Annotated in this window: 53 protein-coding genes and 1 pseudogene (2 of these 54 cut by a window edge); 18 read left to right on the forward strand and 36 right to left on the reverse strand. The window is 61.4% G+C overall.

What is annotated here, in order from left to right; all coding sequences use genetic code 11:
* From FHT79_RS09395 to FHT79_RS09420, 6 genes are all read left to right on the forward strand, one after another.
* On the forward strand, positions 1 to 388 hold the final stretch of the coding sequence (locus tag FHT79_RS09395) for an ABC transporter ATP-binding protein (protein ID WP_025570393.1). The gene continues 398 nt to the left of window position 1, outside the view; only the last 388 of its 786 coding nucleotides appear in the window; its start codon lies off the left edge, out of view; it ends in the stop codon at positions 386 to 388.
* A gap of 57 nt (positions 389 to 445) precedes the next feature.
* The gene (locus FHT79_RS09400) at positions 446 to 1375 is read left to right on the forward strand and encodes an ABC transporter permease (RefSeq protein WP_025570395.1); all 930 of its coding nucleotides are present in this window, start codon (positions 446 to 448) and stop codon (positions 1373 to 1375) included.
* Positions 1372 to 2499, forward strand: coding sequence for an ABC transporter permease (locus FHT79_RS09405; RefSeq protein WP_025570397.1), 1128 nt, complete (start codon positions 1372 to 1374; stop codon positions 2497 to 2499). Before FHT79_RS09400 ends, FHT79_RS09405 begins: the two co-directional genes overlap by 4 nt.
* A gap of 58 nt (positions 2500 to 2557) precedes the next feature.
* Positions 2558 to 3529 carry an ABC transporter substrate-binding protein gene (locus FHT79_RS09410; protein ID WP_047618698.1) on the forward strand — a complete coding sequence of 324 codons (972 nt, stop codon included), beginning with the start codon at positions 2558 to 2560 and terminating at the stop codon, positions 3527 to 3529.
* A 399-nt stretch (positions 3530 to 3928) separates the two neighbouring features.
* A complete protein-coding gene (locus FHT79_RS09415; protein ID WP_047618696.1) occupies positions 3929 to 5119 on the forward strand; it encodes an efflux RND transporter periplasmic adaptor subunit in 1191 nt (396 codons plus the stop codon).
* Positions 5120 to 5131: 12 nt separating this feature from the next.
* A complete protein-coding gene (locus tag FHT79_RS09420; protein WP_183903291.1) occupies positions 5132 to 8458 on the forward strand; it encodes an efflux RND transporter permease subunit in 3327 nt (1108 codons plus the stop codon).
* 83 nt (positions 8459 to 8541) lie between these two features.
* Here the strand turns inward: FHT79_RS09420 and ureG are convergent, their stop codons facing one another.
* From ureG to FHT79_RS09515, 19 genes are all read right to left on the reverse strand, one after another.
* On the reverse strand, positions 8542 to 9153 hold the full coding sequence (ureG, locus tag FHT79_RS09425) for an urease accessory protein UreG (protein ID WP_003590582.1): 612 nt from the start codon (positions 9151 to 9153) through the stop codon (positions 8542 to 8544).
* A gap of 189 nt (positions 9154 to 9342) precedes the next feature.
* Entirely contained in the window at positions 9343 to 10014 is a 672-nt protein-coding gene (locus tag FHT79_RS09430; RefSeq protein WP_025570377.1) for an urease accessory protein UreF, read from the reverse strand.
* Positions 10015 to 10020: 6 nt separating this feature from the next.
* The gene (locus FHT79_RS09435) at positions 10021 to 10632 is read right to left on the reverse strand and encodes an urease accessory protein UreE (RefSeq protein WP_082008852.1); all 612 of its coding nucleotides are present in this window, start codon (positions 10630 to 10632) and stop codon (positions 10021 to 10023) included.
* 84 nt (positions 10633 to 10716) lie between these two features.
* Positions 10717 to 11580, reverse strand: coding sequence for a GGDEF domain-containing protein (locus tag FHT79_RS09440; protein ID WP_025570373.1), 864 nt, complete (start codon positions 11578 to 11580; stop codon positions 10717 to 10719).
* A gap of 331 nt (positions 11581 to 11911) precedes the next feature.
* On the reverse strand, positions 11912 to 12580 hold the full coding sequence (locus tag FHT79_RS09445) for a TIGR02117 family protein (RefSeq protein ID WP_025570371.1): 669 nt from the start codon (positions 12578 to 12580) through the stop codon (positions 11912 to 11914).
* A gap of 31 nt (positions 12581 to 12611) precedes the next feature.
* Positions 12612 to 14324, reverse strand: coding sequence for an urease subunit alpha (ureC, locus tag FHT79_RS09450; protein WP_047618681.1), 1713 nt, complete (start codon positions 14322 to 14324; stop codon positions 12612 to 12614).
* Between the two features lie 3 nt (positions 14325 to 14327).
* Positions 14328 to 14951, reverse strand: a complete 624-nt coding sequence (locus tag FHT79_RS09455) for a hypothetical protein (RefSeq protein ID WP_025570367.1) — start codon at positions 14949 to 14951, stop codon at positions 14328 to 14330.
* A 16-nt stretch (positions 14952 to 14967) separates the two neighbouring features.
* A complete protein-coding gene (locus tag FHT79_RS09460; RefSeq protein WP_025570366.1) occupies positions 14968 to 15375 on the reverse strand; it encodes a lysozyme inhibitor LprI family protein in 408 nt (135 codons plus the stop codon).
* Between the two features lie 22 nt (positions 15376 to 15397).
* Positions 15398 to 15703, reverse strand: a complete 306-nt coding sequence (locus tag FHT79_RS09465) for an urease subunit beta (protein ID WP_025570364.1) — start codon at positions 15701 to 15703, stop codon at positions 15398 to 15400.
* A gap of 10 nt (positions 15704 to 15713) precedes the next feature.
* Positions 15714 to 15965, reverse strand: coding sequence for a DUF1272 domain-containing protein (locus FHT79_RS09470; protein ID WP_025570362.1), 252 nt, complete (start codon positions 15963 to 15965; stop codon positions 15714 to 15716).
* 10 nt (positions 15966 to 15975) lie between these two features.
* A complete protein-coding gene (locus FHT79_RS09475; protein ID WP_025570360.1) occupies positions 15976 to 16278 on the reverse strand; it encodes an urease subunit gamma in 303 nt (100 codons plus the stop codon).
* A 112-nt stretch (positions 16279 to 16390) separates the two neighbouring features.
* Positions 16391 to 17212: an urease accessory protein UreD gene (locus FHT79_RS09480; RefSeq protein ID WP_025570358.1), complete on the reverse strand. Its 822-nt coding sequence runs from the start codon at positions 17210 to 17212 to the stop codon at positions 16391 to 16393.
* Between the two features lie 149 nt (positions 17213 to 17361).
* Complete coding sequence (urtE, locus tag FHT79_RS09485) at positions 17362 to 18057, reverse strand: urea ABC transporter ATP-binding subunit UrtE (protein WP_025570357.1); 696 nt, start codon at positions 18055 to 18057, stop codon at positions 17362 to 17364.
* Between the two features lie 18 nt (positions 18058 to 18075).
* Positions 18076 to 18594, reverse strand: coding sequence for a hypothetical protein (locus FHT79_RS09490; protein ID WP_025570355.1), 519 nt, complete (start codon positions 18592 to 18594; stop codon positions 18076 to 18078).
* A 76-nt stretch (positions 18595 to 18670) separates the two neighbouring features.
* Positions 18671 to 19426 carry an urea ABC transporter ATP-binding protein UrtD gene (gene urtD, locus FHT79_RS09495; protein ID WP_025570354.1) on the reverse strand — a complete coding sequence of 252 codons (756 nt, stop codon included), beginning with the start codon at positions 19424 to 19426 and terminating at the stop codon, positions 18671 to 18673.
* 5 nt (positions 19427 to 19431) lie between these two features.
* Complete coding sequence (urtC, locus tag FHT79_RS09500; protein WP_025570352.1) at positions 19432 to 20595, reverse strand: urea ABC transporter permease subunit UrtC; 1164 nt, start codon at positions 20593 to 20595, stop codon at positions 19432 to 19434.
* Positions 20592 to 22211, reverse strand: coding sequence for an urea ABC transporter permease subunit UrtB (gene urtB, locus FHT79_RS09505; protein WP_025570351.1), 1620 nt, complete (start codon positions 22209 to 22211; stop codon positions 20592 to 20594). Before urtB ends, urtC begins: the two co-directional genes overlap by 4 nt.
* Positions 22212 to 22410: 199 nt before the next feature.
* Complete coding sequence (gene urtA, locus FHT79_RS09510) at positions 22411 to 23703, reverse strand: urea ABC transporter substrate-binding protein (RefSeq protein ID WP_025570349.1); 1293 nt, start codon at positions 23701 to 23703, stop codon at positions 22411 to 22413.
* 188 nt (positions 23704 to 23891) lie between these two features.
* Positions 23892 to 25796 carry a phosphatase PAP2 family protein gene (locus tag FHT79_RS09515; RefSeq protein ID WP_025570347.1) on the reverse strand — a complete coding sequence of 635 codons (1905 nt, stop codon included), beginning with the start codon at positions 25794 to 25796 and terminating at the stop codon, positions 23892 to 23894.
* Positions 25797 to 25975: 179 nt separating this feature from the next.
* On the opposite strand from FHT79_RS09515, the gene FHT79_RS09520 reads away from it, so the two are divergent.
* Positions 25976 to 29362 (forward strand): ATP-binding protein, encoded by a 3387-nt coding sequence (locus FHT79_RS09520; RefSeq protein WP_183903292.1) that lies wholly within the window; start codon positions 25976 to 25978, stop codon positions 29360 to 29362.
* Positions 29355 to 30272 (forward strand): DNA-binding response regulator, encoded by a 918-nt coding sequence (locus tag FHT79_RS09525; RefSeq protein WP_025570343.1) that lies wholly within the window; start codon positions 29355 to 29357, stop codon positions 30270 to 30272. Before FHT79_RS09520 ends, FHT79_RS09525 begins: the two co-directional genes overlap by 8 nt.
* Positions 30273 to 30559: 287 nt before the next feature.
* Here the strand turns inward: FHT79_RS09525 and FHT79_RS09530 are convergent, their stop codons facing one another.
* The 6 genes from FHT79_RS09530 to FHT79_RS09555 all read right to left on the reverse strand — a co-directional run bounded on the left by FHT79_RS09530 (position 30560) and on the right by FHT79_RS09555 (position 36085).
* Positions 30560 to 31675, reverse strand: a complete 1116-nt coding sequence (locus FHT79_RS09530; RefSeq protein ID WP_025570341.1) for a branched-chain amino acid ABC transporter substrate-binding protein — start codon at positions 31673 to 31675, stop codon at positions 30560 to 30562.
* A 120-nt stretch (positions 31676 to 31795) separates the two neighbouring features.
* Positions 31796 to 32149, reverse strand: coding sequence for a DUF6867 family protein (locus FHT79_RS09535; protein WP_025570339.1), 354 nt, complete (start codon positions 32147 to 32149; stop codon positions 31796 to 31798).
* 19 nt (positions 32150 to 32168) lie between these two features.
* Positions 32169 to 32912, reverse strand: coding sequence for an ABC transporter ATP-binding protein (locus FHT79_RS09540; protein ID WP_025554932.1), 744 nt, complete (start codon positions 32910 to 32912; stop codon positions 32169 to 32171).
* Entirely contained in the window at positions 32912 to 33787 is an 876-nt protein-coding gene (locus FHT79_RS09545; protein ID WP_025554934.1) for an ABC transporter ATP-binding protein, read from the reverse strand. Before FHT79_RS09545 ends, FHT79_RS09540 begins: the two co-directional genes overlap by 1 nt.
* Positions 33787 to 35178: a high-affinity branched-chain amino acid ABC transporter permease LivM gene (gene livM / locus FHT79_RS09550; RefSeq protein WP_025570336.1), complete on the reverse strand. Its 1392-nt coding sequence runs from the start codon at positions 35176 to 35178 to the stop codon at positions 33787 to 33789. The genes FHT79_RS09545 and livM overlap by 1 nt, the downstream gene beginning before the upstream one ends.
* Before the next feature lie 4 nt (positions 35179 to 35182).
* Positions 35183 to 36085, reverse strand: a complete 903-nt coding sequence (locus tag FHT79_RS09555) for a branched-chain amino acid ABC transporter permease (protein ID WP_025554735.1) — start codon at positions 36083 to 36085, stop codon at positions 35183 to 35185.
* Between the two features lie 549 nt (positions 36086 to 36634).
* Here FHT79_RS09555 and cysQ point away from each other — a divergent pair.
* The 3 genes from cysQ (at position 36635) to FHT79_RS09570 (ending at position 40282) form a co-directional block, all read left to right on the forward strand.
* Positions 36635 to 37432: a 3'(2'),5'-bisphosphate nucleotidase CysQ gene (cysQ, locus tag FHT79_RS09560; RefSeq protein ID WP_025570671.1), complete on the forward strand. Its 798-nt coding sequence runs from the start codon at positions 36635 to 36637 to the stop codon at positions 37430 to 37432.
* A gap of 642 nt (positions 37433 to 38074) precedes the next feature.
* Positions 38075 to 38800, forward strand: coding sequence for a sugar transferase (locus tag FHT79_RS09565; protein ID WP_025554731.1), 726 nt, complete (start codon positions 38075 to 38077; stop codon positions 38798 to 38800).
* 1206 nt (positions 38801 to 40006) lie between these two features.
* Positions 40007 to 40282, forward strand: coding sequence for a DUF1153 domain-containing protein (locus FHT79_RS09570; protein WP_007533628.1), 276 nt, complete (start codon positions 40007 to 40009; stop codon positions 40280 to 40282).
* 23 nt (positions 40283 to 40305) lie between these two features.
* Here the strand turns inward: FHT79_RS09570 and FHT79_RS09575 are convergent, their stop codons facing one another.
* The gene (locus FHT79_RS09575) at positions 40306 to 40851 is read right to left on the reverse strand and encodes a paraquat-inducible protein A (RefSeq protein ID WP_183903293.1); all 546 of its coding nucleotides are present in this window, start codon (positions 40849 to 40851) and stop codon (positions 40306 to 40308) included.
* A gap of 55 nt (positions 40852 to 40906) precedes the next feature.
* Here FHT79_RS09575 and FHT79_RS09580 point away from each other — a divergent pair, with 55 nt between their 5' ends.
* The gene (locus FHT79_RS09580; protein WP_025602725.1) at positions 40907 to 41185 is read left to right on the forward strand and encodes a GNAT family N-acetyltransferase; all 279 of its coding nucleotides are present in this window, start codon (positions 40907 to 40909) and stop codon (positions 41183 to 41185) included.
* Positions 41186 to 41387: 202 nt separating this feature from the next.
* Here FHT79_RS09580 and FHT79_RS09585 read toward each other — a convergent pair whose 3' ends face one another.
* On the reverse strand, positions 41388 to 41738 hold the full coding sequence (locus FHT79_RS09585; RefSeq protein WP_003542353.1) for a hypothetical protein: 351 nt from the start codon (positions 41736 to 41738) through the stop codon (positions 41388 to 41390).
* 437 nt (positions 41739 to 42175) lie between these two features.
* Between FHT79_RS09585 and ctrA the strand changes: the two genes are divergently transcribed.
* A complete protein-coding gene (gene ctrA / locus FHT79_RS09590) occupies positions 42176 to 42877 on the forward strand; it encodes a cell cycle two-component system response regulator CtrA (RefSeq protein ID WP_003542362.1) in 702 nt (233 codons plus the stop codon).
* A gap of 225 nt (positions 42878 to 43102) precedes the next feature.
* Here the strand turns inward: ctrA and FHT79_RS09595 are convergent, their stop codons facing one another.
* Together FHT79_RS09595 and FHT79_RS09600 are read right to left on the reverse strand one after the other, a co-directional pair.
* A complete protein-coding gene (locus tag FHT79_RS09595) occupies positions 43103 to 43465 on the reverse strand; it encodes a response regulator (protein WP_010069020.1) in 363 nt (120 codons plus the stop codon).
* A 120-nt stretch (positions 43466 to 43585) separates the two neighbouring features.
* Entirely contained in the window at positions 43586 to 44233 is a 648-nt protein-coding gene (locus tag FHT79_RS09600; protein ID WP_047618761.1) for a histidine phosphotransferase family protein, read from the reverse strand.
* Positions 44234 to 44427: 194 nt separating this feature from the next.
* On the opposite strand from FHT79_RS09600, the gene FHT79_RS09605 reads away from it, so the two are divergent.
* Together FHT79_RS09605 and FHT79_RS09610 are read left to right on the forward strand one after the other, a co-directional pair.
* Positions 44428 to 45015: an EipA family protein gene (locus tag FHT79_RS09605; RefSeq protein ID WP_047618651.1), complete on the forward strand. Its 588-nt coding sequence runs from the start codon at positions 44428 to 44430 to the stop codon at positions 45013 to 45015.
* Positions 45016 to 45131: 116 nt separating this feature from the next.
* The gene (locus tag FHT79_RS09610; RefSeq protein WP_183903294.1) at positions 45132 to 46298 is read left to right on the forward strand and encodes a hypothetical protein; all 1167 of its coding nucleotides are present in this window, start codon (positions 45132 to 45134) and stop codon (positions 46296 to 46298) included.
* A 46-nt stretch (positions 46299 to 46344) separates the two neighbouring features.
* Here FHT79_RS09610 and FHT79_RS09615 read toward each other — a convergent pair whose 3' ends face one another.
* Both FHT79_RS09615 and FHT79_RS09620 read right to left on the reverse strand, forming a co-directional pair.
* Positions 46345 to 47169: an RNA methyltransferase gene (locus FHT79_RS09615; RefSeq protein WP_025554580.1), complete on the reverse strand. Its 825-nt coding sequence runs from the start codon at positions 47167 to 47169 to the stop codon at positions 46345 to 46347.
* A gap of 7 nt (positions 47170 to 47176) precedes the next feature.
* Entirely contained in the window at positions 47177 to 47563 is a 387-nt protein-coding gene (locus tag FHT79_RS09620) for a hypothetical protein (protein WP_025554582.1), read from the reverse strand.
* 43 nt (positions 47564 to 47606) lie between these two features.
* Between FHT79_RS09620 and FHT79_RS09625 the strand changes: the two genes are divergently transcribed.
* Both FHT79_RS09625 and rpoH read left to right on the forward strand, forming a co-directional pair.
* Positions 47607 to 48632 carry an RluA family pseudouridine synthase gene (locus tag FHT79_RS09625; RefSeq protein WP_183903295.1) on the forward strand — a complete coding sequence of 342 codons (1026 nt, stop codon included), beginning with the start codon at positions 47607 to 47609 and terminating at the stop codon, positions 48630 to 48632.
* A gap of 178 nt (positions 48633 to 48810) precedes the next feature.
* Positions 48811 to 49719 carry an RNA polymerase sigma factor RpoH gene (gene rpoH, locus FHT79_RS09630; RefSeq protein WP_018243318.1) on the forward strand — a complete coding sequence of 303 codons (909 nt, stop codon included), beginning with the start codon at positions 48811 to 48813 and terminating at the stop codon, positions 49717 to 49719.
* 122 nt (positions 49720 to 49841) lie between these two features.
* Here rpoH and FHT79_RS09635 read toward each other — a convergent pair whose 3' ends face one another.
* Both FHT79_RS09635 and FHT79_RS09640 read right to left on the reverse strand, forming a co-directional pair.
* A complete protein-coding gene (locus FHT79_RS09635) occupies positions 49842 to 52340 on the reverse strand; it encodes a hypothetical protein (RefSeq protein WP_183903296.1) in 2499 nt (832 codons plus the stop codon).
* Positions 52341 to 52400: 60 nt separating this feature from the next.
* A complete protein-coding gene (locus FHT79_RS09640) occupies positions 52401 to 53699 on the reverse strand; it encodes an adenylosuccinate synthase (protein WP_047618643.1) in 1299 nt (432 codons plus the stop codon).
* A 191-nt stretch (positions 53700 to 53890) separates the two neighbouring features.
* Between FHT79_RS09640 and FHT79_RS09645 the strand changes: the two genes are divergently transcribed.
* Complete coding sequence (locus FHT79_RS09645; RefSeq protein ID WP_063474385.1) at positions 53891 to 54808, forward strand: DMT family transporter; 918 nt, start codon at positions 53891 to 53893, stop codon at positions 54806 to 54808.
* 3 nt (positions 54809 to 54811) lie between these two features.
* Here FHT79_RS09645 and FHT79_RS09650 read toward each other — a convergent pair whose 3' ends face one another.
* From FHT79_RS09650 to FHT79_RS09660, 3 genes and pseudogenes are all read right to left on the reverse strand, one after another.
* On the reverse strand, positions 54812 to 55660 hold the full coding sequence (locus FHT79_RS09650; RefSeq protein WP_063474384.1) for a GNAT family N-acetyltransferase: 849 nt from the start codon (positions 55658 to 55660) through the stop codon (positions 54812 to 54814).
* 86 nt (positions 55661 to 55746) lie between these two features.
* A complete protein-coding gene (locus FHT79_RS09655; protein ID WP_183903297.1) occupies positions 55747 to 55971 on the reverse strand; it encodes a hypothetical protein in 225 nt (74 codons plus the stop codon).
* 33 nt (positions 55972 to 56004) lie between these two features.
* Positions 56005 to 57671 (reverse strand): annotated as a pseudogene (locus tag FHT79_RS09660) (EAL domain-containing protein); it runs 150 nt beyond the window's last position.

Genomic DNA, 57671 nt, shown 5'->3' on the forward strand with positions numbered 1-57671 from the left:
GAAGAAATTCCCCTGGCAGCTTTCCGGCGGCATGCAGCAGCGCGCCTCGATCGCCCGCGCGCTCGCCTTCGACGCCGACCTGCTGCTGATGGACGAGCCCTTCGGCGCGCTGGACGAGATCGTCCGCGACCATCTGAACGAAGAGCTGCTGAAGCTCTGGACCCGCACCAACAAGACGATCTGCTTCGTCACCCATTCCATCCCCGAGGCGGTCTACCTCTCGACCAAGATCGTGGTGATGTCGCCGCGTCCGGGCCGCGTGACCGACGTGATCGACTCGACCCTGCCTGCCGAACGCCCGCTCGACATCCGCGACACCCCCGAATTCCTGGAAATCGCCCATCGCGTCCGCGAGGGGCTGAGAACGGGGCATAGCCATGAGGTTTAGCCGGTTGAGTTCGAGGGATGGTTGGGCGTCCGGGGCCAGCAAATGGGGGCAGTCGCTGTGAAACCCGACACCTTCAAAGACAAGATCGTCCCCGTCACCACCATTCTGTTGGCCCTCCTCGTCATCTGGTATGTCGCTGCGGTCCTGATGAACGCGCCGTTCCAGCGCGACATGGACGGCCGCGCCGGCGCCACCCCTACGACCATCGAATTCATCGGCAAGACGCTCGCCCAGCCGAAGCCGATCCTGCCGGCGCCGCATCAGGTGGCGCAGAACGTCTACGAGAACACCTTCCTGCGCAGCCTTTCGAGCAATCGCAGCCTCGTCTATCACAGCTGGGTGACGCTCTCCTCGACCCTGCTCGGCTTCGGTTTCGGCATGCTGCTCGGCATCCTTCTTGCCGTGCTGATCGTGCACAATCGCGCCATGGACCGCTCGCTGATGCCCTGGCTGGTGGCGAGCCAGACCATACCGATCCTTGCGATTGCACCGATGATCGTCATCATCTCCTACAATGTGCTGACCGGCGACAATGCAATTGCGCATCTGCTGAACCTCGATTCCGACGCTTCCCGCCTCGTTTCCAAGGCGCTGATCTCCACCTACCTCTCTTTCTTTCCGGTCGCCGTCGGCATGGTGAAGGGGCTGCGTTCGCCCGAAATCATGCATCTCGACCTGATGCGCACCTATTATGCCAGCCCGATGCAGACGTTCTGGAAGCTCCGCGTTCCCGCCTCGATCCCTTTCCTCTTCACCTCGATGAAGGTCGCGATCGCCGCCAGCCTGGTCGGCGCCATCGTCGGCGAGTTGCCGACGGGGGCTGTCGCCGGCATCGGCTCGAAGCTGCTCGCCGGCTCCTATTATAGCCAGACCATCGACATCTGGGCCGCCCTCGTCGCCGGATCGCTGCTGGCCGGTATCCTGGTCGCGATCGTCGGCCTTGCGGCGAAGATCGTCGACCGCACCATGGGCGGGAGGCCGGCATGAGACATCTGAGCTTTTCCTGGCAAGGCGTCGTTGCCCTCCTTCTCTGTCTCGCGGCGCTGACGGCCCTGCCGCTCCTGGCCGATGGCGCGCCGCGCCCCTTCACCGACGGCACGGCAAGCCTCACTTTCACCATCGTCATCGCGGCAGCCCTCCTGTCCTTCGCGCCGCAGCCGCCGGCCTATCGTGCCACCGTCTTGTTTATCGGCGCACATGGCGCCGCCTGGATGCTGCTTTCCGCTCTCTCCGGCAATGACGGCGCGGCCACACGGGCTTTCTTCCTGCTGCTCTTTGCCTGCTGGCTGCTTGCCTGGCGATGCGTCACCGAGCTGTCGAAATTGCAGCCCGTCACCACCTTCGGCAGATCGACACTCCAACTGCTGATCCCGGCGATCTTCGGCGCCTGGATACTCATCCTCTGGGAGGCGGTTACGCGCGGTGCCGGCGTCCCCTTCATCCTGCTGCCGCCGCCGAGCGCCATCGGCGCGCGCATCATGGCCTCGCTGCCGATCCTCGGCGACGATGTCAGGCAGACGATCTTCAAGGCGGTGCTGATCGGTTACATCGTCGGCTGCCTCAGCGGCTTCGCCGTCGCGGTGCTGGCCGATCGCATCGTCTTCCTGCGCCGCGGCCTGCTGCCGATCGGCAACATGGTGTCGGCTCTGCCGATCATTGGCGTTGCCCCCGTCATGGTCATGTGGTTCGGCTTCGACTGGCCGTCGAAGGCCGCCGTCGTCATCATCATGACCTTTTTCCCGATGCTGGTGAACACCGTCGCCGGCCTTGCCGCCTCCGGCAGCATGGAGCGCGACCTGATGCGCACCTATGCCTCGAGCGACTGGCAGACGCTGCTCAAGCTCAAGCTTCCGGCAGCAATGCCCTTTATTTTCAATGCACTGAAGATCAACTCGACGCTGGCGCTGATTGGTGCCATCGTTGCGGAATTCTTCGGAACGCCGATCGTCGGCATGGGCTTCCGCATCTCCACCGAGATCGGCCGCATGAATGTCGACATGGTCTGGGCGGAAATCGCCGTCGCGGCGCTGGCCGGCTCGATCTTCTATGGTGTCATCGCCCTGACCGAACGGGCGGTGACGTTCTGGCATCCGTCTATCCGTGGTGGCTAGACGCGCGCGGGCTTTGCAAACAGGTCCGGGCATAACTTCAGAGGGTAAGGATAAGAAAATGAGAAAGTTGATGGTTGCAATGATGGCAAGCGCGATGTCGCTTGCAGCAGCCCATGCGATGGCCGCCGACAAGGTGGTGCTGCAGTTGAAATGGGTCACGCAGAGCCAGTTCGGCGGTTATTACGTCGCCAAGGACAAGGGCTTTTACAAGGAAGAAGGCCTCGACGTCGACATCAAGCCGGGCGGCCCCGATATCGCCCCCGAGCAGGTGATCGCCGGCGGCGGCGCCGATGTCATCGTCGACTGGATGGGCGGCGCCCTGGTTGCCCGCGAAAAGGGCGTTCCGCTCGTCAACATCGCCCAGCCCTACCAGAAGTCCGGCCTGGAAATGGTCTGCCGCAAGGACGGCCCGGTCAAGACCGAAGCCGACTTCAAGGGCCACACGCTCGGCGTCTGGTTCTTCGGCAACGAATATCCCTTCTTTGCCTGGATGAACAAGCTCGGCCTGTCCACGGAAGGCGGCCCGAACGGCGTCACCGTGCTGAAGCAGAGCTTCGACGTACAGCCGCTCGTCCAGAAGCAGGCCGACTGCATTTCCGTCATGACCTATAACGAATACTGGCAGGCGATCGATGCCGGCTTCAAGCCGGAAGAACTGACGGTCTTCAACTATACCGAGATGGGCAACGACCTTCTCGAAGACGGCCTCTATGCGATGGAAGACAAGCTGAAGGACCCGGCCTTCAAGGAAAAGATGGTCAAGTTCGTCCGCGCTTCGTTGAAGGGCTGGAAATATGCGACCGAGAATCCCGATGAAGCCGCCGAGATCGTCATGGACAATGGCGGTCAGGACGAAAACCACCAGAAGCGCATGATGGGCGAAGTCGCCAAGCTGGTCGGCGACGGCTCCGGCAAGCTGGACGAAGCGCTCTATGCCCGCACGGCAAAGGCGTTGCTCGACCAGAAGATCATCAGCAAGGAGCCTGCGGGCGCCTGGACGCACGACATTACCGACGCCGCTGCCAAGTAGTTTCGGCAATATTGCGAAGCGAAACGCGCGGAAGATTTCCGCGCGTTTTGTTTTTTCGGCGCAAGACCGGAAAAAACACCTTGCAACTGTCGCATTTATCGGGCGTCAAACGTCATGGGGTAGAAGCGCGATCAATCTTCGTAATGTTGACATAACCTTGCGGTGATTGATTGACGTCGGAATGGTAATTATTATCGCCTCATGGGGAATTGTTTTCTGCCGGACTTGTAGATCGAGCAAATCGATACCACCTACAAGCCGAATTTGCCGGCGAGGGATGAAGACGGCAAAGGATCGGCGGATACCTCTGAGAATGCAGGAAGGGCAGTGGCCTGATCGCGCGCTGAGTGGCAGACGCGCGAGTTCGGCCAACCTTATCATAAGATTGGACGAAGACGCATGGCACGTAAGCCGATTGGAATTCTAGGCGCCTCCACCCTTTTCGCAGCAGCTCTGGCTGCATCAACCGCATTTTCGCAGGAAACGCCGGTCGCAAAACCGCAGCAGAACCTGCCGGCAATCGTCGTCACCAAGGCTGTCAATCGCACTCTCGTCGACCGTGTCATCGGCACGGGAACGATCAAGCCCGTCGAGGAAGTCTATATCCAGCCGCAGGTCGAAGGTCTGTCGATCCGCACGCTGAAAGCCGATGTCGGCGACAAGGTTCAGGCGGAAAGCACGCTGGCGACGCTCAATGACGACGCGCTGGTGCTGGAAAAGAGCCAGATGATGGCGACGAAAGCCAAGGGTCAGGCAAGTCTCGCCCAGCTGCGCGCCCAGCTCATCGAGGCACAGGCCAATGCCGAACAGGCAAGGCAGCAGCAGGCCCGCGCCCAGGAAATGGTCAAGAAGGGCACGGTCTCCACCGCCCAGGTTGAACAGGCCGATGCGACTGCCGCTGCCGCCAATGCCCGCGTCGTCTCCGCCGAACAGGCGATCGAGGTCGCCGAAGCCGATCTCAAGGTCTTCGACAGCCAGATCGCCGATGCCGATCTGAAGCTGGCACGCACCGACGTGAAGACGCCGGTCGCCGGCACGGTCTCGGCGAAAAACGCCAAGGTCGGAGCGATAGCCGCCGGCAACGGCGACCCGCTGTTCACCATCATCCGCGACGGTGATGTCGAGCTTGTCGCCGAGGTCGCCGAAAGCGATATCGTCAGGGTCGTGGCCGGCCAGAAGGCGGCAATTTCGCTTTCCGGCAGCCGCGAGAAGCTTTCCGGCGCCGTCCGCCTGGTGTCGCCGACCGTCGATCCGGTCACCCGCCTCGGCCTCGTCCATATCTCCATCGACGATGACAGCAAGGCGCGTTCCGGCATGTATGGCAGCGCCGAGATCATCGTCCGCGAGACCGAGGGCGTATCGCTTCCCCTGACCGCCGTGCTGACCGGCAATGAAGGCTCCTCCGCCCGCAAGGTCGAGGATGGCGTGGTGAAATTCGCCAAGATCGAGACCGGCATCCAGGACGGTGCCTATGTCGAGATCGTCGATGGATTGAAGACCGGCGACGAGGTCGTGGCCAAGGCGGGCGCTTATGTCCGTGACGGCGACCACATCACTCCGGTGCGTGAACAGCCCCCGGCTTCCAACTAAAGAGACCATCCGATGAATTTTTCAGCCTGGTCCATTCGAAATCCCATCGCGCCGCTTCTGGCCTTCTGCCTGCTGGTGTTCATCGGCATGCAGTCCTTCAATTCGCTGCCGATCACGCGCTTCCCGAACATCGACGTGCCGCTCGTTTCGATCAGCGTGACGCAGAGCGGCGCCTCACCGGCCGAACTCGAAATGCAGGTGACGAAGGAGATCGAAGACGCGATCGCCTCGATCACCGGCATCGACGAAATCCAGTCGACGGTGACGGACGGCAGCTCGCAGACCAATGTGATGTTCCGGATGGAAGTGCCGACGGAACAGGCCGTACAGGACGTCAAGGACGCGATCGACCGAATCCGCAGCGACCTGCCGGCGACGGCCGAAGCGCCGATCGTCACCAAGGTCGATGTCGAGGGCCAGGCGATCCAGACCTTCGCCGTTTCCTCGCCCGATATGTCGCTGGAAGAACTCTCCTGGTTCGTCGACGATACCGTCAAGCGTGCGCTGCAGGGCCAGGCCGGTATCGGCCGCGTCGATCGCTATGGCGGCGCGGAGCGCGAAGTGCGCATTGAACTCACCCCCGGCAAGCTCGATGCCTATGGCATCACCGCTGCAAGCGTGAACCAGCAGCTGCGTGGCACCAACATCGACCTCGGCTCCGGCCGCGGCCAGGTGGCCGGCAGCGAACAGGCGATCCGTGTTCTGGGCGATGCCCGCAACGTCGCCGAGCTCGCCGACACGACGATCGCGCTGCCGAACGGCCGCTTTGTCAAACTGTCCGATCTCGGTGTCATCAAGGACACCTATGAAGAGCCGAAATCCTTCTCGCGCTTCAACGCCACGCCGGTTGTCACCTTCGGCGTCTTCCGCTCGAAGGGCGCCAGCGAAGTCAGCGTCGCCGAGACCGTAGCGCAAAGCCTCGACAAGGTGCGGACCGAAAACCCGAACGTGAAGATCGAACTGATCGACGATTCGGTGTATTTCACCTATGGCAATTACGAAGCCGCCATCCATACGCTGCTCGAAGGCGCGCTGCTTGCCGTCATCGTCGTCTTCCTGTTCCTGAGGAACTGGCGCGCGACGCTGATTTCGGCAATCGCCCTTCCGCTGTCTGCGATCCCGACCTTCTGGATCATGGACATGATGGGCTTCTCGCTGAACCTCGTCAGCTTCCTTGCTTTGACGCTCGCGACCGGTATTCTCGTCGACGATGCGATCGTCGAAATCGAAAACATCGCCCGCCACATCAAGATGGGCAAGACGCCCTATCGGGCGGCGATCGAGGCGGCTGATGAAATCGGCCTTGCCGTCATCGCCACCACCTTCACGATCATCGCCGTCTTCGTGCCGGTTTCCTTCATGCCGGGCATTCCGGGCCAGTACTTCATCCAGTTCGGCCTGACGGTCGCCTTCTCCGTCTTCTTCTCGCTGATGGTCGCGCGCCTCATCACCCCAATGATGGCCGCCTATCTCATGCGCGCCGAAGACGGCATGGAAGACCATCACGACAATGACGGCCTGCTGATGCGTGGATACACCCGTCTCATACGCGGCACGACCGGGCGCTGGTATACGCGTTACGCGACGCTGATTGTCGCCTTCGCTTTCCTGGTCGGCTCCGTTTTGCTGCTGATGCAGGTTCCCGGCAGCTTTTTGCCGCCGGAAGATGCCTCGCGCATCGTTCTCTCCGTCGAACTGCCGCCCAATGCACGGCTTGACGATACCGAGAAGACGACGGATGCGATCTACGATCGGGTCAAGGACATCAACGGCGTCGAAAGCGTCTTCGTCCTCGGCGGCGCATCGCCGAAGGGGGATCTCGAACTGCGCCGCGCCACCATCACGCTGGCGCTTCACAAGCTCGACCAATCGCTGATCAAGAAGATGGTCAATGACGGGCTCGGCCATATCCCGGTCATCGGGCCGATGCTGCCGAAGGTGGAAGTCCACGGCCGCGAACGTCCGCAATGGGATATCGAAAAGGAAGTCTTCGCCAAGTTGCGCGACATTCCCGACGTTCATATCCTCAAGCTCAACGACCGCGGCGAACGCGACCTCTCCTTCAACTTCCTCTCCAAGAACGAGAAGGACCTGAACGACGCCGTCGGCATTCTGGAATCCAAGCTTCGCGCTGATCCGCTGCTGGCCAATGTCAGCGCCGACGGCGCCCTGCCCCGCCCGGAACTGCAGGTTTACCCGCGCAAGGACGAGGCCGCCCGCCTCGGCATCACGCCGCAGCAGATCTCCGAGACCATCCGCGTCGCCACCATCGGCGATGTCGATGCGGCCCTTGCCAAGATCTCGCTCGACGATCGCCAGATCCCGATCCGTGTCCAGGCGGCACTCGACATGCGTCGCGACCTTGCGGCGCTGCGGGCACTGAAGATCCAGACCGCCAGCGGCGGCACCGTTCCGCTCGCGAGCGTCGCCAATATCGACTATTCGGAGGGCGTAAGCTCGATCAAGCGCAACAACCGTTACCGCGTCGTCTCGATCGGTTCCGACCTGCCGCAGGGCGTGGCGCTCGACACGGCTTCGGCCCGGTTCCGTGAAATCGTCAAGGAGGCCAATATTCCGGCCACGGTGCACCTTGCCGAAAGCGGCGACACCAAAGTCCAGTCCGAGATGCAGCAGAGCTTCGTCAACGCCATGTTGATGGGCCTCCTGCTGGTGCTGACGGTGCTGATCCTGCTCTTCAAGGACGTGATCCAGCCCTTCACCATCCTGTTCTCACTGCCGCTCGCCATTGGCGGCGTCGCAGCCGGCCTGATCCTCACCAGCAATCCGCTGTCCATGCCCGTCATGATCGGTATCCTGATGCTGATGGGTGTCGTCACCAAGAACGCCATCCTGCTCGTGGATTTCGCCATCGAGATGCGCCACCAGGGCATAGCCCGGGTCGAAGCCATGGTCGAAGCCGGCCGCAAGCGCGCCCGGCCGATCATCATGACCTCGATCGCCATGTCGGCAGGCATGCTGCCTTCCGCGCTCGGTGTCGGCGAAGGCGGCTCCTTCCGGGCGCCGATGGCGATCGCGGTGATCGGCGGCATCATCGTCTCCACGGTGCTCTCGCTCGTCGTCGTGCCCTCCTTCTTCCTGATCATGGACGATCTGTCCCGCCTGCTCGGCTGGGCTTTCGGCCGCCTGGTGGGCCGGAAGGACAATGAGGACCTGCCGCTGTCGCGCGAGGATCTCACCCGCGTCACCCGCGAGAACCGCAGCGAGATCGACTCGCTGGAGGAGCGCCTGACCGCGATCGAAAAGCCGGAAAGCAAGCGCAAGACCGCCAACGGCAACGACACCAACGTGCTCCGCCTGCCGCCCTTCGCGGCGGAATAGGCAAAAAACCCACAAAATGAACGGGCCGGGAGTAAACTCCCGGCCCGTTCATTTTTGCCATTCCTTTTTCGCCGTTCTGACCGTCAGAGCCCGCCCTGCTCCCTGAGGAAGCTGACGATCGAGCTGACGCCGTCGCCGCGCTTCATGTCGGAGAAGACGAAGGGACGGCTCGCACGCATCCGCGTCGCATCCCGGTCCATCACCTCGAGATCGGCGCCGACATAGGGCGCCAGGTCCTTCTTGTTGATGACAAGCAGGTCCGAGCGGGTGATGCCAGGCCCGCCCTTGCGCGGGATTTCCTCACCCTGGCAGACGGAGATGACATAGATGGTGATATCGGCAAGATCGGGCGAAAAGGTCGCCGCCAGATTGTCGCCGCCGGATTCGATGAAGACGACGTCGAGATCGGGGATCCGCTGGTTGAGGCCGGCGATCGCCTGCAAATTGATCGTCGCATCCTCGCGAATAGCGGTATGTGGGCAGCCGCCGGTCTCGACGCCGACGATGCGGTCGGAAGGCAGTGCCTGCATGCGCACCAGCGCTTCGGCATCCTCGGTCGTATAGATGTCGTTGGTGACGACGGCGACGGAATAGTCGTCGCGCATCGCTTTGCAGAGCTTTTCGGTCAGCGCCGTCTTGCCCGAACCGACCGGCCCGCCGATGCCGACACGCAAAGGTCCGTTTCTTGATTTCATGTGCCTTACTCCAATCCAAGCTGATGATATCGAAGCCGCCCGCCCGCGCCACCGTCAAATGACTTAGAGCGCTTGTTTTTCTTCGAATCACGGAAGCGCTCTATCTCGTTGTTTTCACGCAATTCCGGGCGCAAAACCGCTGCGCACCTTTGCTGGAATTGCTCTAGCCACAGCGATAATTTCGCACCGTCACGAGCGGAAAAGCCGCGTCGTCTGCGTCTCGTGGCGCAGGCTGGCAATATCGGCCTGCACGGTAGCCGAGCCCAGATCGTCGAGCGTCGAGGCTGCCGCCCGTCGGGCGACCTCCGCGATACATTCTTCAAGACTGGCAAGGATGGCAACGCCATTCCTCTGTCCGGCAACGCCGAGACGGATGCCTGCCGATATCGCCTGCGATGCATAGGCATGCAGGAAGATGGCAAGCGCCTTCTCGGGCTTTATGTCGTGGGCGCCTGTCACCGCCCCGACCGCAATGGGATAAGCGACCTTGTCAGGCAATTGCTCGAACACCTCGTCCGGCCAGGCCCGCGCCGCCGCAAGAAAAGCCTCGCCGAGCAACATCGTTTCCTGATGGCGCTCGCGCGACCCGGCAAGCGCTTCGGCGAGTGCGGCGATCTCGGCAAGGCGCAGGGGCTCTGCCTGGTACCTGTGACTTTCGGCCAGAAGCACAGCATCGTTCCAGACCGACCCATGGCCGATCAGCGTGCCGATCCAGGCCGCAAGCGAGCTCGAATCTGTAACCAGCCCGTCGGACACTGCCCGCTCCAGCCCTCCCGAATAGGCAAAGCTGCCGATCGGAAAGGCCGGCGAGAGCCATGCCGTCAGGCGCAGCAATGCCTGGAGCTCGCGATCACTCGTCATCAAGGCTCAGTCGTGCTTGTGGTCGTGATGTCCATGGTCATGATCCCGTCCGTGGTCATGACTATGGTCATGATCATGACCGCGATCGTGGCGGTGCTCATGCTCATGCTCGTAGCCATGTTCGTGATCATGGTCATGGCCGTGATTATGAGCAAGATCGTGATCATGCCCATGCGAATGCCCGCCATGAGAATGGTAGGCGCCGCGCGCCGGCTGGAACGGCTCGTCGATTTCGAGAACGACGGCGCCGAGGCCCTGCAGCATGGTGCGGATGACATGATCGCGCAGGATGACAATGCGGTCTTCCTCGATCTGCGCAGCAAGATGCCGGTTGCCGAGATGCCAGGCGAGTTCCACCAGATGCGTGCGGTCGCGTCCGCGAACCTCGAAGAGCTTCTCGTCGGCAGCGAGGATCTCGATCAACTCGCCGTCGTCACGCACCAACAGATCGCCATTGGCGAAAAGCACCGCATCCTTGAGATCGAGCATGACCATCTCGCCATTTTCCAGATGCAGCAGCTTGCGGCGCAAATGGCGCAAGTCATGCGGCAGCTTGACCTGGGCGGTCGGATGGGAGGAAGGGGTTCCGGCAGGAAGATAGGAAGTAACGCGCTGCATGGTATGTCCGTTTTCTGAGAGGACGACCATGCAAAATAGCTCTTCCCGATGCAAGCACCAATGGTTTTTCACTCGGGTCCATCTTTATATTCCGTAAGCCTGCATCACGTTGTCGCTCTCCAGCCCCCTGCCTTCGACATCGACGCCGTTCTCCGCAAGCCCGTGCCAGGCATGATGCAAACCCTCCCGCTCGTGCACGACGCGATTGCGCCCAAGCGCCTTGGCCAGATAGAGCGCCCGGTCGGCAGAAGCGTAGACCTGCTGCTTGTTGCGCTCGGCGACGAGATCGGCCACACCGCCGGAAACGGTAATGCGGATATCGTGCCCGTCCGCCTTGATGGCGCCGCTTGCGATCCGGGCTCGGACACCTTCGATGCGCTCCATCCGTGCCTCCAGCGGCTCGCCGGAGACGATGACGCCGAACTCCTCCCCACCCAGCCGTGCGACAATGGAAATTTCATCGAAGGTAGATGTGAGCATGCCTGATACTGCGGTAATGACGGCATCGCCGCAAGCATGGCCGAAGCGATCGTTGATCGCCTTGAAGCGGTCGACATCGAAAATCACAAGCGAAGCGTTGCCCTCGGTTTTTTCCAGTGCCTCGGTAAAGGCGCGCCGGTTCAGCAGGCCGGAGAGCGTGTCCGTCCGGCTGAGCTTTTCGAACTCCGCCCGCGACAGCGTCAGCTCATGCAGGGCAAAACCGGCAGCCAGCGACAGCATGCCGGAAACCGTCCCGCCGACGAGCCAGGAAAAAATGGCGCCGAAGCTGATCGCATGCGAGAGTGTCACCGGCAACAGGCCGAAAAAGCCAAGCGGCGGTATCGTCAGCACCATGATGACGCCGGAGAGAACAACGGCAAGAAAGCTCATCTTCAGCGCGAAGACATAGACGTTTCTGCGATGTTGAAAATTGCCAAAATCGGCCTGCAGCGACATCCAGTTTCTCATGAGAATCGACCTTCCTGCCCGGCGTTTCAAGGCATTGATAAGAGCCCAATTGCTGCGGGTGTCTTAATCGACTCGTTAAAATTCGAACGGTTTCAGACGATTCGGTGGACAGAATTTTTCTAGCAGGGGATGCAGCTTTCCAATCCCTGAATCGAACAGCTCAGGGAGACACTTAACTAATTGACATAAAAGCGATTTTCTACGCTGGTCAGTGCCGTTGTTCCAGAATGGTTTAGCTGGGGAAGACATCGGTTTTCCCCGCGATTTTTACAACCATATGGAGAGTGCGGTTCACAATTCACTTTAGGAGTGGGCGGGCTCGGCGGTTGCTTCAATTGTAGACAGAAACAGATAATCGCAATGCTTGTGGAAGCGGGTTCCATAAGCCGGTTCGAAGCCCGGCCGAGCGCAGGGCAGCGGCAGTCCAGGTGTTGCAGCCGAAGAGGGCGTTGAAGTATCCCTTGGCCTCGAAGAACCGGTCGATCTCGCCGTATCCTGCATCCGGGATCGGCACCACCGTGCCTGCGTCGCGGACGAAGCTCTCCGAAATAAAATCGCGCAGCCGCGCCAATTGATCGTCACTGACATCGAATGCCGTAACGGTGGGCTGCGGCTCGGTGATATGACCGGCAAGGTCCACATGCAGCGCCGAACGGTCGATCGTCAGCGCGCGCAGCACCGGCACCGGCTTCAACTCCGCCCATGTCGGCGTTTCCAGATAGAAGGCACGGCCGCCCCAGCCGATAATGAGCCATTCGGCATTCGGATGGCCAAGCGGAAAACCGGTATCGCCGAGGAAGGAGAAAGCCGCCCGCGTTTCCGCGTCGAGCGGAATGGCAATATCGGTATGGATAGGACCCGACAGCAGGAGAACCCGATGCGTCATCTCCGCAGACGCCTTGGCCGGCGCAATCAGCGGCCTGGGAATGAAGGTTCCGCAGGCCGCCACAAGCATAAGCAGGAAGACGATCCGCAACAGCCAGCGGATGCCTGTTCTCATCAGGGCCGTCCGTCGCACATCGGACGTGGACCTAAAACAGGAAGTAGCGCTGCGCCATCGGCAGCACCGTCGCCGGCTCGCATGTCAGCAATTCGCCGTTCGCCCTCACTTCGTAGGTCTCCGGATCGACCTCGATTTCGGGTGTCAGGTCGTTGTGGATCATCGATGCCTTGGAGATGCCGCCGCGCGTATTCTTCACCGCAACCAGTTGCTTGGCGACGCCGAGCCGGCCCTTCAGGCCGGCGTCGAGCGAGGCCTGGCTGACGAAGGTGACGGAGGAATTGGTGAGGCTCCTGCCGTAGGAAGCAAACATCGGCCGGTAGTGGACCGGCTGCGGCGTCGGGATCGAGGCGTTCGGATCGCCCATCGGCGCGGCCGCGATCGAGCCGCCGAGCAGCACCATGTCGGGCTTCACCCCGAAAAAGGCCGGGTTCCAGAGCACGAGGTCGGCGCGTTTGCCGATCTCGACCGAGCCGATCTCATGGCTGAGACCATGGGCGATCGCCGGATTGATCGTATATTTGGCGATATAACGGCGAACGCGGAAATTGTCGTTGTCACCCTTTTCTTCCTTCAGCCGGCCGCGCTGACGCTTCATCTTGTCGGCCGTCTGCCAGGTGCGGATCGCCACTTCGCCGACGCGGCCCATGGCCTGGCTGTCGGACGAGATGATCGAGAAGGCGCCGATATCATGCAGGATATCTTCCGCCGCGATCGTCTCCTTGCGGATCCGGCTTTCGGCAAAGGCGATATCCTCGGGGATCGACGGCGACAGGTGATGGCAGACCATCAGCATGTCGAGATGCTCGGCGATGGTGTTGACCGTATAGGGCCGCGTCGGATTGGTGGACGAGGGAATGACGTTCGGCTGGCCGCAGATCTTGATAATGTCGGGCGCGTGCCCGCCGCCCGCCCCTTCCGTGTGGAAGGCATGGATGGTGCGGCCCTTGATCGCGCCGATCGTATCCTCGACGAAGCCGCTTTCGTTCAGCGTGTCGGTGTGGATCATCACCTGCACGTCATATTCGTCGGCAACCGACAGGCAGCAGTCGATGGCGCCTGGCGTCGTGCCCCAATCCTCATGCAGCTTCAGCGAGGTGGCGCCGGCCAGCACCATTTCGGTGAGCGCCCCCGGCAGCGAGGCATTGCCCTTGCCGGCGAAAGCGAGGTTCATCGGGAAGGCGTCGGCCGCTTCGATCATCCGCGCCAGATGCCAGGGACCGGGCGTGCAGGTGGTGGCAAGCGTGCCATGCGCCGGCCCCGTGCCGCCGCCGAGCATGCAGGTCATGCCGCTCATCAGCGCTTCTTCGATCTGCTGCGGCGCGATGAAGTGGATATGGCTGTCCATGCCGCCGGCGGTGATAATCTTGCCTTCGGCGGCGATCGCCTCCGTGCCCGGGCCGACGATGATATTGACGCCAGGCTGCATGTCGGGATTGCCCGCCTTGCCAATCGCGACGATGCGCCCGTCCTTCAGCCCGATATCGGCCTTGTAGATGCCGGAATGATCAACGATCACCGCATTGGTGATGACCGTATCGACCGCACCATCGGCCCGCGTCACCTGGCTCTGGCCCATGCCGTCACGGATCACCTTGCCGCCGCCGAACTTCACCTCCTCGCCATAGGTGGTGAAATCCTTCTCGATCTCGATGAAAAGCTCCGTATCGGCAAGGCGCACCTTGTCTCCGGTGGTCGGTCCGAACATGCCGGCATAGGCGGCGCGCGAGATCTTGTAGGGCATCCATCAGGCTCCGTGGGAAGAAGAGATAAGGTTTTTTCCGCCGAGCCGGGTGAGGCGGCCGGCGGCAATATAACTATCGACAAGCTGCCTTTCGGCCGCAAAAGGGTGCCATTCCCAGCCGGCATGGCCGAAGCCGGCGAGCGTCACCTCGGCATCGGCATATGTCTCCAGCACCTCGCCGATCACGATCATGCCGCTGCTCGGCACGACATATGGCTGCGGATCAAAAGCCGAAAGCGACACGTCGACGGCCTCGTGGATCGACTTGCCGATGACGACGTGCCTCTTGCCGGCATCGGCACAGAAGGCACTGAACTCATCGGTATAGTCGTCGCAGAAATCGTCGAGTTCCGGATGCGAGACGGCAAGCGGCGCGCGCAGCGCGGCGAATTTTTCCGGATCGCGCACGCTCCAGATCTCGCGCGCCGAAACGACGCCGGGATGGGCGCGCCACTCACGCGAACCGAGCATCGCTTTCGCCGGCCGGCCGGTATTGCAGACCGCGACGGCATCGGTGCGGCTGCCGCCGTCGCCATAGGAGCGACATTCGTTGAAGCGGACGACGAAATCGGCGGCATCGATGATGCCTGCCATCCCTTCTCCGACCTCACCATTGCCGACGATCATGATCTTCCTGATCACCTCAGTTGCTCATCGTGTCTTCGAGCTCTTTCAGCTCTTTCGTGCGTTTGTCCGTGATGTTGGCGAGACATCCGGCGACCAGCATCGGCTCCATCGTGCCGCCGCGGGCCTGAAAGCCGAAGGCGTCACATTCGGCGTCGCGATAATCGATCCAGGCGCGCTGCGCTTTGACCAGCGCCTGCTCCGCGCCCTTCATGTCGCCATCCAGGTCCTTGTCGATCGCCGCCAGGGCGGCGCGGGTCTTCTTGTATTGCGCATTCAGAGCCTTGTCGGCAGCCTCATGGCGCGCCGCCTCGCAGGCCGTCATGTCCGATTGCGTCTTGGGACTGTTGCAATCGATCTCCTCGGCGAAGGCGCTACCAGCCATGAGCAGCATCGCCGCTCCGACCAGGCAGATATTCAAACGCATGCGTTCCTCCCGACCATCGCTCTTAGAGCTTGCCCATCACCAGCTGGCGGAAGCCGTAAACCTCGCGCTTGCCGGAAAGCGGGATCAGCGTCACCGAGCGCGTCTGCCCCGGCTCGAAGCGCACCGCCGTTCCCGCCGGGATATCGAGCCGCTTGCCATGTGCAACAGCGCGATCGAAGGAAAGCCCGGCATTGGTCTCGGCGAAATGATAGTGGCTGCCGACCTGCACCGGCCGGTCGCCCGTATTGGAAACCTCCAGCGTCACCGTCTGCGCGCCGGCATTCAGTTCGATGTCGCCGCTTGCGGCAATGATTTCACCTGGAATCATCTCGTCCTCCTTAAGCCGCCTTGGGCGCACAGCCCTCGGCCTTCAGCACGCGCTTCGTCGACGCCGGATTTTTGGCAAGCATATCAACCGGCCGAATAGGCCTCGCGACGAGATTGCCGCCGCAGTTCGGGCAGACACCTTTCAGCACATCCTCGACGCAATCGGCGCAGAACGTGCATTCATAGGTGCAGATCCGTGCCTCGGTGCTGTCCGCCGGCAAATCCTTATCGCAGCATTCGCAATTGGGCCTGAGCTCCAGCATTCCTATCTCCTCACCGGATCGGCTCGTGCACGGTGACGAGCTTGGTTCCATCCGGGAACGTCGCCTCCACCTGCACGTCGTGGATCATCTCGGCAACGCCCTCCATCACCTGGCCGCGGCCGATCACATGGGCGCCGGCTTCCATCAGCTCGGCAACCGGGCGGCCGTCGCGGGCGCCTTCGACGACGAAATCGCTGATCAGCGCGATCGCTTCGGGATAGTTCAGCTTGACGCCGCGCTCCAGCCGCCGCCGCGCCACCATCGCCGCCATTGATATCAGCAGCTTGTCTTTTTCTCTCGGAGTGAGGTTCATTGCTTGCCCATCTGCTTCATATCTAGAACAGGATGATCCTGTTCTGCATTAAAGAGTTAGAGCCTGATGTCGTCCGAAAACCGCTCACACTTTTCGGCATCATGCTCCAGGTTCATAGATTCCAGACTTTCGGCACAGGCGCGCCATTGCGCAAGGCGGAAATGACCGGGATCAGGATTTTTCTGAGTGAGAATCCGTCGGCCGCCGCAAGGCGGACGACAAGCTTGCCATCCCAGGCGCTTGCACCGCCCATCGATCCTTCGACGAGCGGCCGGACCTTGGCGAGATAGGCTTCGGAAAGCGGTCCGGCATAAAGCAGCGTCGCAAAGGCCACCTGCCCGCCGAGCACGGCCTGCCGCGCGGCCAGCGCCGCCACGCCTTCGGAAAGCCTGAGTTCCTCGGCATGGATCAGTTGGCCCGAGCGGCGGATGCGCCAGCGGTCGCGGAACAGCCCGGTCTCCACCGCCTCCCCCATCGCCTTGCGGCCGAGCAGGACGGCTTCGACGGCCAGAAATTCGGCACTCTCGTCAAGATCGACATCCAGCCGGCGGAAAAGTGCGGCTCTATCGAAGAGGATCGTTTCCTGCGGCAGCCAGTCGACGCGAGCCTGGGCTCCGACCTTGATGCTGGTCGTCACCTCGGCGGTGCCGGCCGATGCCTTGTAAATCTTCTCGCAGGCCTGGGTGGTGACGTCGATGCGCGTACCGGCGCCGGCATCGACGCTCCAATCCATCCGGTCGCCGCCGGTGAGCCCGCCAGCGGTGTTGATGATGACGGCTTCCATGGAGGCATTGAAGGTATCAGGCAGGCGGATCTTCGCCGCTCCCTCCTGATAGAGCTCACGGATGCGCGTACGGCCATCGAACAGCTTTGCCGCCAGATGCCCGCGCCCCTCCGCTCTTTGCGGTCTCGTGCCTGCCGCCGCAATCGTCATATCGTCCCTTTCGGTCGCGCCTTTGATTTTCATTCAAGCGCGCAGATAGCAGAAAGCAAGCAATTCCCATGCCGTCCAGGATGCCCGCAGCAGATGCGGCAGATCTGCGAATTGCTGGGTCCCCTGCTGCAAAATGCGGCATCTGCCGGTCAGACGGTCAGATGACGGCGGGCCTCCGGCGTATCCAGCGTTTCGGCAAGCCCTTCATGCACGATCTCGCCGCGATCCATGATGTAGACGTAATCGGCGAGCTCCCGGCAGAAATCCAGATATTGTTCGACGAGCAGGATCGCCATGCCTGTGGAGTCACGCAAATAGCGGATCGCCCGGCCGATATCCTTGATGATCGAGGGCTGAATGCCTTCGGTCGGCTCGTCGAGCACGAGGATCTTCGGCCGCGTCACCATGGCGCGCCCGATCGCCAACTGCTGCTGCTGCCCGCCGGAAAGATCGCCGCCGCGACGCGACAACATCGACTTCAGCACCGGGAAGAGGCTGAAGATGTCGTCGGGGATGTTGCGGTCGCGGCGACCAAGCGGAGCGAAGCCGGTTTCGAGATTTTCCTTGACGGTAAGCAGCGGAAAGATTTCGCGGCCCTGCGGCACATAGCCGACGCCCTGCTTGGCGCGGGCAAAGGGCGGCAGACCGTTGAGTCTGGTGTCATTGAAGGTGATGGTACCCGCCGACAGCGGATGCTGGCCGGTAACGGCGCGCAGAAGAGAACTCTTCCCCACGCCGTTACGCCCCAGCACGCAGGTAATCTTTCCCATCTCCGCTTTGATCGAGATGCCGCGCAGCGCCTGGGCGGCGCCATAATGCAGATTTGCGTTTTCGACTGTCAGCATCCGTTCACCCATTCCCCATCAGTTCATTAGGCCACGCCTCAGCGTCTGCAGGGCGTGCTCCTGTTCCGTCGTTCTCTCGCCGCCGACCGCGGCCACGTCCTCGGCAATACCGATCAATTGCTGACGCTCTTGCATGTCGAGCGCCTCTATCCAGAGAGGCCGGAACCGGCGGATCGGATCTTCGGGACTGGTGACGTTCTTGGACGCCCACTCGCCGAAAACCAGCACCTCTTCCATGTCGCCCGGCCGGATGATGCCTTTCATGCGGTTGCGAACGACATCCTTCGCAGCGTCGACATACATCGGCTTTTCCTTGGCAAGGCAGAAGAAAAAGGCCACCGCCGCAATCGCCGGATCGGCGATCGAGGCCAGCGGCGCGACTTCGGCCTGCTTGCGAAACTTTTTGCGCTTATAAGCGCCCCGCATCCGCTCGACCGAATCGATGATCTCGTTTCCCGCTTCACGCGCCATTTTCAAACGCCAATACCAGACGACCGCGCCGCTGAGCGCCACAACCAGAATACCGAGAAAAGCCATGATGAAACCCCACAGTAAAACCCGCCCGTTTTAGAGCGTCTTCTTTTGTCAGGTTCAAGTCTCCAAGTTGCACTGATCACCGCCCCAGATAGTTCTCGATCACCTTCGGATCGGAACTGACAAAATCGATCGACCCTTCCGCCAGCACCGAGCCTTCGGCAAGGCACGTCACCTTGACGCCGAGGTCGCGGATGAAGCCCATGTCGTGCTCGACGACGACGACCGAGCGGGTCCTGGCGATATCCTTGAGCAGGACCGCCGTTTCCGCCGTTTCCGCATCGGTCATGCCGGCCACCGGTTCGTCGACCAGCAGGAGTTTCGGCTCCTGCGCCAGCAGCATGCCGATCTCCAGCCACTGCTTCTGCCCATGCGAGAGGTTGGCGGCGAATTCGTCACGGCGGTGCGTCAGCCGCACCGTTTCCAGGATCTCCTCGATGCGCGCCTTGTCCTCGCCCGAAAGCCGGTAGAACAGCGTCGGGAACACACCACGACGCCGGTTCAGCGCAAGCTCCAGATTGTCCCACACCGTATGGCTTTCGAAGACCGTCGGCTTCTGGAATTTCCGGCCGATGCCGAGCTGGGCGATATCGGCTTCATCCTTCTTGGTCAGGTCGATCGTGCCGTTGAAGAACACCTCGCCCTCATCGGGCCTGGTCTTGCCGGTGATGATATCCATCATCGTCGTCTTGCCGGCGCCGTTCGGGCCGATGATGGCGCGAAGCTCACCGGGCTCGATAACGATCGACAGCGAATTCAGCGCCTTGAAGCCGTCGAAGGAAACCGACACGCCGTTGAGATAAAGCACGCTGGTGGGTTTGACGTCGGGAATCACTGTGCTCACTCCGCTGCCTGGATTTTCGGCTCGATGTCGTCTTCTTCAGCCGCCGGCGGGGCAGCCTTGGAGACAAGCTTCTGCTTGCCGAGATATTGCGCAATCGTGCCGACGACGCCCTTCGGCAGGAACAGCGTCACGGCGACGAAAAGGCCGCCCAGCGCAAACAGCCAGATCTCCGGGAAGAGGCCGGTGAAGATCGTCTTGCCGCCGTTGACGAGGATCGCGCCGATGATGGGCCCGATCAGCGTCGCCCGCCCGCCGACCGCCGTCCAGATGACGACTTCGATCGAATTGGCAGGAGCGAATTCGCCCGGATTGATGATGCCGACCTGCGGCACGTAGAGAGCGCCGGCAATGCCTGCCATCATCGCCGAGACGACGAAGGTGAAGAGCTTGAAATGCTCGACGCGGTAGCCGAGGAAGCGCGTGCGGCTTTCGGCATCGCGCACGCCGACCAGCACCTTGCCGAATTTCGAGCGCACGATCGCCGAGGCGATCATCAGCGACAGGGCCAGGAAGATCGCGGTCGCCGCAAAGAGGCTCGCACGCGTGCCGTCCGCCTGGATGTTGAAGCCGAGGATGTCCTTGAAATCGGTCATGCCGTTGTTGCCGCCGAAGCCCATATCGTTGCGGAAGAAGGCCAGCAGCAGCGCATAAGTCATCGCCTGGGTGATGATCGAAAGATAGACGCCGTTGACGCGCGAGCGGAAGGCGAACCACCCGAAGACGAAGGCGAGCAGGCCGGGCACGGCGAGCACCATCAGCGCCGCAAACCAGAACTGGTCGAAACCGTACCAGAACCAGGGCAGCTCCTTCCAATTCAGGAACACCATGAAATCGGGCAGGACAGGATCGCCGTAGACGCCGCGCGAGCCGATCTGGCGCATCAGATACATGCCCATCGCATAACCGCCGAGCGCGAAGAAGGCGCCGTGGCCGAGCGAGAGGATGCCGCAGAAGCCCCAGACGAGATCGAGCGCCAGCGCCAGCAGCGCATAGGTCAGATATTTGCCGAACAGCGCCATGATATAGGTCGGGATGTGCAGCGGGTTGGTCGGGCCGGTCGCCAGATTGAGCACCGGTACGAGAATGGCGACCGCCAGCAACAGGGCGATGGCAATCGAGATCCTGCGATCGAGAGACCGGAGAAGGAAGGCCGTAATCACGCTTCCACCGCCCTTCCTTTGAGTGCGAAGAGCCCGCGCGGACGCTTCTGGATGAAGAGAATGATGAGGACGAGCACCAGGATCTTGCCGAGCACGGCGCCGGCGAAAGGCTCGAGGAACTTGTTGACGACGCCGAGCGAAAGCGCGCCGACCAGCGTGCCCCAGAGATTGCCGACACCGCCGAAGACGACGACCATGAAGCTGTCGATGATGTAGCTCTGGCCGAGGTTCGGCGAGACGTTATCGATCTGCGAGAGTGCGACACCCGCCATGCCGGCGATGCCGGAGCCGAGCGCGAAGGTGAAGGCGTCGACCCAGCCGGTCCGGATGCCCATTGAGGAGGCCATGCGCCGGTTCTGCGTCACCGCCCGCATCTGCAGGCCGAAGGCGGAACGCTTCAGCAGCATCAGCAGCGTCAGGAATACCACGACCGAAAAGACGATGATCCAGAGCCGGTTCCAAGTGATGGCAAGCCCGCCGAAATCGAAGGTGCCGGACATCCAGCTCGGATTGCGAACCTCGCGGTTGGTCGGGCCGAAATAGCTGCGCACCGCCTGCTGCAGGATCAGCGATACGCCCCAGGTGGCAAGCAAGGTTTCCAGCGGCCGGCCGTAGAGATAGCGGATGACGACACGCTCGATGATCAGGCCGACGAAGCCGGTGAAGATGAAGGCGGCCGGCACCGCAAAGGCCAGCGAATAATCGGCAAGCTCAGGAAAGGTCGAGGTGATGTATTCCTGCACGACATAAGTGGTGTAAGCGCCGATCATCACCATTTCGCCATGCGCCATGTTGATGACGCCCATGACCCCGAAAGTGATGGCAAGGCCGATTGCCGCTAGCAGCAGCACCGAGCCGAGCGACAGACCGTACCAGACGTTCTGGACGATATCCCAGAGCGCCAAGCTGCGGTTGATCGAGCTGATATGCGCCTGGATGACGGGCTTCAGATCTTCGGGCGCCGTTGTCAACGCCGTGGTCAGAATGGTCAGGGCGTCGCGACCGCCGCGGGCTGCGACCGTATCGATCGCCTCCTTCTTCTCGGCGGCGCTGACATCGCCCTTCAGCACCATCACGGCACGGGCCGCTTCCATGGTGCTCTTGATCTCGGCGTCCTTCTCATCCGCCAGCGCGGAATTAAGCAGATCGAGGTTGGCGGGATCGGCATCCTTCAGCAGGCCTTGAGCCGCAGCAAGGCGAGCGCCGCGATCGGGGCTCAGCAGCGTCAACTGGCTCATGATGGTGCCGATCAGGGTACGAACGGAATTGTTGATCCGGACTTTGGACATCATGTCGGGATCGAGATCGGCGACAGCCTCGCCGGTGATCGGATCGGAAAAGGTCAGCTCGTCTTCGGTGCCGCCTTGGACGAGAACTGGACCGCCCTCCTCGGAATTGACATAGAGCAGGCCGTCGCTCAACTGCTGCAATATCTGGCTGACATGCGCATCCTTCGAGGCGACGAGCGCCTTGATGGCGGCTTCGCGCTCCGGAAACCCGCCGGTGCCGAGCGCATCGACGAGGGCATGGATATCGTCCTGAGCCTTCAGGCCGGCCGTCAGCCCCGAGAGGGTCAGGCAAAGGGTCAAAAGAAAAATCTTGATGGCGCGATACATCGGCTTTCCCGCCTAACCAGAGCATAGTGTGAAATGCTCTATCTCAGTGTTCTCACGCAATTCCGGACACAGAACCGCTGTGCACCTTTGTTGGAATTGCTCCAGCGTTGCCTTCTCGGCAGCGACCGCCGGGGACGGAGCTTCCGCCCGGATTTGCAATCCGGACGGAAGTCTTCAGGCTCGTGTCAGATCAGCTCGCTCAGGAGCCCTTGCCGCCGCACTTGCCGGTCGCGACATTGAAGTTGCCGCAGGACATAGGCTTGCGCCAATCGGAGATCAGGTCCTTGGAGTCGGGCAGGTAGTCCGACCATTCGTCGCCGACGACGGCAGGCGTCTGTTGGACGATTTCGAACTGGCCGTCGGCCTGGATTTCACCGATCAGCACCGGCTTGGTGATGTGGTGGTTCGGCATGACGGTGGCATAGCCGCCGGAGAGGTTCGGAACGGTGACGCCGATGATGTTGTCGAGAACGGCATCGGTATTGGTGGTGCCGGCAGCCTGGACAGCTTTGACCCAGGCGTTGAAGCCGATATAGGCGGCTTCCATCGGGTCATTCGTCACGCGCTTGTCGTTCTTGGTGAACGCATGCCATTCCTTGATGAACTTCTTGTTGGCCGGGCTTTCGACCGACTCGAAGTAGTTCCAGGCGGCGAGATGGCCAACGAGCGGCTTGGTGTCGAGACCGGCAAGCTCTTCTTCACCGACCGAGAAGGCGACGACGGGAATATCGGTTGCCTTGATGCCCTGGTTGCCGAGTTCCTTGTAGAAGGGAACGTTGGCGTCGCCGTTGATGGTGGAGACGACGGCAGTCTTCTTGCCGGCCGAGCCGAATTCCTTGATCTTGGCGACTTCAGTCTGCCAGTCGGAGAAACCGAACGGCGTGTAGTTGACGAGAATGTCTTCCTTCGGAATGCCCTTGGCTTCGAGATAGGCTTCGAGGATCTTGTTGGTCGTGCGGGGATAAACGTAGTCGGTGCCTTCGAGCACGAAGCGCTTCACGCCTTCGGTGTTCATCAGGTAGTCGACGGCCGGGATCGCCTGCTGGTTCGGAGCCGCACCGGTGTAGAAGATGTTGCGCGAGGATTCTTCGCCTTCATACTGCACCGGGTAGAAGAGCAGCGAGTTCAGCTCTTCGAAGACCGGCAGCACGGATTTGCGCGAAGACGAAGTCCAGCAACCGAAGACGGCAGCGACCTTGTCCTTTTCGATCAGTTCGCGTGCCTTTTCGGCAAACAGCGGCCAGTCGGAAGCCGGATCGACGACGACGGCCTCGAGCTTCTTGCCGAGAAGGCCGCCCTTCTTGTTCTGCTCGTCGATGAGCATCAGCATGGCATCTTTCAGCGTCGTTTCGGAAATCGCCATGGTGCCGGAGAGCGAATGCAATACGCCGACCTTGATCGTGTCGTCGGCGGCAATCGCCCCGCTGAAAGCGGCCGATGCCGCCATGACGGCGCCGAGCGCAGCACCGGTGATAGTGGTTTTGAGATTCATCAGGTTGAGCCCCTCTTCTTGTTCCGCAACAGGCCGGAAACGGAGATTAACTGTTGCTTAAGGGACTATCGGGTGCTGCAGCGCAAAAACACATACGCAAAATGACGTAGGTGCGGGGGTCAAACAGACAGGCCGGGGCAGGAAGGGCATCCCACAGCAGCGATGCCCTGTCCGCTCGATACCGGAAATTATCCGTCGATCGTCAAGGTAACCGTTGTCGGACTGTAGGAGAGGCTCGCCTTGTGGCCGGAGACCGTGAGCTTGCCGAAGGTGCCGGTCACGGCATTCGCCTTCAAGATCTCGATCTTCGTTCCCGGCGTCGGGGCATAGCCATCGGCAAGCGTCACGTCGAGATCGCCGGCCAGCACCGCCTTGCCTGCGACGACCAGCGCGCCTGCGCCGTTAGCGCCGAGCGTCGGCTTCGCTGTCGCATTGGCGAGCTGCTGATAATCGCCGCTCACGGTCAACGGCTTATCGGCCGCCAGAACGAGCGAACCGCCATTGACCGTCAGCCCGCCGGTACCGAAGGCCGAGGATGAGCCGGCCACCAGCACGCCATCTTCCAGCACGGTGCCGCCGGCATAGCTGTTGGTGCCCGAAAGCCCGAGAATGCCGCTGCCGCGCTTCACCAGCTTGCCCTTGCCGCCGATACCGTTCCGCCAGGTATCGATCGCATTGAAACCGCCCTTTGCCGCGTCCATCGTCACGGTGACATCCTGCTCGAACGCGCCATAGCCATCGGCGGCGGCAAACAGGTTGAGACGGCCGTAGCCTTCCGCGTCGTCGATGAGCGGATAGCCCGATGCAATCGCCGTTGTGCCAAGCACATCACGGCGTTGCGCGCCGTCCAGATAGGGCAGACGCGTTTCGAGAAGCGCTTCGGCGCCCTGCGGCACGCGGGCCGGCTGATCGGTCGCATGGATCGTCGGCAGGCCGTAGGTCAGGCGCTTCAGTACGTAAGCGCGGTTGGCGTCATGATCGGCGAAACGGTCTGCCGCGAGCGGCGCTGCATGCGCGGCGACTTCGAGCGCACCCGCATCCGCAACGCCTGATTTGGCGATGAGCCATCCCTGCGCTTGGGCATACGCATCGCTCTTCAGCGCTGAGTTGTCGGCCTTGTTCAGATTGTAGACGACCGTGGCGGTGCCGAGCATGCGGCCGCCCATCACGTCGAGAGGAGAATGCATGCCGGCAAGGATGCGGTCTTCACCCAGTTCGCTGGCGCGCGTGATCATTTCCTGAAAGCGCTGCGGCACGAGATAGGCCATGGCCAGTGCATCCCGCCAGGCTTCCGCCGTATGCCCGCTCGGGAAACCGCCGTCTTCGACCGGCTTGCCGCTTTTGGCGGGCTCCAGCGTCGGGACGACCGACACGTCCTGACTCCAGCGATACGGACGGCCATATTTGAAATAGCGCTTGGCAGGCTCCGTCGAACCGTCGCCGCTTGCGGCGTTGATGAAGTCGATCGCAAGGCCCATGTCCGGGTTGGCATCGGTCTTGGTTTCCGCGTCCGGCTTGCTGCCGGCGCCGCGATTGTTGCCCTTATCGTCGTATTTGACCGTCGTCGCATCAGCCGCCACCTCGGTGATCGTGGTGGTCTGCTTCGAGCCGGCCTTCCAGGCATCCGTCAGCGGACCGAGACCATCGACGATGCTGGCATTCTTGCCGCGCCGATCGTCGAGATAGGCGGCCAACGCCTGATCGGCCGTCCGCGCCCGCGTCGCATTGACGACATAGGCGATGTTGGCGTCATGGACGGCCTGGTTGACGATATGGCCGTCGGTCTTGCTGGCGGGAATACCGTCCCAATCCGTCTTGGCAACCGCCGGACAATTGTCCTTGGCCGGGGCTTCGACACCCGCATCGACGAAAGGCGTGCGCGGGGTCCAGATTTCGAGGAAACCGGAGAGGAGGTGAACGGCGGCATTGGTGTCCGCCGTCGAGAAGCAGGCGTCACCACGTTTGTTGGTGTTTCCAGCCTCCGCATAAGGAACTTTCGCCGCCGTGGCCTGCTCGGCGCTGGCAAGCGATGGCACGATGGAAAGAAGGCAGACAAGGGCGGTGCTCAGGCGGCAAAGGCTTAAAACAGACATGGTGATACCCGAAATGGTTGAACGAACGCCGGGAGAGTTAGAGCGCTTATGTGACAGATCAATTGCAAAAATATTGCCATTCTGTGAACCGGCCGGCGCCTGCCTCTTGCCTTTCCCGCCCATCCCGCCAAAACTGCCGCAGAGACGATGAGCCCCAACCGGAATGCCGAAAGGAAGACATGGCAGCGCGCCAACGCATCATTCCGGTAAGACGCGAATATAATCGCTGGGTCGCCAACCAGACGCTGGAAGATTACGCGCTGCGCTTCACCGCCAAAAGCGCCCGCCATTTCTCCTCGCAGCGCATCTCGCAGACGGCGATCGGCGCGATTTCCTTTCTGGCGCTTGAGGCGATCGGCGGTGCGATCACCCTCTCCTACGGCACCACCAACGCCTTTTATGCCATTATCGTCGCCAGCATCGCCATGTTGGCGATCGGCTTGCCGATCAGCCGCTACGCCATCCGCCACGGCGTCGACATCGATCTCCTGACGCGCGGCGCGGGCTTCGGCTATATCGGCTCGACCATCACCTCGCTGATCTATGCGAGCTTCACCTTCATGCTGTTTGCGATCGAGGCATCGATCATGTCCGGGGCGCTGGAGCTTACCCTCGGCATCCCGCTCTGGATCGGCTACATCATCAGCGCCGTCATGGTGATCCCGCTCGTGACGCACGGCGTGCGGTTGATCAGCAAGTTCCAGCTGATGACCCAGCCCTTCTGGATCGTGCTGAATATCCTGCCTTTCATCTTCATCGCCTTTTTGGACTGGGAAAAATTCGATCTCTGGCGCGCCTTCGCCGGCATTCGCCACGCCTCAGGCCCGCCGGGCACCATCGCCGAATTCGATCTGGTCGAGTTCGGCGCGGCCTCCGCCGTCATCCTGGCGCTGATGTCGCAGATCGGTGAACAGGCCGACTTCCTGCGCTTCCTGCCGCCGGACCCGCAGCGCAAGTGGCGCCATCGCCTGGCGGTCTTTCTGGCCGGCCCCGGCTGGGTCATCATCGGCGCGCCGAAGCTGCTTGCCGGCTCCTTCCTGGTCGTGCTCACCTTCACCTCGGGCGTCCCCCTCGACCGCGCCGCCGACCCGGCGCAAATGTATCTGACCGCCTTCGGCTACATGGTCCCCTGGCACAATGCGGCGCTGCTGTTGATGGCCGCCTTCGTCGTCGTCTCGCAGCTGAAGATCAACGTGATGAACGCCTATGCCGGCTCGCTCGCCTGGTCGAATTTCTTCTCGCGGCTGACCCACAGCCACCCCGGCCGTGTCATCTGGCTGGTCTTCAACGTCGCCATCGCCCTGCTTTTGATGGAACTCGGCATCTACCGGCTGCTGGAGGAGACGCTCGGCATCTTCTCGATCATCGCCATGGCCTGGCTGTGCACGATCTCCGCCGATCTGTTCATCAACAAGCCGCTGGGGCTGGCTCCCCCCGGCATCGAGTTCAAGCGCGCCCACCTCTACGACATCAATCCCGTCGGCCTCGGCGCCATGACGCTGTCGGCGACGGTATCGCTGATTGCCCATTTCGGCGCCTTCGGCGAGATCGCCGCCTCGCTCGCTCCCTATATCACCCTGGTCATCGCGCTGATCGCGTCGCCCGTCATCGCCTGGGCGACCAAAGGCAAATTCTATCTCGCCCGCAAGCCGCGCCAGAGCTGGAAGAACCTGACGAACATCACCTGCTCGGTCTGCGAACACCCGTTCGAGCCGGAGGACATGGCCTGGTGCCCGGCCTATGCCGCACCGATCTGCTCGCTCTGCTGCTCACTCGACAGCCGCTGCCACGACATGTGCAAGCCGGCCGCCCGTTTCAACGCGCAGGTCGGCATCGTCGCTAAGGCGCTGCTGCCGGATACCATTGTCGGAAAGCTGACGACGCGCCTCGGCCGTTACGGCATCGCCGTCGTGCTGGCATTGACCGCCATCGGCGCGATCCTGGCGATGATCGCCCATCAGGTCGCCGCCGCCTCACCCGAGACGGCCGAGGTCGTCAACCGGACGATCCTCATCGTCTTCTTCGTCTTCTCGGTGATCTCAGGCGTCGTCTGCTGGTTCTATGTGCTCGCCCATGACAGCCGCGTCGTCGCCGAGGAGGAATCCTCGCGCCAGAACACGCTGCTGCTCAAGGAAATCGCCGCCCACAAGAAGACCGACGCCGCCCTGCAGAATGCCAAGGAGACGGCCGAGGCCGCCAACCGCGCCAAGAGCCGCTATGTCGTCGGGCTCAGCCATGAATTGCGCACGCCGCTGAACGCCGTGCTCGGCTATGCCCAGATTCTCGAGCGCGACGAGACCATCCCGGCGCCGCGCCAATCCTCGATCAAGGTCATCCGCCGCAGCGCCGAACACCTTTCCGGGCTGATCGACGGCCTGCTCGATATCTCCAAGATCGAGGCCGGCCGCCTGCAGGTCTATTCCAACGAGATCAACATCCAGGATTTCCTCGACCAGATCGTCGATATGTTCCGCCCGCAAGCGCAGGCAAAAGGGCTCGCCTTCATCCACGATCGCTCAGCCGCTCTGCCGCAATTCGTCCGCACCGACGAAAAGCGCCTGCGCCAGATCCTCGTCAACCTGCTCTCCAATGCCATCAAATTCACCGACGAAGGCAGCGTCACCTTCGATGTCGGCTATCGCAGCCAGGTCGCGACCTTCACCGTCGCCGATACCGGCCGCGGCATTACCGAGAAAGACCTGCCCCGCATTTACGAACCCTTCCAGCGCGGCGAGGCCGAAAGCGTGCGGCCGATGCCGGGGCTCGGCCTGGGACTCACCATCACCCGGCTTCTGACCAACACGCTCGGCGGCGAGATTTCGGTTTCGAGCGTGAAGGACGAAGGCTCGACCTTCCGCGTGCGGCTGATGCTGTCTGCCGTCATGCGCGTTGCGGCCGCGGCACCGCAGGAAAAGCGGATCGCCGGCTACGACGGCCCGCGGCGCACGCTCGTCGTCGTCGACGACAACGAAGACCATCGCGAGATGATGCGCGAAATCCTGGCGCCTCTCGATTTCATCGTGCTGACGGCGGCAGGCGGCGGCGAATGCCTGACGCTGATCGAGGGCATCATACCGGATCTTTTCCTCGTCGACATCCTGATGCCCGGGATGAATGGCTGGCAGCTCGTCTCGCGTCTGCGCGAGGCCGGTCAGACGGCGCCAGTGCTGATGCTTTCGGCCAATATCGGCGACGCGGCCGCTCTGATCGACAGTGACGACAGCCACAACGACGCGATCGGCAAGCCGGTCGACATCCGCCAACTGCGCGACAAGCTCGCCCTGCATCTTGGGCTGAAATGGATCTATGCCGACGCCGCTCCTGCCATTCCTGTCAAGATCGAAGCGCCGATGCTGAGCCCAGGTGCCGCCCATGTGCAGGAATTGCTGCGGCTTGGCGAAATCGGCTATATCAGAGGCATCGAAGCCAAGCTTTCGGATCTTGCCAAGGTGGAGGCAAATCAGCCATTCACCGAGCAGCTTCGCGTCTATGTCGCCGCCTTCGATCTCGCCGGCTTCATGACCTTCCTGCACGACTTCGACGAAAAGGTGGAATCCATTGGCTGAGCCGGCCCTGCCCCGCGACATAGTTCTGCTCGTCGACGACTCAGCCGAAGCGCTCGGCTTCTTGACCGACGCGCTCGAACAATCCGGCTTCTCCGTGTTGATCGCCACATCTGGCGCGGCGGCGCTCGGTATCGTCGAGCGCATCACCCCCGATCTCATCCTGCTCGACGCGGTGATGCCCAGCATGGACGGCTTCGAGACCTGCCGCCGGCTGAAGGCGAATGCCGCGGTGGCGCAGGTGCCCGTCATCTTCATGACCGGCCTGACCGAAACCGAGCATGTCGTGCACGCGCTGGAATCCGGCGGCGTCGATTATCTCAGCAAGCCGATCAACATCGACGAGCTGCGCGCCCGCATCCGCGTGCATCTGCGCAACGCTCGCTCGGCCCAAAGCGCCCGCATCGCGCTGGATGCAGCCGGCCGCCATCTGCTGGCAGTCAAGGGCGACGGCGCCATCCACTGGTCGACGCCGCAAGCGACACGGCTGGTCAATGCCGCCATGGGCAGCGATGACGGCATGGACATCGTCGTCCGCCATATCGCCGGCTGGATGCGCGACCGCGTCGCCGCAGTGCGTGACGGCATCATCTCGATCGCCCATGCCGGCCAGGCGGCGCTCCAGCTCGCCTTCCTCGGCGCGATCGGTCCCGACGAATATCTCTTCCGCCTCACCGCCGCCAATCAGCGCAGCGACGACGAGGTGCTGCGCCAGCGCTTCTCGCTCACCCAGCGCGAATCCGAAGTGCTGCTCTGGATCGCCAAAGGCAAGGCCAACCGCGACATCGGCGAAATATTGGGACTGTCGGCGCGCACGGTCAACAAGCACCTCGAACAGATCTACGTGAAGCTCGGCGTCGAGAACCGGGCATCAGCCGCCGTAAAGGCAACGCATGTGCTGCACGAGATGTGAGGAAACATCAAAAGTCCCCCTCTGGCCTACCGGCCATCTCCCCACCTGTTGTACGGCCCTGATACATAGCTGACAGGTGTTCGCAGACATGCCTGACACCTGGCCGTCGCAGTCCGCGTCTCTTCCGTGGCGATGCCCGGAGTTCTCCATCCGCCGTAACGCCTCCGGCATATCGGTTCGGCCTCGTGACGCCGAGCAAACCAGGAAAGAGAATGTAAACATTCAAAAAAAGAAGCCCGGTCGGAACCGGGCTTCGATAGTCATGTCCCATATTGGGGAAGCGAAGCTTACTGCGGGAAGTAGCTGTACTTGCCGTCCGGGCCCTTCTTCCACTCATACATGATGTAGCCGGGGATCTTCGGGTCGCCCTTTTCGTCGAACGAGATGTCGCCGAGAACGGTCGGGAACGGACCCTTTTCCTTCATGGCCGTTGCAACGGCTTCTGCGTCTGTCGAACCGGCAGCCTTGGCGGCACCGGCGATCGCCTGCATCGCAGCGTAGGAATAGAGCGTGTAAGCTTCCGGATTGAAACCGGCGGCCTTGAACTTTTCGACGAGTTCCTTGTTGGCCGGGTTCAGCGTCGGATCGGGACCGAAGGTGTTCAGCGTACCGGCGACTGCGTCGCCAGCGATCGAGGCCAGTTCGTTCGAAACGATACCGTCACCCGAAACCAGCGTCGCCTTCAGGCCCTGGTCGGCTGCCTGACGGATGATGAGACCGGCTTCCGTGTGCAGACCACCCCAATAGATGATCGAGACGCCGGCTTCCTTCATCTTGGCGATGAGGGCGGAGAAGTCCTTGTCACCGACATTGATGCCTTCATAGATGACTTCGGTGAGACCGGCGGCATTCATCGCCTTCTTGGTTTCATCGGCAAGGCCCTGACCATAGGGGGTCTTGTCGTGAACGACGGCGATCTTGGCGTCCTTGAAGTGGTCGGCAAGATACTTGCCGGCGATGGCGCCCTGCTGGTCGTCACGGCCGCAGGTGCGGAACGTGTTCCAGAGGCCCCGTTCGGTAAACTTCGGGTTCGTTGCGGCCGGGGTGATTTCGAGGATGCCGTTTTCGGCATAAACTTCCGAAGCCGGGATCGAAACGCCCGAGTTGAAGTGGCCGATGACGAACTTGACGCCGTCAGCAACGAACTTGTTGGCGACCGAAATGCCCTGCTTCGGGTCGGAGACGTCGTCGCCGAGCTCGAGCTTGATCTGCTCGCCGTTGATGCCGCCGGCGGCGTTGATATCGGCAGCCGCCTGCTCGGCACCCTTCTGAAGCTGAGCGCCGAATGCGGCGTTCGGACCAGTCAGCGGACCAGCGACAGCGATGAGGACGTCGGCCCAAGCGTTGCCGCTGAAGGCGACCATCGCCGTCAGAGCCACTGCCGACAGAAGAGACTTCTTCATATTGTTACTCCCAATTTTTGGGCGGGTTTCGGTCCAAGACCCGGCGCATTACCCACCATTGACTGCACCAGGGAAGCTGTTCCACTCGGAAGGCAATTCATGCCTAGTTTCAACGGACTGTCAATGTTTGTCCTTCCACGAGAACGCGGAAGTTTTTTCGTACAGCCAGTAATAGTTGTTGACCATCTGATTGGTGCGACGGTAGCGGAAGCCGGCCGTCGAGAAGACCAGCAGCGTCACGAAATCGATGATGTAGTAGAAAGCGTCGAGCATCGGCCCGTTGAACAGGGCGTGGTGCAGGAACTGCATCGCCCAGGCCAACAGGAAGGTGTAGACGACGGCCAGCGGATAGTTGTTCCAGCTCTCGGCGACCGCTTTGCCGGCACGCCAAGCCGTCCAGAAGCCCAAGAGCACGACGATGACGCGGATCGCCACAAGGGAGCCGGCATCGCCTTCGAAGAAAAGTCCCTGCATATCAAACTCTCCTTTCGACCTAGTGTCTTCCGCCTTCGAGATAGGCAGCGCGGACCTCGGGATTGGCGAGAAGCTCCTTGCCGGAGCCGCTCATCGTCACCTTGCCGTTCACCATCACGTAGGCGCGGTGCGACAGCCTGAGGGCGGCGAAGGCGTTCTGCTCGACGAGGAAAACGGTCAACCCCTCCGCCTCGTTGAGCTTCTTGATCGCCTCGAAAATGCCTTTGACGATCAGCGGCGCAAGACCGAGCGAGGGTTCGTCGAGAAGAAGCAGCTTCGGGCGCGCCATCAGCGCGCGGCCGATCGACAGCATCTGCTGCTCACCGCCCGAAAGCGTTCCGCCGCGCTGGGCATGGCGTTCCTTGAGGCGCGGGAAGAGCGTGAAGATCTTCTCGACGTCCTCGGCGAAGTATTTGAGATTGTCGAGGCCGGCGCCCATCTGGAGGTTTTCCAGAACCGTCATGCGCGGAAAGATACGGCGGCCTTCCGGTGACTGCGCGATGCGCAGGCGGGCGATTTCATGAGTTGGCATGCGAGTGATTTCGCGGCCCTCGAAGACGACCGAACCGGTGCGGGCCTGCGGGCTGCCGCAGATCGTCATCATCAGCGTCGATTTGCCGGCGCCATTGGCGCCGATCAGGCTGACGATCTCGCCTTTGTTGACGTGAACATCGATGCCGGCCAGTGCACGGATATTGCCATAATACGTTTCGACGCCATTCACCTGAAGGAGCGGTTGACCCGTCATTACTTCATCGCCCATCAGTTTGCGCCTCCTTCGAGCTGCTCGACGGTCGCGATCACCTCTTCCACTTCTTCATCCTCGACACCGAGATAGGCCGCGATGACCTTCGGATCGTGCTTCACGTGATCCGGCGTGCCATCGGAAATCTTCTGGCCGTATTCGAGAACGACGACGTGGTCGGAAATTTCCATGACCACCGACATGTCATGCTCGATCAGCAAGATCGACGTTCCGGTTTCAGCACGGATATTCTGCAGCAGCGCGTTGAGCGTTGCCGATTCCCGCGGGTTCAGGCCTGCAGCCGGTTCGTCCAGGCAAAGCAGCTCCGGGTCGGTGCACATGGCGCGAGCGATTTCCAGACGCCGCTGGGCGCCATAAGGCAGATCGCCGGCAGGGTCGTCAGCGCGGTCGATCAGGTCGGCCTTCTCGAGCCAGAAGCGGGCAAGCTCGATCGCTCCGGCCGCTTCCCGCTTATAGGGACCGACGCCGATAAGGCCGAGGATGGTATAACCCGATGCCTTCATCAGCTTGTTGTGCTGGGCAACGAGCAGGTTTTCTAGAACAGTCAGACCGGAGAACAACCGGATGTTCTGGAAAGTACGCGCCACCCTGGCTTCCTTGGTGATGCGAAAGTCCGGCAGACGCTCCAGCAGGTACTGCTTGCCGCTCTTCTGGTTGAGCGTGATCATGCCCATCGTCGGCTTGTAGAAGCCGGTGATGCAGTTGAAGACCGTGGTCTTGCCGGCACCGTTCGGCCCGATCAGCGCAGTAATATCGCCGCGCTTGGCTTCGAAGGAGAAGTCGTTGATGGCCATCAGGCCGCCGAACTTCATCGACAGGTGTTCAACTTTGAGAAGCGTATCGCTCGACATTGTATTGATAACGGGGCTCATCAACCGTGGCCCTCCTTGATGAAGCTTCCGGATATTGCCCTGCGCTCTTTGAGGAAGGCAGTCGGTTCACGTGAGCCGACGAAACCGCGCGGCTTGAACAGCATGACGACGACCATGGCGAGACCGAAGAGCAGCATGCGGTAAAGTTCCGGCGTGAAGTCGGGCCCGAAGACCGCTTTCAGGAAGTCCATTTCGCGCAGCGCCTCGGTGCCGCCGACCATGACGATCGCGGCGATCGCGATGCCGGTCAACGACCCCATGCCGCCAAGAACGACGATGGCGAGGATGACGGCCGATTCCAGAAAGACGAAGGATTCCGGCGAGACGAAGCCCTGGCGGGCTGCGAAGAACGAGCCGGCGAACCCGCCGAACATGGCGCCCGTCGCAAAGGCGGTGAGCTTGGTCGTCACCGTGTTGATGCCGAGCGAACGGCAGGCGATCTCGTCTTCGCGCAACGCTTCCCAGGCACGCCCGATTGGCATGCGGCGCAGCCGGATGGTGACGTAGGCCGTCAGCATGCAGAGCGCCAGGATAAGATAGAAGAGGAAGATCTTGTAATAGGCAGACGACATCGGCAGGTGGAAGAGCTTGGCAAAGCCGCCGGCCGTCGCATCGAAGGGAATACCAAAGAGTGTCGCCTTCGGAATGCTCGAGATACCGAAAGTGCCCTTGGTCACGTCAGTCCAGTTGATGAGCACGAGGCGGATGATTTCACCGAAGGCAAGCGTCACGATGGCGAGGTAGTCGCCGCGCAGGCGCAGCACCGGGAAGCCGAGGATGACGCCCCAGAGGGCTGCGAAGATGCCGGAAAGCGGCAGCAATACCCAGAAGGAAAAGCCGAAATAGCTCGACAGCAATGCATAGGAATAGGCGCCAACCGCGTAGAAGGCGACATAACCGAGATCGAGCAGGCCGGCCAGGCCAACGACGATGTTGAGTCCCCAGGCAAGCATCACGTAGATCAGGATCTGGATACCGAAATTATCGACCCATTTCAGCGAGCCCTGAGCGCCGACCAACGCCACGATCACCACGGGATAGAGCAGCAGTGCTATCAGCGAGATCTTCAGGAAATGCCGACGGAAGAAGCCCTTCTCGGTCGAGATGTCGAGCTCGCCCTCGCGCGCCTTCGAGAGCTTGCGACGGTCGATATTCGGTTTGATGAAAACGACCATGGCGAAGCGCCCGATCGCGGCAACGGCGACGAAGATTGCAAGCAATCCCCAGCGCTGGACGATGATCAGCTCGTTGTTGATATTCTGGTCGGTCTTGAGGCCGACATAGAGAACGAACATGCCGAACGACAGGACAGCGGCGAAAAGGGCTTCGGTAAGGCCTTTGCGGACAAGTCCGGCATCGGGCTTGCCTGCAGAATTCTCAATGTTTGCCATGACGTTATACCTTCTCGACTTCCGGCCGCCCCAGGATACCCGTCGGCTTGAAGATCAGTACGAAAGCGAGGATGGCGAAGGTCGCGACATCCTTGTACGCGATGGTGAAGTAGGCCGACCACAGCGATTCGATGAGGCCGATCATCAGCCCGCCGAGAACGGCGCCCGGCAGCGACCCGATGCCGCCGAGAACGGCTGCGGTAAATGCCTTCACACCCGGCGTGAAGCCGTCGGCGAACGAAGCGACGCCATAATACATCAGATACATCGTGCCGGCGACAGCAGCCAGCGCCGCCCCCATCACAAAGGTGATCGAGATCGTCTGATCGACATTGACGCCGAGCAATGCGGCCATCTTGCGATCCTGTTCGGTGGCGCGCTGGGCGCGGCCGAGTGAAGTATGATTGACGATATACCAGAAGATCGTCAGCAACACCGCCGTGATCGCGATGATGATGATCTGCTTCAGCGATATCGAGATGTTGCCGAACTGGTAGACCGAGCTCACCATCGGCGGGATCGGCTTGTTACGCGGACCCTGCGTCACCTGGATGAAGTTGGACAGCGTGATCGACATGCCGATTGCCGTGATCAGCGGCGCCAGGCGGAAAGACCCGCGCAAGGGACGGTATGCGACGCGCTCGATCGTCCAATTCCATAAACTCGTCATCAACATCGCGACGACAAGCATCGCCAGCAGCAGAATTGCCACCGGGAGACCTGCAAAGATGGATGTGAGGACGAGAAAGACGATAAGAGCGGCGAAACCACCGAGCATGAAGATGTCGCCATGGGCGAAATTGATCATGCCGATAATGCCATAAACCATCGTATAGCCGATAGCCACAAGGCCATAGATGGATCCGAGCGTCAGCCCATTGAAGAGCTGCTGGACGAAATACTCCATATGTCGTTTTCCCCTGGATGCGAGCGGAAGACACTGCATCTCTTTTTGGTTCTTTGGTTCCCCGTTTCAGGGAACCTCATAGGCCGAATGCATACCGGTTTCGTTGGAAATGTGAAGACAAAAAGGATTTATTCCGACAGATTCTTGTCAGAACAGGGCTAAATGGTTCGTTTTGAACCAAAATCCACATAAAAACGGCATGGAGCGGCGGATTTTTAGCCAGAAATCGCCGCGCGGTTAAAAGTTCGGCAATGGTGCCACCGATTTCTTGCGCCGTCTGCTGTGCAAGCTATTCCACAAAATTGGAAGATGACGCAAATTCAGACCTCAGGCCGGGCGCTTTTCCGAATGCCATTTCATGAGCGACCGCCCACCATCTCCTCTGACAGGACTGGGAACTTATGGTAGCATCACTGCCTTACGTGTAAGGGTGCGAAGCGCAACGGGAAACACCATATCAATCTTTGATAGGTATATGGTGTGACAGGGATGGTTTGCGGACGAGCGACAGTGGGGTGCTCGGCCCGCATGGCGAACGGCAAAAGGACAATGCTGAGGACATTTGAAAAGGCGGCGCTCGAAGCCGGCAAGGCCATCATGACGGTCCTGCGCGAAGGTTTCCCCGTCGCCATGAAGGCGGATGCAAGTCCGGTCACGGTCGCCGACGAGGAGGCCGAACGTATCATCCTTACTCATCTCGCCAGAGATTATCCCGAGATACCCGTGGTGGCGGAAGAATCAGTCGCTGCCGGCAAGGTGCCCGACATCAGCGGCCGAGGCTTCTTCCTGGTCGACCCTCTCGACGGCACGCGTGAATTCGTCGAAGGACGGCAGGAATTCACCGTCAACATCGCCTATATCGAGAACGGCGCCCCGGTGGCCGGCATCGTCTATGCGCCGGCGCTCGGGCTAGCCTTCTCCGGAGAGTGCGGTCACGCCGAAAGGCTCGTCGTCGCCGACGATTTCACCGTTAGCGCACGCAGTGCAATCACGGTGCGCGAACAGCCGGACGATAGGCTGGCGCTTGCAAGCCTTCGCCACAACAGCCCGGAGACCGGAAGCTTCCTCGCCGACCACGCGATCTTTAAATGTACCAATATCGGCTCCTCGCTGAAGTTCTGCCTGCTGGCCGAAGGGAAGGCCGACGTCTATCCGCGCTTCACCCGCACGATGGAGTGGGACACCGCGGCCGGCGATGCGGTGCTGCGTGCTGCCGGCGGCTCGACGGTGACACTGGACGGAACATTGCTGACCTACGGCAAGACGGGAAAGGCCGCCGATTTCGACTTCGCCAACCCGAACTTCATCTCCTGGGGCGGCAGGAAACGCGTCCTCGAACCGGCGTGACCATCGTTAGAAATCGCTGAATACCGGCAGGCGGCGCGATTCTTCTGCATCGTAACCATGAGTTCAGACCTGTCGCGACAATCCGCGGCCGGCCTCTGGCGCGCGCCAACTGAGCAAGCCGTCCCTCCTGGAAGCGTGGCCGCGATCCCGTTTCCAGCCGTGAAGTGATTCGCGTTATCGGGCCTTCTCAAGCGATTCTGGGGACGAATTCGTTGCTTTGCATCGTTTCAAGACGCTGCACGCCATCAATCCCGCCTTGATTTTGTCACATTTCGACACGGCTTCGGCAGTGATCGATATCCTCATCACAAAAATTTCGCCTCGTGTTCCGTTAACAAATACGCTTAAGAGACCTGGGTCACGTGTCGAAACGACGCGCCGCCGGCCCCCTGCGAACCCCTGCCAAGGGCCTAGAAACTTTGACAAAATTCCAATTATTAACGAAATATCATGAGCTTGCCTCAACTTAACGCAATTGCGAAAGATTTGCTGCGATGCGATATTTCTCTGGACACCATTACACAATTGTCGCATTTTTCCGTTTTAGTAGGGTTACCAAGACCTGAGTGCAGCCCTGGTGACAGGGTTAACCATTGATCGCCTATTGCCGCCGCGCCCCTCGAAGACAACAGAGTACGATCCTTGAGCATCACGGAACTAAACAACAGCATTTCGACAGAGTCCTTCCGGCCGAGCCGCCACCAGCAGCCGAGCCTGAAGATCCAGACCCCTGTTATCCATAGCGATGCGCCGCAAGCGCCGCTGGTGGATCTGGTCCTGAAGCGGGCGTTCGACATTGTTTCGTCGTTGAGCGCCCTCCTCGTCCTCGCGCCTTTCCTCCTGTTCGTCGCCCTGCTGATCAAGCTCGACAGCCCGGGACCGGTGCTCTTCAAGCAGACCCGCTGGGGCAAGAACTGCAAGGCCATCAAGGTCTACAAGTTCCGCTCCATGCGCACCGATCTCTGCGATGTCTCCGGCATTGCCCAGACGGTGAAGAACGATCCGCGCATCACCCGTATCGGCGCCATTCTGCGCCGCACGAATATCGATGAGTTGCCGCAGCTGCTGAACGTGCTGCTGGGCGATATGTCGGTCGTCGGTCCGCGTTGCCATGCAATCGGCATGCGCGCCGGCGGCATGCTCTACGAAGAGCTCGTACCGGAATACCATCAGCGCCACGCGATGCGTCCTGGGATGACCGGCCTTGCCCAGATGCGCGGCCTGCGCGGCCCGACCGACCGTCCGGCCAAAGCACGCGCCCGCATCGTCAGCGATCTCTATTACGTCGGAAATTTTTCGATCTGGATGGATATGCGCATCATTGCTGGAACCGTCGTGTCGGAGCTGACCGGCGGAAAGGGCTTCTAAGCTTCGCCGCTTTTAAGCTTTTCAGCCCAGACATCTGCTGCCTTACACAGATCGCCCAAAACTGCGTAGCGGTTTTGGGCGATCTGCATAGGACAAAGACCCAAAGCGCGGTGCAACGCGCTTTATGAGCACCCAGTACTGGAATGCCGTGGCAACCGCCTGTCTGCAGCTGACCGAATCGAGCTTGCGGATCGCGCTCTTCAGATAACCCCGCCACCGTATACGACGAGAGATCGAGAACGACCGCGATCTCGTCGTTGCTCGGGCGGCTGCGTATGACAGCGCTGCGGGCCTAGAAGCTCCATGCCCCGTACAGCAGCGCCATCGCCCATTCCTGTGTGAGGAGTGGGACAGCCACCTGAAAAGGTGAAGATGTATCGTTTCAGGTCAGTGACGGGTGGCGGAAAGGCGACGGTGTTCTTCACCTCAAGCATTGGAAAGAGCGTGTTGAGACGGCGGTTTTCCCGATTGGCGGCACTGCCCGCAAACGCCCCCTCCTCGCAGAAGATCGGCATTATCGTCGTTTCATCTCGTTCACCAGTTTGCTGCAATGGAAGAGATCGGCAACCTCGTAAAAACCGACAAGGCTTTGCGGCAAGGTGCTGATTAACCGGTTTCCGGTGAAGGCGGTAGGGTCTCTCCGCCGGAAAGCCGAGAACAGATGGAAGTCGAAGCCCGCAAGCTTCGCCACCCCGCCAAGCCGTTCCTTGCCGTCACTCAGCGAAACCCGCCGCCATCGGCCTCAGAAGGCGAAAATGCCGCATCCACAGCGCAGTCGTCGGCTGCGCGCTCACGTCTTGTCATCTTCATATCCTCGTATGGCCGGCTTCGGATCGGCCCCGCTGCCCGGCGGCAGGAAGCTCACGCCGGAGGATCGGCAAAGACGGCTTCTGCCCCGCATCCAAAGGATCGAAGTTCAAAAAGCACGAACCGGACCGATACAGCGGAAAGAAGGGAGACGAGGTCTTGCCCTCATTCCTATGTTGCCGCGCTGATAAGATCATCCAGGAAAATTGGCGTGATATTTATCCGGCATGCCTCCCGTACAGGCGTTGCAAATTAACGTAACGGCAGGCGGCGGCCACCAACCACCGACCAGGGCGGGGCGTCTAAATTTGTTATCAAAGTCTTACGATGGGTTTAGGCAATTTTTAAATGTGGCAGGCTAGAGTGGGCTTCGTGGTCTTGCGTTGTGTAGAGAGTCCAATGACCGAAATGATACGTCCCCGAGTAAAATATGTCATCGGCCCCGATGGCAGCCCCCTGACGATCGCGGATCTCCCGCCGCCCAATACGCGGCGCTGGGTGATTCGCCGTAAGGCAGAGGTTGTCGCGGCTGTCCGCGGTGGCTTGTTGAGCTTGGAAGAGGCCTGCGAGCGTTACACGCTCACAGTCGAAGAATTCCTTTCCTGGCAATCGTCGATCAACAGCCACGGTCTCGCCGGCCTGCGCACCACGCGCATCCAGCAATATCGTCACTGATCAATCCCCAGCATCGACGACATTTATTTCGGGCCGGACGCATCTCCCATGAGGGAATGAAGAAGGCCCGAAATCATTGACGAGGCCGCGTAGCACCAGAGACCGGGCTGCGTGAAAGCATCCGCCAGCCCCGTCGTCTTCGCCGCCGCAATGACGATCGCAACCAGCAGCACGTCCATCATCGACCACTTGGACAGATGCGGTACGACTCGACAATAGAACAGACTGCCGGCCCCGCCGCCGGCGGCCGTTGCCTCTGCAGCGATCCCGATCATCTTCAGAAGCGGCAGCAGAATCGAAACCAGTGCGACGATCGCCGCCAGCAGCCCATCCCCACCTTGCCACAGTGACACGACGACTTCGATGAGCGACGGCGCCCTGTCGAAAAAATACAGCGTCTCGAAACGGACCAGCGGCAAAACCAGGCCGAGCGCCAGGAAAAACGGCGCCGCCACGAGAAGGACCGGACGGATCATCGAAAGTGCACTCATTGCCCTGAGCCTCGTATCGATCCGATATTTTGCATGAACACTCCGTCTCCTGTCCCTATTCCTTCCACGGCTTGGCACGACCGCACCGCCGTGTCACGGTCCGCTACGACAACATTCGCTGCGAGGAAAGACAATGGACATTCGAAATGAGGAAGGCGCCTCCGGCGGCCGTTATGCGGCCGAGGTCGAAGGGCATGAGGCGGAGATGACCTATTCACGCACATCGCCGACGCTCGTCATCATCGATCACACCGCTGTCCCCGATGCGCTGCGCGGCAAGGGTGTCGGCCAGGCCTTGGCGCTCCATGCTGTGGAAGCAGCCCGTACCGGCGGCTGGAAGATCATTCCGCTTTGCCCCTTCTTCAAGGCGCAGGCGCAACGCCATCCGGAATGGAAGGATGTTGTGAATTGAAGCGTGCTCCCAAAACCGTGCAACGGTTTTGGGAGCACGACATCCATAAGGCAAATCCTCGCCGTCGGTGACGAATCTCGTCGCCGGTGGGAGTGACACCGTCAGGCAAACACCAAAAGCCATGTATGACGGACAGCGTGCCCATCATACATGGCTTCTCAGTGGCGATCCCAGGGCGCCGAAGCCGGCGCCCGCCGTTTTCTTACGCCCTTGCGCGGGCGCCGCCGTCACGCTCTTCCAGCGCCGTCGCCCTTGCATATTCCGCCTGCATCTCCTCGAGCGCCATTTCCAGCGTCTCTTCCTGCATCTTCAGTTCCTTGATCGAAACCTGCAGGTTATCGGCCCGCTGACGCGCGGCCTTGGCGAAGGTCGGATAAGCAAAGTGATTCGGGTCAGAAATACCGGACTTCTTTTCCTCGACGACGATCTGGCTCTCCAGATCCTTCGTCATCCGTTCGAATTCGGACATCATCATCTGCAACTGCTGCAATTGACGTCGTTTTTCGTTCACCTGAAATTCCTTCAGGCGAACGAGACTCTCTCGCGACTTCATACGCATTACTCCCGTGATGCGAGACCCCGGCTCAACTTGAAACCGCCCTGCGCGCCGCTTTGACACGGTTTGCTAAAAAATTTCCTGCGATATTAACAAATACCTACCGCTGGTAACCTTTCGTTTACGGGCATCGTTAATGATAGACCCGATGATTTAAGGGTCGGTAAATGCCGAGGCATGAAGTCTCGAACCTTTTCATTGGCGAGTCGGATGAATCACTTAGCGCTTTTTCCTAATGTAAAAGTTGAGGAGAGCCTTTTTGAGATTCCTATTGGAAAACAGAGAAATGGAAAAATTATTTAATAAATTCGATACTCCTTGCCAGAGTGAATTAGAATTTGTTAACCATTTCGTGGCAGCTTCCAAATCACGTAGCGTGTTCGGTATCGTGTAGGGGGCCAGACCACCTTTCGGCGGCGGTAAAGGGGATAATTATGCGGGTACTTCTCATCGAGGATGACAGCGCTACGGCGCAGAGCATCGAGTTGATGCTGAAATCAGAAAGTTTTAATGTTTATACCACCGATCTCGGTGAAGAAGGCGTCGATCTGGGCAAGCTGTATGATTATGACATCATCCTTCTCGATCTGAACCTGCCCGACATGTCCGGATATGAAGTGCTCCGCACGCTCCGGCTGTCCAAGGTCAAGACACCGATCCTCATTCTGTCGGGCATGGCCGGCATCGAAGACAAGGTTCGCGGCCTCGGCTTCGGCGCCGACGACTACATGACCAAGCCGTTCCACAAGGACGAGCTCGTCGCCCGCATCCACGCTATCGTCCGCCGCTCCAAGGGTCACGCCCAGTCGGTCATCATGACCGGCGAGCTGATCGTCAACCTCGACGCCAAAACTGTCGAAGTCGGTGGCCAGCGCGTCCACCTGACCGGCAAGGAATACCAGATGCTGGAGCTGCTTTCGCTCCGCAAGGGCACCACCCTCACCAAGGAAATGTTCCTGAACCACCTTTACGGCGGCATGGACGAACCGGAACTGAAGATCATCGACGTCTTCATCTGCAAGCTGCGCAAGAAGCTCGCCAACGCTGCCGGCGGCGCCAACTACATCGAGACCGTCTGGGGCCGCGGTTACGTTCTTCGCGAACCGGATGGGGCCGAATACGCCGAAACCGCCTGATTTTCCGATCCCCCTTATCGGATAAACGAAGATCCCGCCTTTCCGGCGGGATTTTTCGTTTCTGCCGGCAACAACAAGCCGCTGGGACGGAGAGGCTCTCAGGCTGGATCGGCCTGAAATTCCCTGTCTTTCGGTCAAGACAATAGAACGTGGCGGCGGCCGAACGCGCTTGCACTTTCGGCATTATGCTCCAAGGTCGCCGATTGGGCGGGAGGAGATCTGCCGTCAGGCGGCGATCGCCCGGTTTCCGAAGACGGCGGTCAGGATCTTGCGATCGAACGGTTTCAGCAGGAAGTCGGTGGCGCCGGCGCGTTTGCCAGCCATCAGCTTCTTCAGATCCGCCTCGACGACGCAGTAATAGATCTTGACCTCTTTGCCGCCGTCCATGGCGCGGATGGCGGCGATGAGGTCGAGAGCGCCTTCCATGCCGGAATCGACGATCAGATATTCCGGCAGCTCCGCCTGGCAGCGCTGCAGCGCCTCGCCGGCATTGGAGGCCTCGCTGACGAGAAAGTCGAGTTCGGAGAGAATGCGCTTGCCGACCTTGCGGACGATATCCGAATTATCGGTGATCATGAATCTCTGCATGGCGACTCCTTTACCCCTGCATCTGTCCTTGCAAGGGCCTCTAAACAGCAGCCAAGCATAGGTCGATCAGGCTAAGGAATCGTTACCGCGCGAACACAGATACTCGTTTTACGCGCAGAATCAGGCGGCCGCAGCCACCGCGGTGAACACCAATTCTTCGGCGCTGGCGCTGTGATCGAGCGTCATTCCGCACTCCTGCGCCAGAAGAACGGTATAATAGGGCTGGATCGAATGGGCGTCGATCGCCTCCTCGATCGTGCCGGTCGATATCTCGACGAATTTCGGCGGCAAGCGCATCAGCTTGCCTTTGGCCGTAAGCTTGAACCTGGCATCGAATTCGGGATTTTCGAGCGTTACCTCAAGCACGCCGCCGCGCGGAATGGCCGAATAGGCAACGAGGAAGAGGTTGAGCAGCAGCTTGACGCGATTCTTGGCGACGATGGCGCGCGGTCCGTTCCAGATCACCTCGGTCTTCTTCTCGGCAATGGCGAAATCCTTGGCGGCGCGTTCGGCCTCGCCGGTGTCGATCGAGGCGCCGACAGAGCCCGACGCGCCGAAGGCGAGGCGTGCGAATTTCAGGCGGACGGAAGCGTTGAGCGCACTGGTGCGGATCAGGTCCATCGCATCGGAATCGGCGCCACCCTCATCCAGGAGTTCCAGCCCGTTATTGATCGCGCCGACGGGCGAGATGACATCGTGGCAAACGCGGCTGCAGAGAAGCGCGGCCAGATCCGGGCCGGACAGGGTGAGATTGGGGTTCTTGGACATCATCGTCTCCTGAGGGGCGGCAATTTCATTGCGCCCGGAATATGCTTCATCAAAATTGCGCGAAGTTTGCGATCGTACTCGATGCCATAATGACACCATATTTGGTAAACCGATTGTTAAGATCATCGGCGCAAAATGCACCAATCGCCGCGAGCGGTTGCCCGCTCTCAGCCAAACGACGAACGGATGACACCATGCGCCCTCAAATTCCGCACCGATTCATCGGCTTCTGCAGGTTGCTTTCGGCCCTCGTCTTCTCCTCGCTGATGGTTGCCGGGCCGGCCGCCGCCCAGGACAACGGCCAGTATACGATGCAGGAAATCGTCGATGCCGGCCACTCCTTCTTCGGCTCCGCCAGCGGCGGGCTTGCCAAAGTGGTCGAGAGTGCCTTCCAGAAATACGGCCTGCCGAACGGCTATATCCTCGGACAGGAAGGCGGCGGCGCCTTCATCGCCGGTCTGACCTACGGCGAAGGCCAGTTGAATACCAAGAATGCCGGCGAACATAATCTCTACTGGCAGGGCCCCTCGCTCGGCCTCGATTACGGCGGCCAGGGCTCGCGGGTGATGATGCTGGTCTACGACCTGCCCTCCGTCAATGGCATCTATGCCCGCTTCGGCGGCGTCAGCGGGTCGGCCTATGTGATCGCCGGCTTCGGCATGACGCTGCTCAAGAACAACGACGTGCTGGTCGTGCCGATCCGCACCGGTGTCGGCGCCCGCCTGGGTGTCAATGTCGGCTATCTCAAGATCACCCAGGCGCCGACCTGGAACCCCTTCTGAGGCCGCCAAGCCGCTGGAATCCGCGGCCGCCCACACCGGCGGCCTTGCCATGCGCATCATGCGCGCTTAATCATCGCGGCTGACCCCGTATCAACCTTCTTACCGATGGCCGCGCCGTGATCGAATATGCTCTCTTGTTCGGATTGGGCTTCCTGACCGCGGCCTTCCTCGTCTTTCTGGTCTCGCCCGCCGTTCATCGCCGCATCGTCTGGTATACCGAGAACCGGCTGAAGGCGACCATGCCGCTGAGCCCGCAGGAAGTTCGCGCCCAGAAGGATATGGTCCGCGCGCTCTATGCCGCCGAGAACGCCCGCACCACCCAGGACCTTCTGCGTGAGCGCGAGAAATCCCTGTCGCTCCAGCTTCGCCATGATGCACTCGCCGTCGACGCCGGCAGGCTTGCCGCCGAGATCGGCGAATTGCAGGCCCAGATCGGCGAGATGCATGTCGAAGCGGCCGAGCAACGCTCGCATCTGCGCAAGGACGAGAACTATATCAGCCAGTTGAAGACCAATTTGCATATTGCCGAGCAGTCCGCTGCCAATAAGGAAAGCGAACTGGCGACGATGAGGACGCGGCTGAGCAAGCTCGGTGAACAGGCCGATGGGCTGAGGATCGACCTGGCCGCGCGCGACACCGAGGCGGAGAGCCTGAAATTCCGCGCCAACGCGCTGCGTGACGAACGCGATACCTTACGCCAGGACGTGACCCTTTTGCAGAAGCGCGCCAGGGACGCCGAACAGAAACTGACGCAGCAGCAGCATATGGTGATCCGCCTGGAGGACAAGGCCGCGCGCGAGAGCGCTTCCGCCGCCGAAAAGGAAACCCTGGTCGCCCGCCGCTTGCAGGAGATTGCCAAGTTGAAGGAACAGTTGAAGGCCGCCAATGCCGAGATCCGCAAGGTCAACCGGGTGCTGCGCGACGCCGGCCTTGCCGGGATGGCCGCCGAGCTGCCGGCGGAAGTGACGGTCGAAGACACGACAGTATCCGCGCTCGACACCGCCGACGTCATCGCCGAGATCGGCGAGGATGTCCGCACGCGCAGCGCCGCCCTTGCCGAGCGCCTGCAGAAGGCAAAGGCGGTATCCGGGCGCGATGGCGCGATCCGCGAGGAAATCGCCTCGATCGCCGCCAACATGGTGGCGCTGACCGCCCTCAACGAAGGTCCCTCCTCGCCGATCCGCACCTTGCTGGCGGATACCGCGGAAAAGAACCCAAACGATCGCATCAGCCTTGCCGACAGGGCGGCCGCAATCATCGCCGATCCCGAGCGCGTTCGATAGGACGCGCGGCGGCGCGCCATCATGCCGATCTGGCAGATAACCCCGGTTAGATCCGCGCCATCGCGGAAGCCATGGAAAACAGCGCGATCCCCGTCGCCGTCGCGGCGTTGAGGCTGTCGAGGTCCTCCGACTGTGGAATGCGGGCGCTCTGGAAGCGCGCAAGCAGCGCCTCGGGCAAGCCCTCCCCTTCCGTGCCGACGACCAGCGCCATGCGCGCTGAAGCCGGAATGGCGCGTATATCGGTCTTGCCGTGCGGCGAAAGCGTCCAGATGGCAAAGCCCCGTTCGGCAAGCGCCAGGAGCACATCCAGCGCCTTGCCGCCGCGCCGATGCGGAACACTCAGCACCGAACCGACCGAAACACGCAACGCCTTGCGGTAAAGCGGATCACAGGAAGTTTCGTCGAGCAGCACCGCATCCGCCCGGAAGGCGGCGGCATTGCGGAACATCGAGCCGGCATTGTCGTGGTTGGAAATGCCGCAGCCTACCAGCACCAGCGCCCGTTCCGGCAGCGCCGCGAGAAGGGCACCCTCTCCGCCATCCTCCCGCCGGCCGAGCGCGAGAACACCGCGATGCAGATGGAAGCCAACGACGCCGTTAAGCACATCGGCCTCGGCGACATAGACCGGCACATCGGCCGGAAACCGCTCCAGGATGGGCAGCACGCCCTCGACGCGATTGCGCAGCAGCAGAATCTTTTCGGCGAAAAAGCCGCGGTCTCCCGCATGCGCCTCGGCGAGCATGCGCAGCACGACGGTGCCCTCGGCGATGAAGCGGTTCTCGCGACCCGTCAGGTCGCGCTCTCTTATGTCGCGGAATTCGGCGAGGCGCGGATCGTCGGCGCTGTCGATGGCGATCGGGACGGCGGCCATGCCGACCTCAATTGCCCGCGACGGTGACGTCGGCGACGGTACGGCCGGTCCTGAGGTCGAAGACCAGGGCCTTGTTCTTGCCCTCGACGGTTTCGCCGTAAAACAGGATCTGCCCAGCAGACAACGAGGTAGACTGCACCTTGAAGCCGAGCGGCAGAGAAACGGTCGCGGCAAGCGGCGCATCCGAGGGCACGCCGGAGGCGGCAACGGTTGCTGCCGTCTCCTTCGGATCGTCGCGCATCGTCTTGTAGACAACGGCACCGAAGACCGCCATAAGGCTCACGAACATGATGGCGCCGGAAACGATCTGCAGGCGGACCATCTTGCGCCGGACACTTTCCATCGCCGGATCAAGGGGCTTCTCTTCCTGGTCGTCTGGCTCGATTGCTGTCATCTGTGCGTCCCGTTCTAAAAAAATACGTCGGAGAAGAAGCGTCTTGAGCGACCCCTTTAAACAAGCAGCCGGCAATAGAAAAGTCCTGACTGCCGATGAAACCGCCGAAGGCCGGCTCGACGCCTGGCTGACGGCGCAGGTCGGCGAGGAATTTTCGCGCAGCCGCATCAAGGCGCTGATCAAGGACGGCCAGGTTTTTCTGCGCGGAGAACCCGTCACCGACCCGCAGCGCAAGGTGCGCACCGGCGATAGTTTCGAGATCACGCTGCCCGAGCCGGAAGACCCGACGCCGCAGGGCGAGGACATCCCGCTCGTTATCCTCCATGAGGACGACGACGTCATCGTCATCTCCAAGCCTTCCGGTCTCGTCGTCCATCCCGGTCCCGGCAATTGGACGGGAACGCTGGTAAACGCACTGATCCACCATTGCGGCGATACGCTCTCCGGCATCGGCGGCGTGCGCCGCCCCGGCATCGTCCACCGTCTCGACAAGGACACGACAGGGGTCATGGTCGTCGCCAAGAACGACATCGCCCATCGCCACCTCTCGCTTCAATTTGCCGACCACGGCCGCACCATGCCGCTGGAGCGGGCCTACCAGGCAGTCGTCTGGGGCCGGCCGCGCTCGCTGACGGGCACCGTCGACGCGCCGCTCGGCCGCGCCACCGGCGATCGCACGCGCCGCGCCGTCAAGCGCCCCGACAGTCATGACGCCGACGCGGCGATCACGCACTACACGGTGGTCGAACGCTTCCACGAAAAGCCGGACGCCACCGCGTTCGCCTCGCTGGTCGAGTGCCACCTCGAAACCGGGCGCACCCACCAGATCCGTGTCCACATGGCCCATATCGGCCATCCGCTGCTCGGCGACACGGTTTACGGCGCAGGCTTCAAGACCAAGGTCAATCTTCTGCCCGAAGAGATCCGTAAGGTCGTCAACGGTTTCGACCGCCAGGCGCTGCATGCCTTCATGCTGCAGTTCGAGCATCCCCGCACCGGCGAAATCATGCATTTCGAAGTGCCGCTGCCGGATGATATGGTGGAATTGGTCGAGGCACTGCGGCGATAGAGACCCCTCTTCCAACTCACACCTGCGTGAGCGGCACCCTTGAACCGCCGTTTCGCCACACTTATCTGTATATGGATTTAGTGCGGGCTCACAGTAGAGCCGCACGTCCCGGTTTGCCTTTTTTAACGCGAGAACGCGTTTCCATCGGGAGCCGGAATTCACTTTAGGAGGGTGCACTATGGCCCGAAATACCTTGCCGTCCATTACCGCCGGCGAAGCCGGTCTCAATCGTTACCTCGACGAAATCCGCAAATTCCCGATGCTCGAGCCGCAGCAGGAATACATGCTCGCCAAGCGTTATGCCGAGCATGGCGATCGCGACGCCGCCCACAAGCTGGTCACCAGCCATCTTCGCCTCGTCGCGAAGATCGCGATGGGTTATCGCGGCTACGGCCTGCCGATCGGCGAAGTCGTCTCCGAGGGCAATGTCGGCCTGATGCAGGCCGTCAAGAAGTTCGATGCCGAGCGCGGCTTCCGCCTCGCCACCTACGCCATGTGGTGGATCAAGGCCTCGATCCAGGAATATATCCTGCGCTCGTGGTCGCTGGTAAAGATGGGCACGACCGCCAACCAGAAGCGCCTGTTTTTCAACCTGCGTCGGCTGAAAGGCCGCATCCAGGCGATCGACGACGGCGACCTGAAGCCGGAGCACGTCTCGGAAATCGCCACCAAGCTGAACGTCTCGGAGGAGGAGGTCATTTCGATGAACCGCCGCCTTTCCGGCGACGCTTCGCTGAACGCGCCGATCAAGGCAGCCGAAGGTGATAGCGGCCAATGGCAGGATTGGCTGGTGGACGACCATGACAGCCAGGAAGACGTGCTGATCGAACAGGATGAGCTCGACACCCGCCGGCGCATGCTGGCGAAAGCGATGAGCGTGCTGAACGAGCGCGAACGCCGCATCTTCGAGGCTCGCCGCCTCGCTGAGGATCCCGTGACCCTGGAGGACCTTTCGACCGAATTCGACATCAGCCGCGAACGCGTCCGCCAGATCGAGGTCCGCGCCTTCGAAAAGGTGCAGGATGCGGTCCGCAAGGAAGCGCTGGAACGCGCCAAGGCCGTCCGCGTCGTCGAAGCCACGGCATAAACCTGCCGCGTGATAGAATTGAAAAAGGCGGGTCCTTGCGGCCCGCCTTTTCTGTTTCATTCGCTTTTCGCAGCCTCGTCAGCCGCCAAAGTCCGATAAAGTTGGCATTGCGGAAAAAACCATCACTGGCTCGTCGACACATCCCCGAGGGCGGTCCATTCCTTGATCGCGGTGTTGAAGGCGTTCGTTCCGGTGTCGCCCTTTTCCATCGTCAGCAGCGCGCGGCGGCCGTTGCGATAGGTGATCGGCATATCGATCCAACTACGGGTCGCCATGAGGTCGAGATTGGCCTTGCGCGCATCGGGATAGTCGTTGAGCGCGATCATGTGGAAATCGTCGGTGATTTTGGCCGGAACCGCAATCAGCGCGTCACCACGGTCCTGCTCTGTGCGCTTCATCGAGATGCGCTGGACGCTGTCGATGCTGCCGCCTTCGAAATTCGGCGGCACCGAGAAGACCACCTCGACGAGATGGCTTGCCGGCAGCGACGGATCGGAATTGCGCTTGAAGGTGATGAGAGCCGAGAGATTGCGCTCGGGCACGCTGACATTGCCCTGCACCGTCACCTCCTGCCGTCCGCCCTGACCGGCCTCGTGCTGCACACTCCAGACGACCGATCCCTCGATTGCCGTCGGCGAGCTCTGGCCGATGCGCTCCTCATAGAGGAACATCTTTTGCGACGAACCAACGGGCGCGGTCTGCTGCGGCGATGCCGCCGGACCGTTCGGCGTCAGCGTTTCGGCGGGTGCCGCATCGCCCTGTGCGCTGGCAGCCGGCGTATCGGCTGCCGCGACGTTCTGCTCGGCGACCGATTTTCCTTCTGCCGTCGGCGTTCCCGGCACCGTGGCCGGTCCGCTGTCGACCTCTGTCCCATCGGTCAGCAGCCGCTGAGTGAATTTCGAATTGGCCGCGGCGCCGTCATTGTTCATTGACGCCACCTGCGGGTTCGGGTTCGGCTGCGCCGGTGCCACTGGCGTATTCTGCGCTCCTGGCGTGGTCGGCTGAGCAGGCGTCGCTGGCTCAGGCTGGGCAGGCGTCGCGGAGCCAGCCGGCGGTGTTGCCGCCTCGTTCCGGGTCGCCTGCGACGGTGCCGAACTGACAAGCCCGTCGACCATCGCCACCAGCGCCTCTCTGTTCATCCAGCCGGCATAGGCGCCGCCACCGATCAGGATGAGGGCGAAGAGGAGCGTGATCACGGTGCCGAGGCCGAAGCGACGGCGCTTCGGCTCCATCCGGAAATTCTTGCCCTGCAGCTTGGACGCAACAATCTGATCGATATCCATCGCCGGATTGGAGTCATCGTCGTCAGCGGCGACCGAACCGCGACGGTCGTAGCCGCGCAGCGCCTTCGCCTCGCGCCAGTCTTCGCTCGGCGCAGCGTTGGCAGGCGCCGGCTTGCCGTTGTGCACTTCTGCGAAGATATCGACATCGTCGAAATGCGAGGCGACCGGCGTCTTCTTATTGCTGCCGGCCTCGATCGGCGGCAGATCGTCGAAAGCGGCCGTCTCCCAGGAGAAACTTTCCTTGGCAGCCGGCATGACGGCGGCGGGGGCCGCATTTTCGAGGCTCGATATCACCTCCTCGAAGGCGCGCGCCGAAGCATCCGCGGTGATCGGCGCCGTCTGCGAATATTGCCTGAGTTCCTCTTCCGCCCATTCGGTCTCCGCATCTTTGGGCGCCGGAGCCGGCGTCTCGGCGGCGGGCTCGGCCCAGACGGGATCGAAATGCGCCGCGGCGTCGGCCTGCAGCGGCTCCTCGCGGCTGTGCTCGACGAACTCCTGCGGGCGATCGAAATCGGCGACCGGCTCAACCAGCCGGTTCGACGCGTGATCTATGCCACGCGTGACCGGCTGAAGCGGCTCGGCGGGCTCGTAAGCCTCCTCGACTTCCGGCTCGTCAGCCTCCACCGCCACCGGTTCCGCCGCAACCTCTTCGGCTTCCGCAGGATGCTGCTCGTCCGCATGATAGTCGCCGGCCTGTTCGTCGTGATCCCCAACGGGCGGCTCCCAGCCGTCATGTTCGGCCGGCACATCCTCGGCAGCGACGTCGCGCGCCTCGCTGGCATGCCATTCCTCGGCCGGCGCTTCCTCCTCATGCGAGGGATGCCAGTATGTCTCGGCGGAAGCAGGAGCTTCCGCGGGAACAGGAGTTTCCGCGGGAACGGATGCTTCCGCGGAAAGGGGTTCCTCGGCAGCGACCTCTTCCTCAGCTTCCTCGGGCGAGGCAGCAGCTTCCACGTGACCGGGCTCGTCGGCGGCCTCGGCCGCTTGCGGCTCGGCATAGGTTTCGTCAACCGGCTCCTCGACATCAGTCTCCGGCACAGGCGCCGGTTCGCTTTCGTCGTGAAGCGCTTGTTCTTCTGCGGAGTCCAGCGCGGTGGCGGCGGCAACAGGCTCGTCGAGCGACAGCGCTTCGGAGTGTTCACCTTCCACTTCGCGGATGGCGGCCTCGAGCTTTTCGAGCTGGCGTTGCAGCATGGCTTCCGGCGGACGCGGCTTCATGTTCTCGAGCTGCCGCTGCACTGCGCCGCGGGCACGTTCGTAGACCTTCACCCGCATTTCGGGGGTATTTTCAGCCAAGCCGTCGACGGCCCGCCGAATAACTGCAATAAAATCCGCCATCAGTACTTTCTCAAGAAGTCCGGTACCCTACCGAACCATCCTCCACAGTGACCCGTGAGCTTAATCCTCAAACGGATCGGTCACAAGTATCGTGTCATCCCGCTCCGGGCTGGTGGAAAGGAGCGCGACAGGCGCCCCGATCAGCTCTTCGACCTGGCGAACATACTTGATCGCCTGTGCCGGCAGGTCCGCCCAACTGCGGGCGCCGACGGTCGATTCCTTCCACCCTTCCAGCGTGATGTAGATCGGTTCGACCCTAGCTTGCGCTCCCTGGCTTGCGGGAAGATGATCAATCTGTTCGCCGTCGAGCATATAGCCGACGCAGATCTTCAATTCCTCGAGGCCATCGAGCACGTCGAGCTTGGTGAGCGCGATGCCGGTGATGCCGTTGGTGGCGATCGATTGGCGCACCAGCGCGGCGTCGAACCAGCCGCAGCGCCGCTTGCGTCCGGTCACCACGCCGAACTCATGACCTTTTTCGCCCAGGAACTCGCCGATCGCGTCCTTCAGCTCGGTCGGGAACGGGCCTTCGCCGACGCGTGTCGTATAGGCCTTGGTGATGCCGAGGATATAGCCGAGCGAGCCGGGACCCATGCCGGAACCGGCCGCGGCCTGACCGGCCACGGTGTTCGACGACGTCACGAAGGGATAGGTGCCGTGGTCGATATCGAGCAGGCTGCCCTGTGCACCTTCGAAGAGGATGCGGGAGCCCTTGCGGCGCTCCTTGTCGAGGAAGAGCCAGACGGTGTCACGGAACGGCAGCACCCGATCGGCGATCGAAGTCAGCTCTTCCATGATCGCTTCATGGCTGACTTCGGCGACGCCGAGGCCGCGGCGAAGCGCATTGTGGTGCGTCAGAATACGGTCGACCTTGCCGGAAAGGCTTTCGAGATCTGCAAGATCCATGACGCGGATGGCGCGGCGGCCGACCTTGTCTTCATAGGCCGGACCGATGCCGCGGCGTGTCGTGCCGATCTTGGTGCCGCTGTTCGACGCAGCATCCTCGCGCATCGCGTCGAGCTCGCGGTGCAGGGAAAGAATGAGTGTCGCATTGTCTGCGATGCGCAGGTTGTCAGGCGTAACCGTCACGCCCTGCGCCTCCAGCCGGCCGATCTCGGCGATCAGCGCATGCGGATCGACGACGACGCCGTTGCCGATTACCGCCATCTTGCCCGGGCGCACGACGCCGGACGGCAAGAGCGAAAGCTTATAGCTCGTGCCGTCGATGACGAGCGTATGGCCGGCATTGTGTCCGCCCTGATAGCGCACAACGATATCCGCACGCTCCGAAAGCCAGTCGACAATCTTGCCCTTGCCTTCGTCACCCCATTGCGAACCGACCACGACTACGTTCGTCATCCAACTCTTCCTGTTACCGGCGCTGAACCGCGCACCTGCTCAAACCCGCGCATCTATAAAGCTTTGTTTTTTGGAAAGCGACCCTGTTGTCACAGTAGATTGGGCTTTTTACGTGACAAATCAGCAGCCGGCAGGCTATTGCCCGTCACAAAACGCCGGACGACGACCGCAGAAAGACGGGAAGAACGCTCTTGCAAGCCACGGCCTATATCTGCCTCGTTATCGCCACCCTCTGCTGGGGCGGCAATTCCGTCGCCGGCAAACTCGCGCTCGGACATGTCAGCCCGATGATGCTGACCTTCCTGCGCTGGTTCCTCGCCGTGGCGGTGATCGTCGCCATTTCGGTGCCGCAACTGCGCAAGGACTGGCCGGTGGTCAGGAAGAACCTACCGCTGCTGCTGTTCTACGGCGTCATCGGCTACACGCTTTTCAACGCGATGCTTTATTCGGCCGTGCAATATACGACGGCGATCAACGTCGCCATCGAGCAGGCCGGCATCCCGATGCTGATCTTCCTGCTGAATTTCATGTTCTTCCGCACCGGCATCTCGCTGGCGCAATGTCTCGGCTTCGGCATGACGCTGATCGGCGTTGCTCTGACCGCCGCCCATGGCGACCTCACAACGCTGCTGCAATTGAGCCTTAACCGCGGCGACGGACTGATGCTGATCGCCATTGCCGCCTATTCGGTCTACACGATCTTCCTGCGCTGGAAGCCGCCACTCGACTGGCGAACGCTGATGGCGGTCCCGGCGCTTGGCGCCATGCTGACCTCGCTGCCGCTGCTCATCTGGGAGGCCGAACGCGGCGCCGCACAGTGGCCGGACCAGGCCGGTTGGGTCATCACGCTCTATACGGCGATCTTCCCCTCGCTGGTGGCGCAGATCCTCTATATCAAGGGTGTCGTAGCCATCGGCGCCAACCGGGCCGGGCTGTTCATCAATCTCGTGCCGGTATTCGGGACGCTGCTCTCCGTAGCTCTGATCGGCGAGACGCTGCAGTCCTTCCATGTCATCGCGCTGGTACTGACTTTGGGCGGCATCGCAATCGCCGAAAAGGGCCGGCCGAAAGCCTCGGCTCCGACCGTAACCGCCTCACCTCTGGATTAGGCCCTAACCAAGCTCCAGCGTCGTCACACCGAAGACGTGTTTCAGCGGGATGGCCGGCGCCGGCCCGCGATACATGCGCGTCGTCTCGAACACCGGTTGAAGGCCGAGGCCTTCGGCAAGCGCGACCGCCTCGTGGTTCTCCGCCGGAATGTCGATGAAGATCGCAGCCCCCTTCGCCTCGGGGATCAATTCGGCAAGCAGCGCCGCGGCGCTGTCGGCATCGTTGGCAAAGAGCGGGCCGATCTTGTAGCCCTCGTAGCAGCGGCGGATCGTGCCGTAACCGCGGATCTTGCCGCTCTTACGCACCACCGCCGAGCGACGGCCCTTGCGGCCGGTGCACCAGGCGGCAAGAAAGGCATCGCGCGGCTGCGGAAAGATCGCCGAATCATACCGCTGCAGGCCTTCGAGACGCGAATCGAGCACCGGCTGCGCGACCAGCGTCGAAACCGGCAAGGAGGTGGCGACACCGCCGTAGCGAATGGTGGAAGAGGCAGGCTCGAAGCCCGCCTTGCGGTAATTGTCCTGTTGTGCGGCAACGCCGTCGAGACCGATCGTCCGGTCTCCCGCGCTGGCGATGCCGGCCTCCCAGATCGCCTTGCCGTAACCCTTGCCGCGGAAATCGGGATGGACGATGTAGAGGCCCAGGAAGGCAAAACTCTCGCCATACTTGACGACCGAGATCGATCCGACGGGGACTTCACCGATGGAGCCGACGAAAAATCCCGACGGATCGGCCTCGAGAAATGCAAGCGAATCATCGAGGCCCGGGTTCCAGCCCTCCTGACGCGCCCATTCGAGTACGAGTTCCAGTTCGCCGGGCCGCATCGAACGAACGGCAAATTCCGAATTCATGCGACCTTCCCAGATTGAATGTCCCGCAAGTCCATCCCGGCAACGGCAAAGCAATTGTCAGGCCCCAGGCGCCCCGATTGCATCTGTCAATGATGGAGAACCGCGCTCATGGTGTTGACGACGCGTATAATCATTTTTCGATGCAATGCAGAAAGCTTCGTTTCCGCCTTACCATGAAACAATGCGGTTGCAAGCTCAAGCAAATTACTTGTGTCCCATTTTTCTTCCTGCCGCGGCAAATAAAACGCCGCGCCGACAGGATATCGCCTGCCTGATCCGAAAGGCGAGGAGAGCATTCCGGCCGAAATCATTTTCGCCAGCCGGCAAAAAGGATCACCGGCCGTTCAACCGCCCGTCGCGGTCTTCTGCTTTTCGATGCCGCTCGCCGTCGATGCGAAAAGACGGTCTGTCTCTGCGGCTGGGGCGGGATAACCGAAGGCATAACCCTGCAGGCCGTCGCAGCCGAGCTGCGCCAGCACGACGGCATGCGCTTCGGTCTCGATGCCCTCGGCGATCACCTCGACATCGAGCGCCTTGGCGATTTCCACGATCGACCCCACCACCCGCCGCTGCTCGGCGGAGCTGACGACCTCGGTGACGAGCTGCCGGTCGATCTTCAGCCGCTTCGGCCGCAGCTTGACGAGACCGATGAGCGAGGCATGGCCCGATCCGAAATCATCGATCTCGATGTCGATGCCCATCTGTTTGATATCGCCGATATGCTCGAGCAGTTTTTCGTCGCTGTCGTCGAGGAAAATCGTTTCGACCAGTTCGAAAACGATCACACCGGGCGGGATGTCGAGTTTCCTCAGCTTATTGAGCAATGCCGGATCGGCAAGGCGCGACGCCGAGATATTGACGGCGATGCGCGGAACCGCAAAGCCGCGCAACAGCCAGAACAGCCGGTCTTGGAGAACGTTTTTGAGGATCGCCGCGTCGATCTCCGCCGCAAGTCCGTGCTCATCGGCAATCTTCAGGAATATCCCCGGGGCGAGCACACCCTTTTCCGGATGTTTCCAGCGCGCCAGCGCCTCGAAGCCGATGACCTCCCGTGTCCTGGCGTCGAGCTGCACCTGATAATAGGGAACGATCTCGCCGCGCTCCAGCCCGAGCTTCAGCTCTTCGGCTAGCCGGCGCTTGGCGCGCAGATCCTCCTGCAGTTGCCGCGTGAAGAATTCGACGCGATTGCGCCCGAGCTTCTTGGCCTGGTAGAGCGCCAGGTCGGATTCGGCCAGCAGGTTGCGCGCTCGCCGATCGCCGCTCCAGGAAACGCCGATCGAGGCGCCGGATTGCAGCATCTCCTGACCGAAGCGGATCTTCTTGCGCAATCGGCGCTGGAGGTCCTCGGTGATCAGCTTCAGTTCCGTGAGATCGGTGAAATTCACCAGCACGATGACGAATTCATCGCCGCCGACGCGGGCGACCATGCCATTCGCGGGAATGGCAGCGGTAATGCGAAGGGCTGCCGTCCTGAGCACGGCGTCGCCGGCCGCATGACCGTGGCTGTCGTTGATCTGCTTGAATTGGTCGAGGTCGAGATGCAGGACCGCGAGCGTCGTGATGCTCTTGTCGGCCGGCAGCTCCGCGAGCCGCTTGTCGAGAAGGCGCCGGTTCGACAAGCCGGTGAGATAATCGTGATCGGCGACATGCTCGATGCGCGCATTGCTTTCCTCGAGCGCCAGCGCTCTCGCCTCGGCCACCAGCTTCTGCCGCGCCAGCTCCGCGTTGAGCTGTACGTCGGCAGTCACATCCCATTCGGCGCCGATGAAGGAAGGCGACCCCTCCGCATCCACGTAGAAATGCGCGCGCGAGCGCAGATGGCGGATTTCGCCGCTCGGCAGCACGATCCGGAATTGCGAATTATAGGCGCCCCGTGTCGCAATCGCGTGGTCGAAGTCGCGTTCGGCCTGCTCGCGATCGTCGGGATGGATGGCATTCGACCAGAGCCATGCCGGCACCTCCCGGAACGACTCGCCGGTCTCGTAGAGCCGGTGCATCTGCGCGTCCCATA

It is taken from the genome of Rhizobium sp. BK212, assembly GCF_014197475.1.
Classification (GTDB): domain Bacteria; phylum Pseudomonadota; class Alphaproteobacteria; order Rhizobiales; family Rhizobiaceae; genus Rhizobium; species Rhizobium anhuiense.

Bases quoted from the DNA above. Each gene is read 5' to 3' on its own strand.
- FHT79_RS09470 (WP_025570362.1), bottom strand. From the start codon at position 15,965: ATGCTGGAGCTCAGGCCCAATTGCGAATGCTGCGATAAGGATTTGCCG.
- urtE (WP_025570357.1), bottom strand. From the start codon at position 18,057: ATGCTGACAGTCGAAAACGCAAATCTGCATTATGGCGCCGCCCAGGCG.
- FHT79_RS09600 (WP_047618761.1), bottom strand. From the start codon at position 44,233: ATGTCCAAGAACCCCAATCTCACCCTGTCCGGCCCGGATCTGGCCGCG.
- FHT79_RS09535 (WP_025570339.1), bottom strand. From the start codon at position 32,149: ATGCAGGGACTTTTCTTCGAAGGCGATGCCGGCTCCCTTGTGGCGATC.
- FHT79_RS09415 (WP_047618696.1), top strand. From the start codon at position 3,929: ATGGCACGTAAGCCGATTGGAATTCTAGGCGCCTCCACCCTTTTCGCA.
- FHT79_RS09480 (WP_025570358.1), bottom strand. From the start codon at position 17,212: ATGACGATTGCGGCGGCAGGCACGAGACCGCAAAGAGCGGAGGGGCGC.
- FHT79_RS09435 (WP_082008852.1), bottom strand. From the start codon at position 10,632: ATGCAGCGCGTTACTTCCTATCTTCCTGCCGGAACCCCTTCCTCCCAT.
- urtA (WP_025570349.1), bottom strand. From the start codon at position 23,703: ATGAATCTCAAAACCACTATCACCGGTGCTGCGCTCGGCGCCGTCATG.
- FHT79_RS09420 (WP_183903291.1), top strand. From the start codon at position 5,132: ATGAATTTTTCAGCCTGGTCCATTCGAAATCCCATCGCGCCGCTTCTG.
- FHT79_RS09540 (WP_025554932.1), bottom strand. From the start codon at position 32,912: ATGGGCGATGAAGTAATGACGGGTCAACCGCTCCTTCAGGTGAATGGC.
- FHT79_RS09445 (WP_025570371.1), bottom strand. From the start codon at position 12,580: ATGAGAACAGGCATCCGCTGGCTGTTGCGGATCGTCTTCCTGCTTATG.
- FHT79_RS09475 (WP_025570360.1), bottom strand. From the start codon at position 16,278: ATGAACCTCACTCCGAGAGAAAAAGACAAGCTGCTGATATCAATGGCG.
- FHT79_RS09605 (WP_047618651.1), top strand. From the start codon at position 44,428: ATGCGCCCTCAAATTCCGCACCGATTCATCGGCTTCTGCAGGTTGCTT.
- FHT79_RS09430 (WP_025570377.1), bottom strand. From the start codon at position 10,014: ATGACGAGTGATCGCGAGCTCCAGGCATTGCTGCGCCTGACGGCATGG.
- FHT79_RS09640 (WP_047618643.1), bottom strand. From the start codon at position 53,699: ATGACGAACGTAGTCGTGGTCGGTTCGCAATGGGGTGACGAAGGCAAG.
- FHT79_RS09440 (WP_025570373.1), bottom strand. From the start codon at position 11,580: ATGAGAAACTGGATGTCGCTGCAGGCCGATTTTGGCAATTTTCAACAT.
- FHT79_RS09580 (WP_025602725.1), top strand. From the start codon at position 40,907: ATGGACATTCGAAATGAGGAAGGCGCCTCCGGCGGCCGTTATGCGGCC.
- FHT79_RS09530 (WP_025570341.1), bottom strand. From the start codon at position 31,675: ATGAAGAAGTCTCTTCTGTCGGCAGTGGCTCTGACGGCGATGGTCGCC.
- cysQ (WP_025570671.1), top strand. From the start codon at position 36,635: ATGCTGAGGACATTTGAAAAGGCGGCGCTCGAAGCCGGCAAGGCCATC.
- FHT79_RS09545 (WP_025554934.1), bottom strand. From the start codon at position 33,787: ATGAGCCCCGTTATCAATACAATGTCGAGCGATACGCTTCTCAAAGTT.
- ctrA (WP_003542362.1), top strand. From the start codon at position 42,176: ATGCGGGTACTTCTCATCGAGGATGACAGCGCTACGGCGCAGAGCATC.
- FHT79_RS09655 (WP_183903297.1), bottom strand. From the start codon at position 55,971: ATGATTTCGGCCGGAATGCTCTCCTCGCCTTTCGGATCAGGCAGGCGA.
- FHT79_RS09570 (WP_007533628.1), top strand. From the start codon at position 40,007: ATGACCGAAATGATACGTCCCCGAGTAAAATATGTCATCGGCCCCGAT.
- ureC (WP_047618681.1), bottom strand. From the start codon at position 14,324: ATGCCCTACAAGATCTCGCGCGCCGCCTATGCCGGCATGTTCGGACCG.
- FHT79_RS09595 (WP_010069020.1), bottom strand. From the start codon at position 43,465: ATGCAGAGATTCATGATCACCGATAATTCGGATATCGTCCGCAAGGTC.
- FHT79_RS09520 (WP_183903292.1), top strand. From the start codon at position 25,976: ATGGCAGCGCGCCAACGCATCATTCCGGTAAGACGCGAATATAATCGC.
- FHT79_RS09405 (WP_025570397.1), top strand. From the start codon at position 1,372: ATGAGACATCTGAGCTTTTCCTGGCAAGGCGTCGTTGCCCTCCTTCTC.
- FHT79_RS09515 (WP_025570347.1), bottom strand. From the start codon at position 25,796: ATGTCTGTTTTAAGCCTTTGCCGCCTGAGCACCGCCCTTGTCTGCCTT.
- FHT79_RS09410 (WP_047618698.1), top strand. From the start codon at position 2,558: ATGAGAAAGTTGATGGTTGCAATGATGGCAAGCGCGATGTCGCTTGCA.
- FHT79_RS09460 (WP_025570366.1), bottom strand. From the start codon at position 15,375: ATGCGTTTGAATATCTGCCTGGTCGGAGCGGCGATGCTGCTCATGGCT.
- urtB (WP_025570351.1), bottom strand. From the start codon at position 22,211: ATGTATCGCGCCATCAAGATTTTTCTTTTGACCCTTTGCCTGACCCTC.
- livM (WP_025570336.1), bottom strand. From the start codon at position 35,178: ATGGCAAACATTGAGAATTCTGCAGGCAAGCCCGATGCCGGACTTGTC.
- rpoH (WP_018243318.1), top strand. From the start codon at position 48,811: ATGGCCCGAAATACCTTGCCGTCCATTACCGCCGGCGAAGCCGGTCTC.
- FHT79_RS09620 (WP_025554582.1), bottom strand. From the start codon at position 47,563: ATGACAGCAATCGAGCCAGACGACCAGGAAGAGAAGCCCCTTGATCCG.
- FHT79_RS09635 (WP_183903296.1), bottom strand. From the start codon at position 52,340: ATGGCGGATTTTATTGCAGTTATTCGGCGGGCCGTCGACGGCTTGGCT.
- FHT79_RS09490 (WP_025570355.1), bottom strand. From the start codon at position 18,594: ATGGCTTTTCTCGGTATTCTGGTTGTGGCGCTCAGCGGCGCGGTCGTC.
- FHT79_RS09650 (WP_063474384.1), bottom strand. From the start codon at position 55,660: ATGAATTCGGAATTTGCCGTTCGTTCGATGCGGCCCGGCGAACTGGAA.
- FHT79_RS09615 (WP_025554580.1), bottom strand. From the start codon at position 47,169: ATGGCCGCCGTCCCGATCGCCATCGACAGCGCCGACGATCCGCGCCTC.
- FHT79_RS09555 (WP_025554735.1), bottom strand. From the start codon at position 36,085: ATGGAGTATTTCGTCCAGCAGCTCTTCAATGGGCTGACGCTCGGATCC.
- ureG (WP_003590582.1), bottom strand. From the start codon at position 9,153: ATGAAATCAAGAAACGGACCTTTGCGTGTCGGCATCGGCGGGCCGGTC.
- FHT79_RS09465 (WP_025570364.1), bottom strand. From the start codon at position 15,703: ATGATTCCAGGTGAAATCATTGCCGCAAGCGGCGACATCGAACTGAAT.
- FHT79_RS09585 (WP_003542353.1), bottom strand. From the start codon at position 41,738: ATGAAGTCGCGAGAGAGTCTCGTTCGCCTGAAGGAATTTCAGGTGAAC.
- FHT79_RS09455 (WP_025570367.1), bottom strand. From the start codon at position 14,951: ATGATCGTCGGCAATGGTGAGGTCGGAGAAGGGATGGCAGGCATCATC.